At 70.2% G+C, this 55,900-nt stretch carries 50 protein-coding genes (2 of these 50 cut by a window edge); 27 read left to right on the top strand and 23 right to left on the bottom strand.

The features are described from left to right. The 8 genes from ACQYVW_RS11435 to ssb form a co-directional block, all read right to left on the bottom strand. Window positions 1–703: the 5' portion of a DUF819 family protein gene (locus tag ACQYVW_RS11435; RefSeq protein WP_434934993.1), read on the bottom strand. Its footprint begins 554 nt before the window's first position; only the first 703 of its 1,257 coding nucleotides appear in the window; the start codon lies at window positions 701–703; the stop codon falls past the left edge of the window. Window positions 704–779: 76 nt separating this feature from the next. Beyond that, complete coding sequence (locus tag ACQYVW_RS11430) at window positions 780–2,840, bottom strand: dipeptidyl-peptidase 5 (RefSeq protein ID WP_434934991.1); 2,061 nt, start codon at window positions 2,838–2,840, stop codon at window positions 780–782. A gap of 156 nt (window positions 2,841–2,996) precedes the next feature. Then, a complete protein-coding gene (locus tag ACQYVW_RS11425; RefSeq protein WP_434947072.1) occupies window positions 2,997–4,934 on the bottom strand; it encodes a S9 family peptidase in 1,938 nt (645 codons plus the stop codon). Between the two features lie 80 nt (window positions 4,935–5,014). Beyond that, window positions 5,015–5,899, bottom strand: coding sequence for a dTDP-4-dehydrorhamnose reductase (gene rfbD / locus ACQYVW_RS11420; RefSeq protein ID WP_434934988.1), 885 nt, complete (start codon window positions 5,897–5,899; stop codon window positions 5,015–5,017). Then, entirely contained in the window at window positions 5,896–6,453 is a 558-nt protein-coding gene (gene rfbC, locus ACQYVW_RS11415) for a dTDP-4-dehydrorhamnose 3,5-epimerase (RefSeq protein WP_434934986.1), read from the bottom strand. The genes rfbD and rfbC overlap by 4 nt, the downstream gene beginning before the upstream one ends. Then, window positions 6,450–7,337 (bottom strand): glucose-1-phosphate thymidylyltransferase RfbA, encoded by an 888-nt coding sequence (gene rfbA / locus ACQYVW_RS11410; protein ID WP_434934984.1) that lies wholly within the window; start codon window positions 7,335–7,337, stop codon window positions 6,450–6,452. The genes rfbC and rfbA overlap by 4 nt, the downstream gene beginning before the upstream one ends. Next, a complete protein-coding gene (gene rfbB, locus ACQYVW_RS11405; protein ID WP_434934982.1) occupies window positions 7,334–8,389 on the bottom strand; it encodes a dTDP-glucose 4,6-dehydratase in 1,056 nt (351 codons plus the stop codon). The genes rfbA and rfbB overlap by 4 nt, the downstream gene beginning before the upstream one ends. A 37-nt stretch (window positions 8,390–8,426) precedes the next feature. After that, window positions 8,427–8,930, bottom strand: a complete 504-nt coding sequence (ssb, locus tag ACQYVW_RS11400) for a single-stranded DNA-binding protein (RefSeq protein WP_434934980.1) — start codon at window positions 8,928–8,930, stop codon at window positions 8,427–8,429. A gap of 174 nt (window positions 8,931–9,104) precedes the next feature. Here ssb and ACQYVW_RS11395 point away from each other — a divergent pair, with 174 nt between their 5' ends. Beyond that, complete coding sequence (locus ACQYVW_RS11395) at window positions 9,105–10,103, top strand: polyprenyl synthetase family protein (protein WP_434947071.1); 999 nt, start codon at window positions 9,105–9,107, stop codon at window positions 10,101–10,103. 30 nt (window positions 10,104–10,133) lie between these two features. On the opposite strand, the gene ACQYVW_RS11390 is transcribed toward ACQYVW_RS11395, so the two are convergent. The 4 genes from ACQYVW_RS11390 to ACQYVW_RS11375 all read right to left on the bottom strand — a co-directional run bounded on the left by ACQYVW_RS11390 (window position 10,134) and on the right by ACQYVW_RS11375 (window position 16,732). Then, window positions 10,134–10,934, bottom strand: coding sequence for a dienelactone hydrolase family protein (locus ACQYVW_RS11390; protein WP_434947070.1), 801 nt, complete (start codon window positions 10,932–10,934; stop codon window positions 10,134–10,136). 437 nt (window positions 10,935–11,371) lie between these two features. After that, window positions 11,372–12,841, bottom strand: a complete 1,470-nt coding sequence (murD, locus tag ACQYVW_RS11385; protein ID WP_434947069.1) for a UDP-N-acetylmuramoyl-L-alanine--D-glutamate ligase — start codon at window positions 12,839–12,841, stop codon at window positions 11,372–11,374. Further along, window positions 12,780–14,141 carry a UDP-N-acetyl-alpha-D-muramoyl-L-alanyl-L-glutamate epimerase gene (murL, locus tag ACQYVW_RS11380; protein ID WP_434947068.1) on the bottom strand — a complete coding sequence of 454 codons (1,362 nt, stop codon included), beginning with the start codon at window positions 14,139–14,141 and terminating at the stop codon, window positions 12,780–12,782. The genes murD and murL overlap by 62 nt, the downstream gene beginning before the upstream one ends. Next, window positions 14,138–16,732 (bottom strand): bifunctional aspartate kinase/diaminopimelate decarboxylase, encoded by a 2,595-nt coding sequence (locus ACQYVW_RS11375; RefSeq protein WP_434947067.1) that lies wholly within the window; start codon window positions 16,730–16,732, stop codon window positions 14,138–14,140. The genes murL and ACQYVW_RS11375 overlap by 4 nt, the downstream gene beginning before the upstream one ends. Window positions 16,733–16,822: 90 nt before the next feature. On the opposite strand from ACQYVW_RS11375, the gene ACQYVW_RS11370 reads away from it, so the two are divergent. Next, window positions 16,823–17,713, top strand: a complete 891-nt coding sequence (locus ACQYVW_RS11370; protein ID WP_434947066.1) for a PhzF family phenazine biosynthesis protein — start codon at window positions 16,823–16,825, stop codon at window positions 17,711–17,713. Window positions 17,714–17,780: 67 nt separating this feature from the next. Here the strand turns inward: ACQYVW_RS11370 and ACQYVW_RS11365 are convergent, their stop codons facing one another. From ACQYVW_RS11365 to ACQYVW_RS11350, 4 genes are all read right to left on the bottom strand, one after another. Further along, window positions 17,781–19,457, bottom strand: a complete 1,677-nt coding sequence (locus ACQYVW_RS11365; protein ID WP_434947065.1) for an amidohydrolase — start codon at window positions 19,455–19,457, stop codon at window positions 17,781–17,783. A 65-nt stretch (window positions 19,458–19,522) separates the two neighbouring features. Further along, window positions 19,523–20,257: a glycine zipper 2TM domain-containing protein gene (locus ACQYVW_RS11360; protein ID WP_434947064.1), complete on the bottom strand. Its 735-nt coding sequence runs from the start codon at window positions 20,255–20,257 to the stop codon at window positions 19,523–19,525. Window positions 20,258–20,361: 104 nt separating this feature from the next. Further along, a complete protein-coding gene (locus ACQYVW_RS11355; protein ID WP_434947063.1) occupies window positions 20,362–21,048 on the bottom strand; it encodes an alpha/beta fold hydrolase in 687 nt (228 codons plus the stop codon). Then, window positions 21,041–21,475: an OsmC family protein gene (locus tag ACQYVW_RS11350; RefSeq protein ID WP_434935996.1), complete on the bottom strand. Its 435-nt coding sequence runs from the start codon at window positions 21,473–21,475 to the stop codon at window positions 21,041–21,043. The genes ACQYVW_RS11355 and ACQYVW_RS11350 overlap by 8 nt, the downstream gene beginning before the upstream one ends. Before the next feature lie 440 nt (window positions 21,476–21,915). Here ACQYVW_RS11350 and fusA point away from each other — a divergent pair, with 440 nt between their 5' ends. The 6 genes from fusA (at window position 21,916) to ACQYVW_RS11320 (ending at window position 26,992) form a co-directional block, all read left to right on the top strand. After that, window positions 21,916–23,979 carry an elongation factor G gene (gene fusA / locus ACQYVW_RS11345; RefSeq protein ID WP_434947062.1) on the top strand — a complete coding sequence of 688 codons (2,064 nt, stop codon included), beginning with the start codon at window positions 21,916–21,918 and terminating at the stop codon, window positions 23,977–23,979. Window positions 23,980–23,989: 10 nt separating this feature from the next. Further along, window positions 23,990–24,409 carry a DUF2784 domain-containing protein gene (locus ACQYVW_RS11340; RefSeq protein ID WP_434935999.1) on the top strand — a complete coding sequence of 140 codons (420 nt, stop codon included), beginning with the start codon at window positions 23,990–23,992 and terminating at the stop codon, window positions 24,407–24,409. Window positions 24,410–24,544: 135 nt separating this feature from the next. Beyond that, complete coding sequence (locus ACQYVW_RS11335) at window positions 24,545–24,928, top strand: HU family DNA-binding protein (protein WP_434947061.1); 384 nt, start codon at window positions 24,545–24,547, stop codon at window positions 24,926–24,928. A gap of 102 nt (window positions 24,929–25,030) precedes the next feature. Continuing rightward, window positions 25,031–25,684, top strand: coding sequence for a tellurite resistance TerB family protein (locus tag ACQYVW_RS11330; RefSeq protein WP_434936003.1), 654 nt, complete (start codon window positions 25,031–25,033; stop codon window positions 25,682–25,684). A 61-nt stretch (window positions 25,685–25,745) separates the two neighbouring features. Beyond that, window positions 25,746–26,177, top strand: coding sequence for a hypothetical protein (locus tag ACQYVW_RS11325; RefSeq protein WP_434947060.1), 432 nt, complete (start codon window positions 25,746–25,748; stop codon window positions 26,175–26,177). Window positions 26,178–26,233: 56 nt separating this feature from the next. Beyond that, complete coding sequence (locus ACQYVW_RS11320; protein ID WP_434947059.1) at window positions 26,234–26,992, top strand: hypothetical protein; 759 nt, start codon at window positions 26,234–26,236, stop codon at window positions 26,990–26,992. 266 nt (window positions 26,993–27,258) lie between these two features. Here ACQYVW_RS11320 and ACQYVW_RS11315 read toward each other — a convergent pair whose 3' ends face one another. Continuing rightward, entirely contained in the window at window positions 27,259–29,538 is a 2,280-nt protein-coding gene (locus ACQYVW_RS11315; protein ID WP_434947058.1) for a DUF5916 domain-containing protein, read from the bottom strand. A gap of 91 nt (window positions 29,539–29,629) precedes the next feature. Further along, complete coding sequence (locus tag ACQYVW_RS11310; RefSeq protein ID WP_434932475.1) at window positions 29,630–30,118, bottom strand: SET domain-containing protein; 489 nt, start codon at window positions 30,116–30,118, stop codon at window positions 29,630–29,632. Window positions 30,119–30,286: 168 nt separating this feature from the next. On the opposite strand from ACQYVW_RS11310, the gene ACQYVW_RS11305 reads away from it, so the two are divergent. Continuing rightward, window positions 30,287–30,805: a cytochrome C gene (locus ACQYVW_RS11305; RefSeq protein WP_434947057.1), complete on the top strand. Its 519-nt coding sequence runs from the start codon at window positions 30,287–30,289 to the stop codon at window positions 30,803–30,805. A 31-nt stretch (window positions 30,806–30,836) separates the two neighbouring features. Here the strand turns inward: ACQYVW_RS11305 and ACQYVW_RS11300 are convergent, their stop codons facing one another. Continuing rightward, entirely contained in the window at window positions 30,837–31,016 is a 180-nt protein-coding gene (locus ACQYVW_RS11300; protein ID WP_434932477.1) for a hypothetical protein, read from the bottom strand. A gap of 192 nt (window positions 31,017–31,208) precedes the next feature. Here ACQYVW_RS11300 and ACQYVW_RS11295 point away from each other — a divergent pair, with 192 nt between their 5' ends. The 14 genes from ACQYVW_RS11295 to ACQYVW_RS11230 all read left to right on the top strand — a co-directional run bounded on the left by ACQYVW_RS11295 (window position 31,209) and on the right by ACQYVW_RS11230 (window position 46,602). Continuing rightward, a complete protein-coding gene (locus ACQYVW_RS11295; protein WP_434932478.1) occupies window positions 31,209–31,670 on the top strand; it encodes an SUF system Fe-S cluster assembly regulator in 462 nt (153 codons plus the stop codon). Between the two features lie 15 nt (window positions 31,671–31,685). Continuing rightward, window positions 31,686–33,161 (top strand): Fe-S cluster assembly protein SufB, encoded by a 1,476-nt coding sequence (gene sufB / locus ACQYVW_RS11290; RefSeq protein ID WP_434947056.1) that lies wholly within the window; start codon window positions 31,686–31,688, stop codon window positions 33,159–33,161. Continuing rightward, window positions 33,158–34,318 carry a Kelch repeat-containing protein gene (locus tag ACQYVW_RS11285; RefSeq protein ID WP_434932480.1) on the top strand — a complete coding sequence of 387 codons (1,161 nt, stop codon included), beginning with the start codon at window positions 33,158–33,160 and terminating at the stop codon, window positions 34,316–34,318. The genes sufB and ACQYVW_RS11285 overlap by 4 nt, the downstream gene beginning before the upstream one ends. 9 nt (window positions 34,319–34,327) lie before the next feature. Continuing rightward, complete coding sequence (sufC, locus tag ACQYVW_RS11280) at window positions 34,328–35,092, top strand: Fe-S cluster assembly ATPase SufC (protein ID WP_434932481.1); 765 nt, start codon at window positions 34,328–34,330, stop codon at window positions 35,090–35,092. After that, window positions 35,089–36,351 (top strand): Fe-S cluster assembly protein SufD, encoded by a 1,263-nt coding sequence (gene sufD / locus ACQYVW_RS11275; RefSeq protein ID WP_434932482.1) that lies wholly within the window; start codon window positions 35,089–35,091, stop codon window positions 36,349–36,351. The genes sufC and sufD overlap by 4 nt, the downstream gene beginning before the upstream one ends. Before the next feature lie 4 nt (window positions 36,352–36,355). Then, the gene (locus ACQYVW_RS11270) at window positions 36,356–37,609 is read left to right on the top strand and encodes a cysteine desulfurase (protein ID WP_434947055.1); all 1,254 of its coding nucleotides are present in this window, start codon (window positions 36,356–36,358) and stop codon (window positions 37,607–37,609) included. A gap of 165 nt (window positions 37,610–37,774) precedes the next feature. After that, window positions 37,775–38,314 (top strand): GNAT family N-acetyltransferase, encoded by a 540-nt coding sequence (locus tag ACQYVW_RS11265; RefSeq protein ID WP_434947054.1) that lies wholly within the window; start codon window positions 37,775–37,777, stop codon window positions 38,312–38,314. Beyond that, window positions 38,311–38,643 (top strand): non-heme iron oxygenase ferredoxin subunit, encoded by a 333-nt coding sequence (locus tag ACQYVW_RS11260; RefSeq protein ID WP_434932486.1) that lies wholly within the window; start codon window positions 38,311–38,313, stop codon window positions 38,641–38,643. Before ACQYVW_RS11265 ends, ACQYVW_RS11260 begins: the two co-directional genes overlap by 4 nt. Window positions 38,644–38,962: 319 nt before the next feature. After that, the gene (locus ACQYVW_RS11255) at window positions 38,963–41,428 is read left to right on the top strand and encodes a TonB-dependent receptor domain-containing protein (RefSeq protein WP_434947053.1); all 2,466 of its coding nucleotides are present in this window, start codon (window positions 38,963–38,965) and stop codon (window positions 41,426–41,428) included. Between the two features lie 61 nt (window positions 41,429–41,489). Then, on the top strand, window positions 41,490–42,137 hold the full coding sequence (locus ACQYVW_RS11250; RefSeq protein ID WP_434947052.1) for a PepSY-associated TM helix domain-containing protein: 648 nt from the start codon (window positions 41,490–41,492) through the stop codon (window positions 42,135–42,137). A gap of 22 nt (window positions 42,138–42,159) precedes the next feature. Continuing rightward, on the top strand, window positions 42,160–42,675 hold the full coding sequence (locus ACQYVW_RS11245) for a DUF2271 domain-containing protein (RefSeq protein WP_434932489.1): 516 nt from the start codon (window positions 42,160–42,162) through the stop codon (window positions 42,673–42,675). 34 nt (window positions 42,676–42,709) lie between these two features. After that, complete coding sequence (locus tag ACQYVW_RS11240; protein ID WP_434932490.1) at window positions 42,710–43,591, top strand: DUF4198 domain-containing protein; 882 nt, start codon at window positions 42,710–42,712, stop codon at window positions 43,589–43,591. Window positions 43,592–43,999: 408 nt separating this feature from the next. Beyond that, window positions 44,000–44,971 carry an FAD:protein FMN transferase gene (locus ACQYVW_RS11235; protein WP_434947051.1) on the top strand — a complete coding sequence of 324 codons (972 nt, stop codon included), beginning with the start codon at window positions 44,000–44,002 and terminating at the stop codon, window positions 44,969–44,971. After that, window positions 44,968–46,602: a sulfite reductase subunit alpha gene (locus ACQYVW_RS11230; RefSeq protein WP_434947050.1), complete on the top strand. Its 1,635-nt coding sequence runs from the start codon at window positions 44,968–44,970 to the stop codon at window positions 46,600–46,602. Before ACQYVW_RS11235 ends, ACQYVW_RS11230 begins: the two co-directional genes overlap by 4 nt. Before the next feature lie 51 nt (window positions 46,603–46,653). Here ACQYVW_RS11230 and ACQYVW_RS11225 read toward each other — a convergent pair whose 3' ends face one another. Further along, on the bottom strand, window positions 46,654–47,241 hold the full coding sequence (locus ACQYVW_RS11225) for a HutD/Ves family protein (RefSeq protein WP_434947049.1): 588 nt from the start codon (window positions 47,239–47,241) through the stop codon (window positions 46,654–46,656). A gap of 216 nt (window positions 47,242–47,457) precedes the next feature. Beyond that, complete coding sequence (locus ACQYVW_RS11220; protein WP_434932494.1) at window positions 47,458–47,793, bottom strand: ComEA family DNA-binding protein; 336 nt, start codon at window positions 47,791–47,793, stop codon at window positions 47,458–47,460. Window positions 47,794–47,991: 198 nt separating this feature from the next. Between ACQYVW_RS11220 and ACQYVW_RS11215 the strand changes: the two genes are divergently transcribed. Both ACQYVW_RS11215 and ACQYVW_RS11210 read left to right on the top strand, forming a co-directional pair. Next, window positions 47,992–49,485, top strand: coding sequence for a M20 family metallopeptidase (locus ACQYVW_RS11215; RefSeq protein WP_434932495.1), 1,494 nt, complete (start codon window positions 47,992–47,994; stop codon window positions 49,483–49,485). Between the two features lie 76 nt (window positions 49,486–49,561). Further along, the gene (locus ACQYVW_RS11210) at window positions 49,562–49,828 is read left to right on the top strand and encodes a GlsB/YeaQ/YmgE family stress response membrane protein (RefSeq protein WP_434932496.1); all 267 of its coding nucleotides are present in this window, start codon (window positions 49,562–49,564) and stop codon (window positions 49,826–49,828) included. A 148-nt stretch (window positions 49,829–49,976) separates the two neighbouring features. Here the strand turns inward: ACQYVW_RS11210 and cysC are convergent, their stop codons facing one another. Beyond that, window positions 49,977–51,878: an adenylyl-sulfate kinase gene (gene cysC, locus ACQYVW_RS11205; protein WP_434932497.1), complete on the bottom strand. Its 1,902-nt coding sequence runs from the start codon at window positions 51,876–51,878 to the stop codon at window positions 49,977–49,979. A gap of 154 nt (window positions 51,879–52,032) precedes the next feature. Beyond that, on the bottom strand, window positions 52,033–52,983 hold the full coding sequence (cysD, locus tag ACQYVW_RS11200) for a sulfate adenylyltransferase subunit CysD (protein ID WP_434932498.1): 951 nt from the start codon (window positions 52,981–52,983) through the stop codon (window positions 52,033–52,035). Window positions 52,984–53,121: 138 nt separating this feature from the next. Here cysD and ACQYVW_RS11195 point away from each other — a divergent pair, with 138 nt between their 5' ends. After that, a complete protein-coding gene (locus tag ACQYVW_RS11195; protein WP_434947048.1) occupies window positions 53,122–54,957 on the top strand; it encodes an assimilatory sulfite reductase (NADPH) flavoprotein subunit in 1,836 nt (611 codons plus the stop codon). A 153-nt stretch (window positions 54,958–55,110) separates the two neighbouring features. Continuing rightward, window positions 55,111–55,900, top strand: the beginning of a protein-coding gene (cysI, locus tag ACQYVW_RS11190; RefSeq protein ID WP_434947047.1) for an assimilatory sulfite reductase (NADPH) hemoprotein subunit. The gene runs 929 nt beyond the window's last position; 790 of the gene's 1,719 nt are visible here — the first part of the coding sequence; it begins with the start codon at window positions 55,111–55,113; the stop codon falls past the right edge of the window.

Below are 55,900 nucleotides of genomic sequence, written 5' to 3'. Positions count from 1 at the left end.
TCAGGTCCGAGAGCGTTGGAATGCGCGCATTCGCCGCCTCGTACGCCGAGATACGCTGCTGCATTTCGTCCAGGGCGCGCGTGTCTGCGCCGCTGCGCGCATCGATCTGCTGCGAGCGGTTGGCCAGGAACAGCAGGGTGGCCATCAGCAGGCTGGCGATGGCGACGTCGACCACCGCGAACTGGCCGAACAGGGTCGCGTCCACTTCGTAGATCTCGCGGATCGCCACCATGTTGGCGCCGCCGCCGATCCAGCTGCCCGACAGCGCGGCCATGCCCTTCCAGGTATCGCCCGCCACCGCGGCCGGCCACAGCCACTCCATCAGCTGGAAGGTGACGATCGCCCCCAGCACGATGCCCAGCGTACCCATGCAGAACACGAACAGCAGCTTGGGCCCGAGCCGCAGGATGCCCTTGATGTCGATCGACAGGGTGAGCAGCACCAGCGCCGCGGGCAGCATCAGGCGGCTGGCCAGGTAGTACAGGTTGCTGCCCTCGCCGTCGATCAGCCCAACGGTGTTGTACAGCGCCGGGACGAAGTAGCACAGCAGCAGCGCCGGCACCCAGGCGAAGAACTTCTTCCACATCGGTGTGGGCCCGCTCGCCAGCCAGAAGATCAGGCCGAGCGTGGCCGTGATCAGGCCGAAAGCGACGATGTCGTTGGTGATGATTGCAGTCGATGGTGCGGCGTTCTCGATCGCCATGCGCGGCTCCGGTCGGATCGCGGGAAGGTGCCCGCAGGAAAGGGAAAGCCGGCTGCTGCCGGCTTTTCCGCGGGACTCACTGGCCGATGTGCTTCTCGAGCCAGGCGTTGACGGTGTCGTGCCAGAGGACGCTGTTGTGCGGCTTCAGCACCCAGTGGTTCTCGTCCGGGAAGTACAGCAGCTGCGATTCGATGCCGGCGCGCTGCAGCGCGGTGAAGCTCGACAGGCTCTGGTCGATCGGCACGCGGAAGTCGTTCTGCCCGGCCACCACCAGCATCGGCACCTTCCACTTGTCGATGTGGCGCGCCGGGTTGAACTTCTCGTAGGCCTCTGGATTGGCCGCGACGGTGCCGCCGAACTCCCATTCGGTGAACCACAGTTCCTCGGTCACCAGACCCATCGAGCGTGTGTCGAACACGCCGTTGTGGTTGACCAGGCACTTCCAGGCGTCGTTCCACTGGCTGGCGATCCAGTTGACCATGTAGCCGCCGTAGCTCGCGCCCAGCGCACAGGCCTTGTCGCCGTCGAGGAAGTCGTACTTCGCCAGCGCCGCCGCCCAGCCCTTCTGCAGGTCGACCAGCGGCTTCCCGCCCCAGTCGCCGGTGATGGCGTCGGTGAACGCCTGCCCGTAACCGGTGGATCCGTGGAAGTCGATCATCACCACCGCATAGCCCTGGCCCGCGTACGTCTGCGGGTTCCAGCGATAGCTCCAGCCGTTGCCGAAGCTGCCCTGCGGCCCGCCGTGGATCAGGAAGGCGACGGGGTACTTCCGGCCTTCCTCGTAGCCCGAGGGCTTGACCACGTAGCCGTGGACGGTGGCGTTGCCGGCGCCCTCGAACGAGAACTGCTCGTAGGCGCCGAAGTCGACGTCCACAAGCCGCTCGGCCGCGGTCGGCGTGATCTGGCGCAGCGGCGCGCCATCGCCCTGCGCGACGTACAGCGTATCGCCGCTGTCGATGGTGTTGCGGGTCAGCGCGATGGTCTCGCCGGCGACGTCGTAGGACGACACCGTGCCGTCGGCGACCAGTTCGGTCACCTCGCCGCTCGCGATATCGACGCGGAACAGCGGATACTCGCCCACGCTCTGCGCGGCCACGTACAGCGACTTGCCGTCCGCCGACGGCTTCAGGCTGCTGGGCGAACGGTCCCAGTCCGGCGCGATCTTGCGGCGCTCGCCACTGGCCACGTCCATCGCCATCAGCGCGTAGCGGTCGGCCTCGAAGCCCGGGCGCTTCATCGCGCGGTAGAACAGCGTCCGGCCGTCGGCGCTGTACACCGGGCCGGCGTCCCAGGCCTTGTTGGCTTCGGTCAGGTTGACCGGCGCGGTCCCGTCGAGCGACAGCCGGTAGAGATCGAAGTTGGTCGACCACGGCTCGCTTTTGCCGGCGATGCGCACGCTCGCCACGACATGGCTGCCATCCGGCGCCCAGGTGTAGTCGCCCGCATCGCCGAATGGTTTGGCCGGAATGTCGCCGTCAAGTGCGCCGCTGAGCAGGCGGGCGCCGGCGGCGGGCTTGCCGCCAGCCGCGGGCAGCTCTGCCAGGAACAGCCGGCTGCGGCGGCCGTCGCTCCAGGTGTCCCAGTGGCGCACGAAGAGCTGGTCGTAGACGCGGCCGCTGGCCTTGCCGGCCGCGCGTTCGTCGAGCTGCTTCTTCGTGCAGGCCAGGTCGGCGGCGCAGTCGGCGAAGGTGTCGGCGCTGAAGGCCACGCGCGTGCCGTCGGGGGACAGACGGTAGCTGCCGATGTCCAGCGCGAAATCGGTGAGCTGGCGGGGTTCGCCGCCGGCGGAGGACATCGAGTAGAGCTGCTGCGTACCGCCCTTGGCGCTCAGGAAATACAGGGTCTGCCCATCCTTCGAGAAGCTGGGCGAACTGACGCTCCAGCCCTCGGGCGTGAGCCGCTTCGGCGGCGCCGCGTCGCGCGTCAGCAGGTTCCGCGCGTACAGCGCCGTGGTCGCCTTCAGCCCCTCATCCACGCTGCGCTGGGCGAAGACCACCGCGCGGCCATCCGGCGAGAGCAGCGGCGAGGAGACCCGGTCGAGCCTGACCAGGTCGCGGACGTCGAGGCCGCGCGCATCGGCCAGCGCGGGCAGCGCTGCGAGCAGGCAGACGGGCAGCAGGGCATGTCGCAGCATCATTCAGGTCGTTCCGGATGAGGGCTGGCCCGGATGGTAGGCGCTCGTGCGCGCCGCGGCAAAGGACATCCGGCACATGCGCCCTGCCAGGACCCGGCGCCACCGTCCCCGCGCGCGACGCACGGGTGCCGGCCGGGACGGAGCGCTGCGATCGCCCGCTCAGTCCCCGTCGGGGCCGATATGCCGGCCCAGGAACTGCAGCATCCGGGTGTAGAACTCTCGGCGATGCGCGGTTTCGTAGAACCCGTGGCCTTCCTTGGGGTAGTAGAGCGTCTCCACCGTGACGCCCGCCCGCTTCAGCGCGATCTCCATGCGCCTGGTGTGTTCGATCGGGGCGATGAAGTCCTCGCCGCCCGCAGCCAGGAACACCGGAACCCGGATCTCGCCCGCGCGCAGGCTGGGCGATACGGCCCGGAGCGCGGCTTCGTCCGAGCCGACCCATTCCTCTGCCCAGGTGGCGCTCGACCGGTCGCGCGCCGCCAGATCGCGCTGCCGCAACGGCAGGTCGTACACGCCCACGTAGCCGATGGCGCAGCGATACAGGTCCGGCTCGCGCACGACGCCCATCAGCGCGGAGTAGGCGCCATAGCTGCCGCCGTAGATGCAGATGCGCTGCGGATCGGCATAGCCCTGCTCGATCGCCCAGCGGGTGGCGTCGGTCACGTCGTCCTGCATCGCACCGCCCCACTGGCGGGCGCCCGCCTGCCTGAACGCGCGGCCGTAGTTCCCTGATCCGCGGAAGTTGACCTGGAGCACGGCATATCCCGACGCGGCCAGCAGCTGCGCATCGGCATTGAAACCCCAGGTATCGAAGACCCCGAACGGGCCGCCATGCGGCATCACCACCAACGGCAGGTTCCTGCCGTCGACTCCGGCGGGCAGGGTGATGAATCCATGCAGGTCGAGGCCGTCACGCGCCTGGAGCGCAATAGGCTTCATCGGCGACATCCGCGTCGAGTCGATCTGCTCGTCCCGGGCCACGAGCAGGCTCGCGTCGCGCGCCTGGGTGTCGAAGAGGTAGAACGAACCGGGGTCGACATCGCTTTCCACCAGCACCACGCGAAGTCGGCCGTCGCGCGAGGATGAGCGCATGCTCGCGCGGGCGCCGGGGAACGAACGCTGCAGCATCTGCTGCAGGCGCGCCTCGTCGTGCCCTTCGTCGAAAAAGGCCAGACGCGGCGTGGCGCCGAGATACCAGGCACCGATCGGACGTATCCCATCCAGATACACGGCCTGCGGATCGACGACCTCGTCGGCTGCGACCTCTGTCCGCTCGCCGGTCCGGGTATGGAGCGCGACGATCCTGTCGGGGCCGGCCGGCTGCGAGACACGCAGGTAGGCGATGGCGTCATCGTCGGCGAATCCCAGCGGCCATTCGACCCGACCGCTGTGACGCTCGTGGTTGAGCTGTTCCCAGGGGGAAGCGTCGTCCTTGCGATGGAACAGCTGGCTGTAGTTGTCGGAGAGCGATCCCACGGTGAAGCGTACCCGCCCCTGGCGATCGGTGACGAAGTCGGCCTGCGCGACGGGCGACGACGCGACGCGCATGCGGCGTCCGTCGTACACGTTCATGCGCTCCACACGAGAATATGGATCGCGGCTGAGGGGGCGGATCGCGAGCAGGACGTGTTCGTCGTCCTCCGGCAACGGATCGACCAGGAACGCGGCGACCCGCCCCTCCTTGTCCACGCCGAGCCGGGAGCCCGTCTGCGGGCCGGTCGCCCGGTAGCCCACCAGCAGTTCCTTGCGGCTCCCGTCGGCGTTCATTCCATACAGCTCGCCGGTGGGAACGGGGTCGTCGCGGGTGCCGAAGGTCTCGGCCAGCGACATGATGATGCGCTCGTCGTTGGCCCACCAGAAGTCCTGCACGTGGGTATTGCGGCCGAACCTCATGGCCGCACGCGTCGTCATCTGGCCGCGCTCCATCACCACCAGGCCGGTCTGGCCGTCCACTCGCACCGACATCGCCAGATAGTCGCCCGTCGGCGAAATCTTCACGTCGCGGACCCCGCCCTCCTCGATGAACGGGTCGACCCGCTCGGGCGGGATCGTCCATCCCGCCATCGGCACCAGCGCGCACAGGCCAGCGACGAACATCGCCGCAATCCGCATCCCCATGTCGTCCCCCGATGTCCTGCCCGCTCCGGGCCGACGCGCCCCCCGCGTCTACCCGCAGCCTACGACAACACCGCGTCCAGTGCAGCCCTCCACTCGGGCAGGACGATGCCGAAGTCGCGCTCGAGCCGGCTGCAGTCCAGCCTCGAGTAGGCCGGCCGGCGGGCAGGCGTCGGGTAGTCGGCCGTCGCGATGGGCACGACGCGCGGTGCGTGTGCGATCAATCCACGCGCCTGCGCGCGCGCGAAGATGGCAGAGGCGAAGCCATGCCAGGTGGTCTCGCCCTGCGCGGTCAGGTGCCACAACCCCGAGCGTTCGAAAGGTCGCGCCAGGATCGAAGCCGTGACGTCGGCGATCAGCGCGGCGGGGGTGGGCGTGCCGGTCTGGTCGGCGACCACGCGCAACTCGTCGCGCTCGCGCGCCAGCCGCAGCATGGTGAGCATGAAGTTGCTGCCGCGATCGGCATAGACCCAGGCCGTTCGGAAGATGAAGTGTCGTGCGCCGCCAGATTGAACCGCCTGCTCGCCAGCAAGCTTGCTCGCGCCATACGCGCCCAGCGGGGAGACCGGATCGTCCTCGCGGTAGGGGCGCGTCCCACTACCATCGAAGACATAGTCGGTGGAGTAATGCACGAGCAACGCATCGCGTTCTGCGCAGGCATCGGCAAGCACGCCGACAGCCTCCGCGTTCGAACGAAATGCGGAATCGCGATCGGTCTCAGCACGATCGACGGCGGTATACGCTGCCGCGTTGACCACAACGTCGGGACCGATCCGGCGTACCAGGTCGCGCAGCGAATGGGGCTCATCGAGATTCGCGATCTCGCAGGAGCCGCCGTCCTGCAACCGGCCGTCGCGGGTGGCGCAGACAAGCCCCCCTATCGGACCCAGGGCCCTGCGCAACTCGTAGCCGACTTGCCCGTTCGCACCCAGCAGCAGAATCTTCATGGCGCGTATATAGGCAGCCGGTCCTGCGGCACATCCGCCAGCAACGGTGCTTTTGCATCCTTCGCCGAAAGCAGCGGGTCGGCGACTGGCCAATCGATGTTGAGTTCGGCGTCGTTCCAGCAGATGTTCGCGTCTGCCGCCGGGTCGTACGTGGCGGTGCACAGATAAGTGAACACCGCGCGCTCGCTGAGGGTGACGAACCCATGCGCGAAACCTTCCGGTATCCAGAAATGCCGGCGGTTCTCGGCGCTCAGCAGCACAGCCGTCCAACGGCCGAAATGCGGGGAGCCCCGGCGGATGTCGACCGCCACATCCCAGACTTCCCCCTCCAGCACCGACACATACTTGCCCTGCGGCTTGGGCCACTGGTAATGCAGACCGCGCAGGACGCCCCGTATCGAGGAAGAGACATTGCCCTGCACGAATCGCGGCGCAAGGCCATGCGCGGCGAGCTTTTCCTGATTGAAAGACTCGAAAAAGAACCCACGCTCGTCGCCGAACACCTGCGGCTCGACGACCACGCAACCCGGCAGATCGGTTTCGATCAGTTTCATGGCACGTAGCCGCGTTCGCCGAGACTCAGCAGATAGCGCCCGTACCCATTCTTGGACAACGGTGCGGCCAGCCGCTCAAGCTGCGCCACATCGATCCAGCCGTTGTTCCAGGCGATTTCCTCGGGGCAGCACACACGCAGCCCCTGGCGCGCCTCGATGGTCTCGATGTAATTCGACGCCTCCAGGAGGGACTGGTGCGTACCGGTATCGAGCCAGGCATAGCCTCGTCCCAAGCGCTCCAGGTGCAGTTCCCCCTGGTCGAGATAGCAACGGTTGAGATCGGTGATCTCGAGCTCGCCGCGTGGCGACGGCTTGAGCGAGGCGGCGAAATCGCTGGCGCGCCCGTCGTAGAAATAGAGTCCGGTCACCGCATAGTTCGAACGCGGCTGCGCGGGCTTCTCCTCCAGACCGATCACCCGGCCCAGATCGTCGAACTCGGCCACTCCGTAGCGTTCCGGATCGGAAACCCAGTAGCCGAACACGGTCGCCCCGCTCTCGCGCGCATCGGCCCGCTTGAGCATCGTGGTCAAGCCGGGACCGTGGAAGATGTTGTCGCCGAGCACCAGGCAGCTCGGGGCTCCGTCGAGAAATTCACGACCGATCAGATAGGCCTGCGCAAGCCCGTCAGGACTGGGCTGCACCGCGTACTCGATCTTCATGCCCCATTGCGAACCGTCGCCCAGCAACGCCTCGAACAGCGCCTGTTCGTGCGGGGTGTTGATGATCAACACCTCGCGAATCCCGCTCAGCATCAACACGCTGAGCGGGTAGTAGATCATCGGCTTGTCGTAGACGGGCAACAACTGCTTGCTGATGGCCTGCGTGATCGGGTACAGCCTGGTGCCCGAACCACCGGCCAGGATAATTCCCTTGCGCGCCGTCATGCCGCCGCTCCAATACGCTCGAGGCGGTAGCTGCCGTCCAGCACGCGCTCCACCCAGGCCTGATTGGCCAGATACCAGTCCACCGTCTCGGCCAGGCCGCGTTCGAAGGTGTAGCGCGGCTCCCACCCCAGCTCATCACGCAGCTTGCTCGCATCGATCGCATAGCGGCGGTCGTGACCAGGACGGTCGGCCACGAAGGTGATCTGGGATTCACGCGGCATGCCATCGTCCCGCGGACGCCGCTGATCGATCAGCATGCAGATCGCCTTCACGACCTCGATGTTCTGCCGCTCCGAGTTGCCACCCACGTTGTACGTCTCGCCAACCCGCCCCTTCTCCAGGACGGTGCGGATTGCATCGCAGTGATCCGTGACGAACAGCCAATCGCGTACCTGCTTGCCATCGCCGTACACCGGCAGCGCCTCCCCGGCCAGCGCCTTGGCGATGACGAGCGGGATCAACTTCTCGGGAAAATGGTAGGGGCCGTAGTTGTTCGAACAGTTGGTCGTGAGTACCGGGAGACCGTACGTATGGTGGAAGGCGCGGACCAGATGATCCGAGGCGGCCTTCGACGCCGAATACGGCGAATTGGGCGCATAGGGCGTGGTTTCGGTGAACAGGCCCGTTTCGCCAAGCGAACCATAGACCTCGTCGGTCGAGACATGCAGGAACCGGAAACCTTCCCGCTCCTCGCCCTCAAGCGACTTCCAGTAATCGCGCACGGCCTCGAGCAGGGCCAGGGTTCCGACCACATTGGTCTGGATGAATGCCGCGGGGCCGTCGATCGAACGGTCGACGTGGCTCTCGGCGGCGAAGTTCACCACAGCGTCGGGCCGATGCTCGGCGAGCAAGCGCGCGACCAGGTCGCGGTCGCCGATGTCGCCATGGACGAACACGTGGTCGGGGTTACCGTCCAAGTCCTTCAGGGTATCCAGGTTGCCCGCATAGGTGAGCGCATCGAGATTGACCACGCGTACACCGCGCGCCACGGCCTCGCGCACGAAATTGCCACCAATGAACCCGGCGCCGCCGGTCACTATCCAAGTTGGCACGGAGCCTCCTGCTGGCTGTCGAGAGTGAGGCCAGGCCTCAGAACGGGATATCGTCGTCGGAGAAGTCGTCCACCGGCGGCGGCTGGCGCGACGGCGCGGGCTGCTGGCGCGGTGCGGACTGGCCGCCGCCACCGCCGTATTCCTGGCGCGGCTGGCGCGGGCCGCGCTCGTAGGAGCCGCCTCCGCCGCCACCACCACCGCCCTCGCCGCGGCCGCCGAGCATCTGCATCTCGTCCGCCACGATGTCGGTGTAGTAACGCTTCTGGCCGTCGTCGCCGGTGTGCTCGCTGTAGGTGATGCGGCCCTCGACGTAGACCTGCGAACCCTTGCGCAGGTATTCGGCCGCGATCTCGCCGAGCTTGCCGAAGAAGGTCACCCGGTGCCACTCGGTCTTTTCCTGGTTGTTGCCGTCGCGGTCCTTGCGTACCGAGGTGGTGGCCAGGCTGATCTTGGTGACGGCCATGCCGCCCTGGGTGTAGCGGGTTTCGGGGTCGTTGCCGAGATTGCCGACAAGAATCGCCTTGTTGATGCCGCGGGCCATGGGGTTCCTCAGGGTGTCGCCGGCGTGCCCGGCGAAAGGCATTGGATTATAGCCCGGCGATCCATGGCGTCGGCCCGGGCCGCGCTGCCGGGTCAGAATTCGCCGCACCCGGCGCCCGTCGGCTCCCTGACGCGGGTTCGTATAATCCCCTGTTCATCATCCGACGGACCCCCCATGGCCTCCCCCGCCCCCGCCGCGCCCGGACTCGACCTGCCCGCCATCCAGGCGCTGGCCGCTGCGGACATGGCCGCCATCGACGCCCTGATCCGCGACCGGCTGTCCTCCGACGTGGTGCTGATCAACCAGATCGCCGAGCACATCGTCTCGGCGGGCGGCAAGCGCCTGCGGCCGATGCTGGTGGCGCTGGCCGGCCGTGCGACCGGAGCGGTCGGGCCTGCGCATCACCAGTTGGCCGCGATCGTCGAGTTCATCCACACCTCGACCCTGCTGCACGACGACGTGGTGGACGAATCGGACCTGCGCCGCGGCCGCAGCACCGCCAATGCCCTGTGGGGCAACGCGCCGAGCGTGCTGGTAGGCGATTTCCTGTACTCGCGCAGCTTCCAGCTGATGGTCGAGCTCGACGACATGGCGGTGATGCGGCTGCTGGCCGACACCACCAACCGCATCGCCGAGGGCGAGGTGCTGCAGCTGATGCACGTGCGCAACCCCGACACCGACGAGGCCGCCTACCTCGGCGTGATCGAGCGCAAGACCGCGGTGCTGTTCGCTGCCGGCACGCGCCTGGGCGCCATGGCCTCGGGCGCGGACGAAGCCACCCAGCAGGCGCTGTACGACTACGGCATGCAGCTCGGTTACGCCTTCCAGATCGCCGACGACGTACTCGACTACAGCGGCGATGCGCAGGCGCTGGGCAAGAACCTGGGCGACGACCTGGCCGAAGGCAAGGCCACGCTGCCGCTGATCCACGCCATGTCCCATGCCGATGCCGCGCTGCGGACGCGCCTGCGGGCGATCGTCGAACATGGCGAAGTCGATGCGATGCCGGAAGTGCTGGACGCCATCGCCCAGGCTGGCAGCCTCGACTACAGCCGCGCGCGCGCAAGGGACCACGCGCTCGCCGCAGAGGCCGCGCTATCGCCGCTGCCGGAAAACCCGGCAGTGGCGGCCCTGCGAGGCCTGGCGCGGTATGCCGTGGATCGCGGTTACTGAAAGCGCCGGCCTCCTGGCCGGCAGCGCCGCTCAGTCGCCGAAAACCTCCTCGAAGAAGCCGTCCATGATCCGGTACGCACGCCGCGCCGCACGCGCGTCGTAGCGGCAGTTGTTGGCCGGGTCGCTGCCGGCCGACGGCTCGGCGAAGCAGTGCGCCGCACCGCTGAAGTCGACGAACTGCCAGTCCGCGCCGGCCGTGTCCATCTCCTGCTCGAAAGCCAGGATGTCGGCATCGCTGACGGCCTTGTCGTCGGCGCCGTTCAGTACAAGCACGGGGGCGGCGATGCGCTGCGCGGTAGGCGACTGCGCGCCGGGCGCCAGGCCGCCATGCAGGCTCACCACGCCAGCCACGTCGGCACCGGCGCGCGCCAGCTCGAGCGCGGCGGAACCTCCGAAGCAGAAGCCGAACGCGCCGATCCTGGTGGCGTCCAGCGGGGCGCCGGACGCCTGCGCCCTGAGCGTGTCCACTGCGGCCTGCATGCGCGCGCGCAGCGGCCCGCGGTCGTCGCCGCGCAGCGAACCGGCAAGCTTGCCTGCCTCGCCGCTGTCCTTGGGCTGGCGGCCCTTGCCGTAGACATCGGCCACCAGCACCACGTAATCGTCCCCGGCGATGGCCTTGGCGCGCTCCAGCGCGTCCTCGGTCACGCCCATCCAGTTGGGCACCATCACCAGGCCAGGCCGGCGGTCGCCATCGTCATCGTCGTAGACCAGCCAGCCGCTGAAACGGTCCTGGCCGACGCTCCATTCCAGCGGATCGGCTTTCATTGCGGCGGCGGGGCTGGCGTACAGCGCGGCGGCCAGCAGGCCGGACAGGACGGCGGAACGGGACATGGGCGGGCTCCGTGCGGGAAGGACGCAGCCTAGCGCAGACGGGGCGCGGGCGGCGTCGAGCCGGCCGGTGCGGCGATCGGCCATGCGCCCCGCAGCGGAGCCGGCATGCCGGACAGGATGACCACGCCCGGATCCGCGCTCCGGCTTGCCTGCCGCGGCCACCGGCGAACGCGGCAAGCGTGCGCGCCACCGTGGCCGCGTTCGCGCTGCCGCGAACTGGGGGATGCCATGAGCGTCGTGGCGGTCAGGCGCCATGCGGTCGGGCGCCGAGTCCGAGCCGACGAGCCGCGCACCCGTTCGCGTTCTCCGGAACGCGATGGCGTCCCTGGGGACCGCATCGAAATCCTGCACCGCTCCGGACCGCGTCCTGTCCCGCTCTTTCCCTCCCGCGAGTCCGTGAACGGCGCGCGGAGACTACCGGGACGAGCCCCCGCCCCTCAGCCGATCCCGATTCCCGGAATGGCGGCGATCGCGCCCGGATCGAACTCCGCGAGCGCGGCGAAATGACGACCACGCTCGGCGTAGTCGCGATAGGCGCCGAAGCTGGGCGCGCCCGGCGACAGCAGGATCACGCCCTCGCCGCCCAGCGCGTCCTGCGCTTGGGCCATGGCCTCGGCCAGCCCGCGGGCTTCACGCAGCGCGAAGCCGGCCGCCGGCGCCACGGCGGACAGCAGCGCGTGGATGCGCGGACCGTTCTGGCCCATGGTCACCACCGCAGCCGGCGCACGTGTCCGCATCGCGTCGGCAAACCCGCTCCAGTCCAGCCCGCGGTCATGGCCCCCGACCAGCAGCGCCACGCGCCGGTCGCGATACACCTCCAGCGCGGCCAGGCTGGCGTGCGGCGTGGTGCTGATCGAGTCGTTGACGTAATCGATGCCGTTGCGCGTCCCCAGCGGCTGCAGCCGGTGCGGCAGGGGCTGGAAGCCGGCCGCCTGCGGCGCCAGCGCGACCGCGTCCAGGCCCAGCGCCTCGATCGCCGTCAGCACCCCGCACAGGTTGCCGCGATTGTGGCGGCCCGGCAGCGGCAGCGCGCGCGTGTCGAACACGGCCTCGTCGCCGCGCCACAGCATGTCGCCACGCAGGTGCCAGCCGTCGGGCTGCCCGAACCAGCGCACGTCGGTGTCCGGCAGCCGCAGTGCCGCCAGCCGCGGATCGCTGGCGTTGAGCACGGCGATGCGTGGATGGCCTTCCGTGAGCAGCGACAGCTTGTCCTCGACGTAGCGCGCCTCGCCGCCGTGCCAGTCCAGGTGCTCGGGGAAGATGTTGGTCACCAGGGCCAGGTCCGGCTGCGTGCCGCTGCGCGCGACATCGCGCGTCTGGTAGCTCGACAGTTCGACCACCCAGTAGTCCGCCCGCCCGTCGACCAGGTCGAGCAGCGGCTGGCCGATGTTGCCGGTCAGCGCGGTGCGGTGCCCGCCCGCGCGCAGCAGGTGCGCCAGCAGTGCCGAGGTGGTGCTCTTGCCCTTGGTGCCGGTGACGCAGAGCGTGCGAGCGTCGCCGCGCTCGGCGAACCACAGCGTGGTGCCGCCGATGAAGCGCGTGCCGCGCTGCGCGGCGGCCAGCGCCTCGGGGCGGTAGGGGCTGATGCCGGGCGACTTGATGACCACGTCGAAGGCGGACAGCCGCTCGGCGGTGGCGTCCGTCGCCACGGCCAGGGCGGCGTCGCCGAGCGCCTGCGCCTCGACCGCCTCGGCCTCGCTGCAGAACAGGGTCAATTGCGGCGGAAACGCGGCATCGTCCTGCCCCGTGAGGTCCGCGCCGCGCGCGCGCAGCGCCTGCCAGGCGGCCCGGCCTTCGCGACCCCAGCCCCACAGCGCGACCCTGCGGCCGCGCAGCGAGGCGATGTCAGTCGGCGAATCGCGCACGCAGGCGCTCCCACAGCGGCGCGGGAATGCCGTGCTCCTCATCGGCCACCAGCAGCCCGGCCGCGCTGGCGTCGTCCTCGCCCAGCTGCGGCGCGATCTCGCGAGCGAAGCGCGACACCACCGCATCCTCGCGCCACTCGGGCCGCGCCGCCAGCGCCGACATGGCCGCACGCGACTCCCGTCCCTCGCCCACGCATTCGAACGGCTTGTGGTCGCGGTACTCCAGCAGTGCATCGAAACCCGGCACCTGCGCAGGATCGTCCAGCAGGTTGCGACCGAAGATGCCGACCAGGCGCGGCTTGGGCATGAACGGCGCCAGCGCCAGGAACACGAAGTGGCACTTCGGGCAGACCCCGCACCAGCGGTTCACCGGGCGCTCGCCGAGCAGGTGGAAGTTGCGGTTGCAGCTGGAGAAATGCGCGTCGTACTGGTCGATCCTGGCGAACTGCCGCGCCACCGCCAGCTCGCTGAGCGGCCGCAGCAGCGAGTAATAGTGCAGGTCCATCGCCACGTGGCTGCGCAGGTGCGCGGCGAAGGCGCGCTCGAAGGCCCAGCCCTTGGACCACTGGTGGTTCACCTCGCCGGTGCCCTCGATCAGGCTGCCGTAGCTGGCCGAGCGCTCGTTGGAGAACACCACCTGGTCCACGCCCATGACCACGGCGGCGAAAGCCATGATCGCCGAGTTCACTGCGGTCACCGGGATGTGTCCGTTCCAGGCGCCGGCGCGGTTGTAGTCGAACAGCTCCGGCGCCAGCTGGCGGCCGATGTTGAGCGTCGGCAGGCCGGTGCGCTCGGCGCAGGCGCGGATCAGCTGCGATCCGCCGATCCAGGTGACGGTCTGGGCGACGTCCAGCGCGCGCAGTGCCTCGATGCTGACCAGCGAATCCTTGCCGCCGCCAATGGCGACCAGCGCATGCGGGCGCAGCCCGAGCGCGGGCGCGGCGCTGGCAGGTGGCGCGTCCGCCGGGAAGCGGATCCTTCCGTGCAGGTCGAGGCCGTTGCGGTAGGCGAATTCGCCCAGGCCGTGCAGGTAGAGGTCTTCGAGCAGGGCCGCGGTCGCGGCATCGATGGCCTGGCCCTCGATCCGGATCTCGCCCGGCACCGCGGCCTTGTAGTAGCTCACGCCGGCGACCAGGTGCAGCAACTGCAGCATCCGTCGTGCGGCCGCCTCGCGCGCCGCATCGAGCGCGAACGGCGCGCCGGGCAGGGTCACCGTCTCCACCAGCTCGGGGCCGTCGTCGAAGGCATAGACCAGCTGCGCGACGCCGCTGCCGGCATCGAATCCGCAGCGCACGAAATGGAAGGCGCGGATCGCGTCGCGGTCGAACACCCACTGGCTCATTCGATGATGTCCTCCGCCGGCAGGGCGCGCAGGTTGTAGGTATTGGCCATGGTGTAACCGTAGGCGCCGGCGTCGGAGACCAGCATCAGGTCGCCCGGCGTGGTGTCGGCCGGCAGCTTCACGCGATGGCCGAAGATGTCGCTGGATTCGCAGATCGGCCCGACCACGTCGAAGTCGGCGATCTCCCCTTCGTCCAGCCGCGACAGGTTCACGATGTCGTGCCAGGCGTCGTACAGCGCGGGGCGGATCAGCGCATTCATGCCCGCATCCATGCCGACGCGGTGCACGCCATCCTTCTCCACCACCTGGCTGCAGCGCGCCAGCAGCGCGCCGGCCTCGGCCACCAGGAAGCGGCCCGGCTCGATCGCCAGCTGGAAGCCCGGATGCACGGCCTTGACCTCGGCCAGCCCCGCGCCCCAGCCGTCCAGGTCGAAGGGTTCGTCGTCGGCCGCATAGGGGATCGGCAGCCCGCCGCCGATGTCCAGCACCTCCACGGTGCCGATGCGGCGGGCGAAGCCGGCCATCTCGTCCACCATCTGCCGCCAGTGCTCGCGCGTTTCCACGCCGCTGCCCAGGTGCGCGTGCAGGCCGGTGATGCGCACGTCCAGGCGCCGCGCGAGCTCGATGAACTCCTCGACCCGGCCGGCCGCCAGGCCGAACTTGGACGCCTTGCCGCCGGTGGTGACCTTCTCGTGGTGGCCGTCGCCGTGCCCAAGGTCGATGCGCAGCCACAGCGCGCGGCCGCGGAACACCTCCGGCCAGCGCTGCAGCAGCTCGCAGTTGTCGACGGTGACATTGACGCCGCGCGCGAAGGCCTGGGCGTACTCCTCGACCGGCGCGAAGCTGGGCGTGAACAGCACGCGGCCCGGATCGAACCCCGGCACGTTCGCAAGCACGTGCGCGACCTCGCCCATCGACACGCACTCCAGGCCGAAGCCCTCGCCGGCGAGCGCACGCAGGATCGCGGGATGGGAATTGGCCTTGATCGCGTAGTAGCGACGGTCCACCGCGTCCACCGCCAGCAGCTGGCGCGCACGCTCGCGCACCGTCGGCAGGTGATAGACATAGCGCGGCGTGCCCGCCTCGGCCAGCGTCGCCAGCTGCGCGCGCGCGCCGCGCCACCACGGCACCGGCCGCGGCCGCGTGGTGCCGAGGATGTCCTTCCAGCGCGGCCCGAACACCGCGGTCTCGTAGACCGGCATCGCGCCCGAATCGATCAGCTCGGCGTGCAGCACCGGCAGCAGTCCGTCGGCGTCGGCCTCGTCGATCACGAAGGTCAGGTTGAGGTCGTTGGACGACTGCGAAATCATGTGCACGCGCTCGCGACCGAACGTGGCCCACACGTCCGAGAGTTTGTGCAGCAGCGAGCGCATGCCCAGCCCCACCAGGGTGATCGCCGCGCAGGGCGCGATCACCTTGACCCGGCAGATCTGCGCCAGGTCCTCGGACAGGCGCGCCAGCACGTCGGTGCTGACCAGGTTCTCGCTCGGATCCAGCGAGACGGTGACGTTGGTTTCGGCCGAGCCGATCAGGTCCACCGACAGGCCGTGGCGACGGAAGCGCTCGAAGATGTCGGCCAGGAAGCCCACCGACTGCCACATCCCCACCGTCTCCATCGATACCAGCACGATGCCGTTGCGGCGGCTGATCGCCTTGACCCCGGGCACCGGCGCGGCGGTGCCGTCGATGCGCGTGCCCGGAAGGTGCGGCCGTTCGGTGTCGAGGATCGACATCGGCACGCCGCTCACCCGGCAGGGGCCGAGCGAACGCGGATGCAGCACCTTGGCGCCGGTGGTGGCGATTTCCTGCGCTTCGGCGTAGTCCAGGCGGGTCAGCAGCCGCGCATCGGGCACCTCGCGCGGATTCGCGGTGAACATGCCCGGCACGTCGGTCCAGATCTCGACCCCGCGCGCGCGCAGCAGGCCGCCGAACAGCGCCGCGGAGGTGTCCGAACCGCCGCGCCCGAGCACGGCGGTGCCGCCGTCGCCGTGGCGCGCGATGAAGCCCTGGGTGATCAGCAGCCGCGCAGGCTGCGCGCCGAAACGCGCGCGCCAGGCCTCGTCGGCCTCGCGCCGGCAGGACACGGACAGGCGCTTGCCCCAGTCGCTCTGGTTGGGCAGCTCGACGGCATCCAGCCAGTCGCGCGCATCGGTCCAGCCGAAGTCCAGGCCCTGCGCGCAAAGGTAGGCAGCCCCCAGCGTGGACGACAGCAGTTCGCCCTGCGCCAACACCTCGGCCTGCCAGTCGAGCGGACGCCCGGCCGCGCGCGGATCGACCATCAGTGCGCGCAGGGCCTGCAGGCGCTCGGCCAGCACGACATCGGGATCGAGCTCGAGTTCGCGCACGAAGGCGCGGTGGCGATCGACCAGCGCCTCGACCCGCGTCGCCGCATCCTCGGCGCCGCCGGCGATCGCGGTCAGCTCGTTGGTTACACCCGAAAGCGCAGACACCACGACGAGCACGCGGCCACCGCATTCGCCGGCGCGTTTGTGCGCCATCTGGCCGATCGTGTCCCAGCGGTGGCGTTGCGACACCGAAGTGCCGCCGAACTTGAGCACGACCCAGGGCGTGCCGGTCGAAGAAGATGGCATGGGAGCGAATGGATTCCGGTATAACGGGCGGCCCGTCCGCGCGCGCGGATGGAAGCGCGGATTCTACCCGTACCACAGGCCAGCCCCACCATGCCCCAACGCCGTTACCTGCAGCTCGATGTCTTCGCCGACCGGCCCGGAGCCGGCAATCCGCTCGGCGTGGTGCTCGATGCCGGCGGGCTCGACGATGCGACGATGCAGGCGATCGCACGCTGGACGCGCCTGCCGGAGACCACCTTCGTGTTCCCCGCGCCCCACCCGGGCGCGAGCTACGGCATCCGCATCTTCAGTCCACGCCGCGAGGTGCCCTTCGCCGGTCACCCCAGCGTCGGCACCGCGCATGCGGTGCTGCAGGCAGGACTGGCCACGCCACGCGACGGCTTGCTGGTACAGGCCGGAATCGCGGGCGAGCTTCCGCTGCGCGTGGACGACAGCGGCGCGGCGCGCACGATCGCGGTGCGCACGCCGCGCGCGCGCATCATCGAGGTCGCCGACGCCACGCACCCGCAGCTGGGCGAGGCGCTAGCCGGACTGGCGACCGGCGCCCTGCCCCAGGCGCTGGTCGACGGCGGCCGGCGCTGGTGGCTGGCCGAGATCGCGAGCGAGGCGCAGTTGCGCGCCGCGACGCCCGACTGGCCGGCGATCGAGCGCCTGGCGCACGCCACCGACAGCATGGGGCTGTGTGCGTTCGCGCGCGCCGAAGATCCCGGCCAGGGCTACGCGCTCGCCGTCCGCGCCTGGGTCGGGCAGACCGCCTGCTTCGAGGACGCGGCCTCGGGCGCGGCCAATGCCACCCTCGCCGCCTGGCTGGCTGCGCGCGACGCCTTGCCTGGTCGCGACGGCCGCTACCGGATCAGCCAGGGCCGCGAGGTCGGGTTCGACGCCATCATCGAACTGCAGGTGGACCCGGCCGGCGACGTGTGGTCGGGCGGCCAGGTACAGACGGTGATCGACGGACGCATCGACTGGCCGTCCTCCTGAGGCGCCGGAAGGTGATGGTGTCGCGGCACGCGGAGTCGACCGCTCGCCCGGCCTTCCCGGCCGCGCCTCATTCCACCTCGTAGACCGGGGCCCCGTCGACCCAGGTCGAACGCACGTCGAGGGCGTGCAGCGCCGTCGTCGGCGCCGCGACAGGATCCTGCGCCAGCACGACGAAGTCCGCCTGCAGCCCGGGCTTGAGCTGGCCGACCAGTGCCTCGTCGCGATTGGCCCAGGCCGCATCCGCGGTGAAGCCACGCAAGGCCTCGGCCACCGTCAGCCGCTGGTCCGGCAGCCAACCGCCCGGCGGCTGGCCATGGCGGTCCTGGCGGGTCGCGGCGGCGTACAGGCCAAGGCGTGGGTCGGGCGACTCCACCGGGAAGTCGGACCCCAGCGCTAGCCGTACGCCCGCATCGGCGAACCGCCGCCAGGCATAGGCACCGGCGATCCGCCCAGCGCCGACGCGCGCCTCGGCCCACGGCATGTCCGAGGTCGCATGGGTCGGCTGCATCGAGGCGACCACGCCAAGGCTTGCGAAGCGCGGAATGTCCTCCAGCGCCATGATCTGCGCATGCTCGATGCGCCAGCGGTGGTCGTCGGCCGTGCGCGGCCCCAGCACGCGCGCATAGGCGTCGAGCACCATGCGGTTACCGCGATCCCCGATCGCGTGCGTGGCCACCTGCAGTCCGCAGCCCTGCGCGCGCTCCAGCAACCGCGCGAATCGCGCGGGTTCGATCAGCACCAGACCGCGGTTGCCGGGGTCGTCGCTGTAGTCCTCGGCCAGCGCCGCGCCGCGGCTGCCCAGGGCACCGTCGATCAGGAACTTCACCCCGCGCAGCTGCAGCCGCTTGCCGGGGTGCGCATAGGCGCCGTTCGCGCACAGCCACTCCAGCGCGCGGCCGTCGCCGTCGGCGTAGGCGCTCACGCGCAACGGCAGGCGCCCCTGGTCGGCGAAGCGCCGCAGCTGTTCGAAGTCGGCCAGCGACGTGCCCATGTCGTGCACGCCGGTGAGGCCGTGGCGCACCGCTTCGGCAAGGGCGAGACCGAGCGCGCGGTCGGCATCGCCCTGGTCCATCGGCGGCGATACCGCGGCGACCATGCGCTCGGCATCGTCGATGAACACGCCGGTCGGCGCGCCATCCGCGCCGCGCACGATCAGGCCACCCTCGGGCTGGCCCTGGGCCAGCAGCGTGGCGGCGGCCGGATCGGCTGCGATCGCGCGCAGCACGGCGGAGTTCACCCAGCCCGCGTGGCCATCGACCCGGCCCAGCCACATCGGTCGCTCCGGGAAGGCGGCATCGAGGTCGGCGGCGGTGGGGAAAGCCTGCTCAGGCCAGTCGTTCTGGTCCCAGCCGCGGCCGATCAGCCATTCGCCCGGCGGCAGGTCGCGCTCGAACGCCTGCAGGCGCTCCACGACCTCCTGCTTGCTGCGGGTGCCGACCAGGTCGGCACGGGCCAGCGCCAGGCCCAGCCCGACGATATGCCCGTGAGCGTCGATGAGTCCCGGAATGACCGTGGCCGACCCCAGATCGAGCTGACGCGCGCCCGGGAACCCGGCTTCCAGCGCGGCCGCGTCGCCGAGCGCGAGGATGCGCCCGGCCTCGTCCCACACCATCGCCTCGGCGACGGGCCGCTCGGGATCCGAAGTGTGGATCCTGGCCGCGCGCAGCAGGGTTTCCGCGTGGACCGCGGCCGGCAGGACGGCGGCGGCGGCGCAAAGCAGCGAGAGCAGGATCTTGCGGTGCATGGGCAGCGTTCCACGTCGGGCAGTGCGGCGATCCTACCCGCACCGCGCGGCCGGCGCGCCCAGGCCTACTCGGCGCGCACGTCCACCCGCACGCGGATGCGGTCGCCAGGGTGGTAGCCCGTGCGCGTCGTGTAGTGCCGGCCCGCGTACTCGTAGGTGACGTCGTAACGGTCGACCGCGCGCCCGTAGGCATCGCCACCGCTGTCGTAGGCCTCGCCGCGGTACGGGTCCGGCTCGCAGACCGTGACGTAGGCATCGCGCTCGCGACGATTGGCCTCGTAGATGCCGCGGCCGGCCACGCCGCCCACCATCGACCCGACCGCCGTGCCGATATAGCGGCCGCTGCCGCCGCCGACCTGGCTGCCGAGCACCGCGCCGGCGATGCCGCCCACCACGGTCGCCAGCGTGCGCCCGTTCTCGTCGCGCCGCGACTGGCGGTAGGGGTCGGCGTAGCCGTCGTAACCCCGGTCGTTGCCGTAGCCGTCGCGATAGGGGTCGCTGGAGACATAGCCGTCGCGGCGGGTCTGGCAGCGACGCGGGTCCTGCACCGGCCGGGCGCGTCCGTCGAACACCGGATCCACCCGCACCACGCGCGCCCAGTCGTACTCGCCCTGCGAGTAATGCTCCGGCAGGGCCGGATCGCCAGCGCGGTCGCGCCCGTAGGGATAGCGGTCGGGCGCCGTACGATGGCTGTAGTCGCCATAAGGCGCCGGGCCGTAGCGGTCGTCGTGAGTCTGCGCCGAGGCGGCGCCGGCCGACAGCAGCAGCGCGGAAGCGAGCGCGATCCCGATGGGCTTCATATGCAGTTCCCCGCGCCGGAACGGGTGGCGCCGGTACACGCTAGGCGCGAGGCGCTAACGCGGGCCTGAATCCTTGAGCGCCGGCGAAGGCCGCGCGGTCGCATTCACCCGGCCGACAGCCAGTGCAGCGCCTGGGTCGCGCAGTCGGCTGCGCCACGCCCGAGCAGCGGACCCACATGGCTGACCGCCTGCGCGCGCAGCAGCGACGCGTCCCAGTCACGCGCCAGCGCGGCGGTCAGCGCGGGCGGCACGTCGTCGTCGACCATCGAGGCAATGCACAGGACCCGGCAAGCCGGACGCGGAAGCTGGATCCCGGCATGCGCCTCGCGCATCGCCTGCCCGCTCTCGTCGCGCCAGTGCCGGAACGCGAACAGCGCCGTGGCCTCATCGGCATCGGGCAGCGCGCGGCGGGTGCCGGTCAGTCGAGCGTCGCGCTGCCAGGGAACCACATCGGGCCATTCGCGCCCCGGCAACTGCGCATGCCAAGGCGCCGGCGGCAGCGGGTTGACCAGCACCACGGCATCGGCCGCATCGGCACAGGCCGCCGCCAGCAGGCCGCCGAGGCTGGCACCGATCGCCGCGCGCGGGCGCGGCAGCGCATCCAGCGCCGCGCGGACCTGGGCCAGGTAGTCGTCGAATCCGGTCTGTGCGAGGCCGCGCGGTGACGGCTGCAGGTCGGGCGCGTGCACCTGCAGCCGCGCGGCCTCGAACACGCGCCGCCACACGACCCATTCCCAGCCCCCTCCGCCGCCGCCGTGGACCATCAACACCGAACGGATGGCATCACCCAAGCAATTCCGCCTCCAGCGTGATCGGGACCGCGCTCAGGGCGCGCGATACCGGACAGTTCTGCTTGGCGTCCTCCGCGATCTCGCGGAATTTCGCCGCGTCCAGCCCGGGCACCTTCGCCTTCATCTTCAACCGGATCGCGCTCAGCGACGGGCCGCCTTCCATCGACAGGTCGACCTCGGCGCTGCCGTCCAGCGACTGCGGCGGATGCCCGGCCTCGCTGAGCTTGGCCGACAGCGCCATGGTGAAGCAGCCCGCGTGCGCGGCGGCGATCAGCTCTTCGGGGTTGGTGCCTTTCTCGTCGCCGAAGCGGCTGTTGAATCCGTAGCGGGTGCCGTCGAGCAGGCCGCTGACGGGCGTGCTCAGGCTGCCACGCCCGCTCTTGAGATCGCCTTCCCAGTGCGCGCTGGCCTTGCGGGAGATACCCATCGTGCTGCTCCTCCGTCGGAAAAACGGGCAGCGTACGCAGCGCCGCGTTACCGCCGCGTAAGGTCGCCGGCGCGTGGATGCCTGCGCCCGGCACGCGCGTCGCCGTCGGCCTCCTTGCACCGGAGCACCCATCGGCCATTCGACCCGGGCGGACGATCGTCCCCACCCGACCGGAGCACCCGTCGCGCGGCAAGGCCACCGCGGACGACGTGCTGCGTCGCAACGCGCCCCGTGCGCCGCGACGCGCTAAGGTGTCCGCCCGCCATGACCGCCCCTCGAGCGAACGCTCGAACGGCAGCGTTCCTCCCGCGGACAGCCATGACGGCGCCATGCGGACCACCGCAGGGCCCGGCCATGCGCGCCGGCCTCCCGCGGACAGGTTTCCGCGCATCCGGCGCCGGCCACCGGCGCGCGAGTCACGACAAGGAGGACACGGCACCATGCCCCACTCGACACAGCAGATCCGCAACGTGGCCCTGGCGGGCCACCCCGGCGCCGGCAAGACCACCCTGTTCGAAGCCCTGCTGCATGCCGGCGGCGCGATCCAGACGGCAGGCACGGTCGAACGCGGCAGCACCGTCTCCGATTTCGACCCCATCGAAAAGCAGCGCGGCCACTCGATCGATGCCGCCATCGCCAGCGTCGACGCCACCGTGCGCGACGGGCAGTCCATCCGCCTCAACCTGATCGACCTGCCGGGCTATCCCGATTTCCGCGGGCCGGCGCTGGCCGCGCTCGCGGTGGTGGAGACCGCGCTGGTGGTGGTCGACGCCACCGGCGGCGTGGAATACGGCACCCGGCGGCTGATGGCCCGGGCGAAAGAGCGCGGCCTGTGCCGGGCCATCGTCGTCAACCGCCTCGATGCGGAGGGAGCCGATCCCGGCCGCGTGCTCGAGCTGCTGCGCCAGGCGTTCGGCCCCGAGGTATTGCCGCTCAACCTGCCGGCCGACGGCGGCACGCGGGTGGTGGACTGCTTCGGCGGCGACCAGGGCGAGAGCGACCTCGGCCCGGTGGCCGACTGGCATCGCCGCATCCTCGACCAAGTGGTGGAGATCAACGAGACGGTGATGGACCACTACCTGGAACTGGGCGAGGCGGGACTGTCGGGGAGCGAGCTGCACGATGCCTTCGAACAGTGCATGCGCGAGGGGCACCTGGTGCCGGTGTGCTTCGCCTCGGCGCGCAGCGGCCTCGGCGTGCAGGCGCTGCTGGACGTGGCCGCGGGCCTGTTCCCGCATCCGGGCGAAGCGAATCCGCCGCCCTTCCTCAAGGGCAGCGGCGCCGATGCGCGCCCGATCGCCACCGCACCCGACCACGACGCGCACGTGATCGCCGACGTGTTCCGCATCGTCCACGACCCCTTCGTCGGCAAGCTCGGCGTGTTCCGGGTGTACCAGGGCACGGTGCGCCGGGACAGCCAGCTGTTCGTCGACGACGGGCGCAAACCGCTCAAGGTCGGCCACCTGTATCGCCTGCGCGGGCGCGAGCATGTCGAGATCGACCAGGCCGTGCCGGGCGACATCGCCGCGATCGCCAAGGTCGAGGACCTGCATCTGGATGCGGTCCTGCACGACAGCCATGACGAGGACCACATCCACCTGGCGCCGGTGGCGTTCCCCAAGCCGATGTTCGGGCTCGCGATCCGCGCCGGCAGCCGCGGGCAGGAGCAGAAGCTGGCCACGGCGCTGGGCCGGCTCGCCGAGGAGGATCCTTGCTTCCAGGTCGAGCACGAAGAGGAAACCAACGAGACGGTGATCCGCGGCCTCTCGGACCTACACCTGAGGGTCAACCTGGAACGCCTGCGCGATCGCTTCGGCGTGGACGTGGAGACCCATCCGCCCCGCATCGCCTATCGGGAGACCATCTCGATCGGCGCCGAGGGCCACCATCGGCACAAGAAGCAGACCGGCGGCGCGGGCCAGTTCGGCGAGGTGTCACTGCGGGTGGAGCCGCTGCCGCGCGGGGCGGGCTTCGAGTTCGTCGACGAGGTCAAGGGCGGGGTGATCCCCGGACAGTTCCTGCCGGCGGTGGAGAAGGGCGTGCGCCTGGTCCTGCGCTCGGGTGCGATTTCGGGCCATCCCATGCAGGACCTGCGCGTGATCGTGCACGACGGCAAGCATCATCCGGTCGACAGCAAGGAAGTGGCGTTCGTCGCAGCCGGCAAGAAGGCCTTCCTGGATGCGGTGAGCAAGGCCCGCGCGCAGGTGCTCGAGCCGATCGTCGACCTGGCGGTGCACGCGCCGGAAAGCGCGATGGGCGACATCAGCGGCAGCCTTGCCGGCAAGCGCGCGCGCATCAACGGCACCGACGCGACCGGCAATGGCGAGATCGCGGTCACCGCACAGGTGCCGCTCTCGGAACTGGAGGGCTACGCCGCCGAGCTGAAGTCGATCACCGCCGGGCGCGGGCGCTACACCCTGGACTTCAGCCACTACGAGGCGGTGCCGCCGCAGGTGCAGCAGGCGCTGGTCGCGGCGTATTCGCCGCGCCACGAGGAGGACTGAGCGCGTGGCCATGACGCCGTCCACCGCAGGCCTGCTCGCCGACGCGGTGCTCGCCCTGCACCTGGGCGTGGTGGCGTTCGTGGTGCTGGGCACGCTGGCGATCCTGGTCGGCGGCCCGCGCGGCTGGCGCGTGGTGCGCCGCTTCGGCCTGCGCGCCACCCACCTGGGACTGATGCTGGTGATCGCGCTGCAGGCCTGGCTGGGCCGGCTGTGCCCGCTCACAGACTGGGAGCACGCGCTGCGAATCCGTGCCGGGCAGGACACTTACGGAGGATCCTTCGTCCAGCATTGGCTTTCGCGGCTGATCTACTTCGAGGCGCCCTGGTGGGTGTTCGTGCTGGGTTACACCGCGTTCGCCGGGATCGTCCTGGCGTGCTGGTGGCGCTGGCCGCCGCTGCGGCGGTCGCCGCAGCCCCGCCGCCGCGGCTGACGAGGAAGCGCAGGGAAGGCGTTTTTTCGTGTTTTCCTATTGGCGGCGCGTTGCGGATGCCCTACATTGCGCCTGCCGGCACGTTCGGCCAGTTCAGAACGCAGACCACAGACACAGACGAGGGAACACACACCCATGGCAAAGAAGAAGGCCCCGACCAAGAAGGCGGCTGCTCCGAAGAAGGCTGCCAAGCCTGCTGCCCCGAAGGCGATCAAGGAAGCCCTGAGCAAGTCGGGCCTGGTCGCGCACATCGCCGACGCCACCAGCGTCGCGGCGAAGGACATCCGCGCCGTGCTGGGCGCGCTCGAAGGCGCGATCCACGGTTCGCTCAACAAGAAGGGCGCCGGCAGCTTCACCCTGCCGGGCGTGGCCAAGTTCACCGCGGTCAACGTGCCGGCCAAGCCGAAGCGCAAGGGCATCAACCCGTTCACCAAGGAAGAGCAGTGGTTCGCCGCCAAGCCCGCCTCGGTGAAGGTCAAGGTGCGCCCGCTGAAGAAGCTCAAGGACGCCGCGGCCTGATCGCCGGCGACCTCGAAGCGGTACACGGAACGGGACGGCGATTGCCGTCCCGTTTCCTTTTGTGGGGTTAGGATGCGCGCATCCCCCCACTGGACGACGCGCATGAGCCTCAACGGATTCCTCGACCATCTGCTCAAATCCGCGGCGCCGACCACGCTGTCGGGCAAGGACGGCCGCGGCGGCCTCGGCGGCATGCTGGGATCGGATTTCGGCAAGGGCGCGATGACCGGCGGCGCCCTGGGCCTGCTGCTGGGCCGCAACAAGACCAGCCGCAAGCTCGCCACCTACGGTGGCCTGGCCGCGCTCGGCATGATGGCCTACCGCGCCTACGGCGATTACCGCGCGCAGCAGGGCGCGCCGGTGCAGCCGCAGACGGTCGATCGGCTGCCGCCGCCCCAGGCCAACCTGCACGCCGAGGCGATCCTGCGCGCCCTGGTCGCCGCGGCCAAGGCCGACGGCCACATCGACGCGCGCGAGCGCGAGGTGATCGAGGGCGAATTCGCCCGCATGGCGCCGGGTGCCGAAGTGCAGCAGTGGATGAAGGTCGAACTGGACAAGCCGCTCGATCCGGCCGAGGTGGCGCGCGCGGGGTCCACGCCGGAGATCGCCTCGGAGATGTATCTGGCCAGCCTGGTGGCGGCCGACGAGCAGAACTTCATGGAGCGCGCCTATCTGGACGAACTCGCACGCCAGCTCGGGCTGGACGAGGCGCTGAAGCAGCGGCTCGAACAGGAGTACCGCAGCGCCGCGGCATGAAGCGCCGCGCCGCGGCGCGCTGCGGCGGGTAGGATTCGGCATCGCCCATGGGACATCGATGATGGACAAGCGGTTCTGGATCTGCGGCACGGTCGTCTCGTTCGCGGCGCTGCTGCTGTCGTTCCTGGTCCACGGCGTGCTGCTGGCGCCCGACTACGCGGCGCTGGCGCAGGAGTACCGGGATGCGCACGATGGCGCGCGGCAGTTGCCCTGGGTGCTGCTGGCGCACTTCCTGCTCGGCTTCGCGATGACCTGGATCTTCAGCGTCGGCTTCGCGCATGAGCGGGCCGCACTGCGGCAGGGGCTGCGTTTCGGCCTGGCGATGGCGCTGGTCGCGGCGGTGCCGGCCTGCCTGCTGGCCTATGCCGCGCAGCCCATCCCGGCGGGCTTCGCGATGCGCCAGGCCGCGTTCGGCACCGCCAGCATGCTGCTGCTCGGCGTGCTGCTGGCCTGGCTGCAGCCGCGCCGCCGCAGCCTGTCGGACCCGCGCTGACGCGGCGCATGCAGGCGGCGCAGCACACTTCCCGCCCCCGTCTTCCCGAACCCGCGATGCCGCCCAGCCCGCACCCCGTCCGCTCGATCGTGCCTGCGCTGGCCTGCCTGATGGCGTTGGCCGGCTGTGGCGAACCCGACACCGCCACGCGGGACGGAGCGACCGCCGCGGAGGCGCCACTGCCCGGCCCCCAGCCGGCCGGCGGCGCCGTCACCGACATGCCCGCCGCGCCCGGCCCGGGCGAAGTGCCGCTGGCTGGCACCTCGCCGACACCCGCGCACGATCCGACCGCCCTGCAGGGAACCCCGCTGCCGCCGCTGGAGGAGAACCCCGAGGCCGGGCTGGTCCCGCTGGTGGCGGTGGATCCGTCTGCGCCGCCGCCCACCTCGACCGCGATCGTGCCTGGGCCGCTGTCTGCAGCCGCGCCCGCACCCGATCCCGCGGCTGCGACCACGGCGACACCGGAAGACCCGCGCGACCTGCTGCGCGACTACTACGCGGCGATCAACACGCGCGACTTCGCCGCCGCGCATGCCGCGTGGGCCGATGGGGCGTCTGCGCCTGGGCGCACGCCCGAGCAGTTCGCCGCGGCATTCGCGGACGCGGCTTCGATCGAACTGACGCTCGGCGCACCGCGTCCGGCGGACGGCGGAACCGGCACGGCTCACGTGGAGGTGCCGGTCACGGTGACGACCACCCGCACCGACGGCAGCGTGCAGCACCAGGCCGGGCGCTACACGCTGCGCAGGTCGCAGATGGACGGAGCGCGCGCCTGGCGCATCGACGCGGTCGACCTGCGCGACGCCGCACGCTGAGTCCGCCGACTGGCGGACCGGCCTGAAGGACCGCGCTTGTGGGGGGAACCTGGATTACGCCACGGCAGTCATATCGCCCACGTTCGCGCGGCTGCGCGTCGCGCCGTCAGCCCACTCAGCATCCAGCGTCGACGGATCCTGCGCGGAGACCAGGCGTCGCGCGGCCCACGCCACCGCCGATGTCGCTGCGTCGCCCCCGCCGCGGCCTGCCCGTCACCGCCGGGCGGACGTGTCGGAACGAAATCGCTTTCCCGCCTCGCCGCGGCCTACAGCTCGAAGCGATAGCTCAGCTTCACCATCAGCTGTTCGTCGTCGCGCAGGTCGAAGCTGTCGACCAGGGCTTCGTCCACGCCATCGGCGATGCTGCTCCGGTCGAAGCCGCCGCGGCCATAGACCACGTACAGATGCGACAGCGGGGCCAGCTCGTAGCGATAGCGGATCTGGAAGGCCAGGTTGCGGACGCTGAAATCCTCGACCACATCGTCCGCGGCCAGCGCGCGTCCGGAGGGATCGAAGCGCCAGGCCTGGCGCAGGCGCGCATCGATGCCGATCGCCTGCAGCTTGACACGCAGCTCCTGGCGCGGACTCATCGTCCAGTCCAGGCCCGCCAGCAGCTTGGCCTCCTTGCCGTCGAACGCACCCACCAGGTCGCCGCTGGCGGCGCCCTGCCAGATCAGCCAGTCGGGCCGCTGGATCAGGGCCGCCCCGGCATTGAGGCTGAAGGCATCGGTGACGAAGTAGGTAGCGCCGTACCACACCGCGCTACCGAGCTTGCGGTTGCCGGCCAGTCCGCCACCGAATACCTCCAGCTCCAGGTCGTGCGCCCAGCGGCCTTTGCGCGGGCGCTCGAACTCGTAATAGGCGTTGAAGTTCGCCGGCAGGCGCACGATGCCGTTGCCGCGCAGCAAGTTATCGCTGATGCCCGCGCTGTTGACGTTGACCTGCGCGAATGCGTTGCTGCCGTCGCGCAGCTGCGCCTCGCGGCTGATGCGCAACTGGTCGTTGAGCCGGTCGCCGTGGTTGTTGTAGTTGCCGCTGATGCGTGCGCGCCAGTCCACCGAGGCCGCCCGCGAGTCCTCCGGCAGGTCGGTGAAGCGGCGCGAAACCTGCCAGTGCAGGTAGTTGACGCTGTTGCGCGCGAGGTAGCCGGCGTCGTTGATCTCCAGCTCGTCGCCGAAATGCATCGCGATCCACTGCTGGCGCCAGCCGTGGTCCATCTCGTAGTCGGCCCATAGCGTGGCGCCCAGGTCGCTGCTGCGCACGCCGTCCTGGTCGATGCGGCTGCCGAACAGGCGGCTGCGCAGGTTCCAGCGCGCGGTGGGGCGCCAGTTGTGGTCGACGCCCAGCACCGTGGCCTCGCGGCCCAGGAACGGCCGGTCCACGCGCGTGAGCATCAGGCCGAGGTTCTGGTCCTCGAAATCCTGCACCAGGCGCAGCGCATGGAAACTGCGTCCGGCCTCGCCCGCCTCCTCGGCGGAGAACAGCCCGTACTTCATCCCGCCCAGGCCACCGTTGAGCTTGAGCGCGGCGGCGATGTCGCTGGCGCCGCTGCCATCGTCGGCCGGCCCGCCGATGCGACGCGTGTAAAGCAGCTGGCTGAAGTCGGAGGGCGTGGTGTATTCGAAGATGCCCTGGTTCTCGGTGAAGAACGGGCGCTTGTCGCTGACGAAGGTTTCGGTGGCGCTGAAGTTCACCACCAGGTCGTCGCTTTCCACCTGGCCGAAGTCGGGATTGACCGTGGCCGAGAGCTGGAAGCGCCCGCTGGGCTTCCAGAACAGGTCGGCGCCGGCGTTGCCCTCGCCGCCGCCGCGCACGTTGTCGTACAGCCCCGAGACGTAGGGAGTGATGGCCAGCAGCGACTGGTCGTAGCCCGGCACGGTCAGCGGAGAGAACTCGGACAGGAAGCGCGGCCGTTCGAAACTCGCCACCGGCCAGGCCATGCGCTCGCCGGTCGAACCCACCACGCGGGCCAGGTAGACGCCGAGCGTACGCTCACCGCCCTCGATGTCCTGCATCGGCGCGGTGTGCCAGGGCACCAGGAGCTCGACGCTCCAGCCGTCCTCGTCCTCGCTGACCGCCTGGCGCCAGAGCCCGTCCCAGTCCGAACTGAACTGTTGTTCGTTGGTGATGATCTCGTCGGCGATGCCGCCGGTGGAGCTGACCGTGAACGCGTAGCCGGTGCGGCCACCGCCATCGAAATCGATGAAGACGTTGACCCGGTCCACCTGCTCCTGGAAATCACGCCGCACCTTCTGGCGCGTGCGCGGCACGCTGGGCGGCTGCACGTTGCGGAAGGCGACGGCCAGGCCCTCGGGGGTGGCCAGCACCCAGGCCTCGGTCGCCAGCGAGCCCGGTTCGCCGGTCAGCGGCTGGACCTTGCGGAAGTCGGTGATATGGCGGGCCCCCGCCCATTCGGCGGGGTCGATGCGGCCGTCGATCTCGACCGCCGTCGCGGGCGCGGATGCCGCAGCGAGCGCCAGCAGCAGGCAGGACCGGAGGCGGTTGCCGTTGCGCGCCATGCTGACCTGTCCCTGGGCATTGTCCATGCCGCGCAGCCTGGGCCGAAACGCGCTGCGCGGCGCGTCCCATCGGTCATGGCAACCATTTCGCCGCCGGCCGCATCGCCGGCCGACCGGCTCAGCGCTTGCGCTTGGGCTGCAGCATGGTCCCGGTGCAGTTCTTGGACCCGCACCGGCAGGCCCAGAGCTTCTTGGCCTTGGCGGTATGCGGTTCGTCGAGCACGATGCCGTAGTTGTAGGTCAGCTCCTCGCCGGGCTTGATGTCGCGCAGCGCGTGGATGTAGACCTTGTCCTTCTCGCGGCGGTCCTTGGCGTCTTCCTCGACTTCGGACTCGCAGTTGGGGTCGCAGCTGTGGTTGATCCAGCGCGCCACGTTGCCCTTCACATTGGCGTCGATGACGTACTCGTCATTGAGGGTGAACAGGAAGGTGTGCCCGTTCTCGTCCTCGTCGCCGTAATCCTCGTCCACTTCCTGGTGGGTTCGCAGCGCGCCCTTGTAGCGGATCACCCGCTCGCCCTTCTTGATCAACTCGGTGGCGAAGATGCCGTTGCCGTGGATCGGCGACAGGCGGGCTTCGATCTTCTTCTTGGTCTTCTGCTTGGGCATCGCGGGGTTTGATCGGCTGCGGGAGCCGGCATTGTGGCATGACCGGCATGCCGGTCCCGCACCGCCGCCACGACCGCGCTCGCAGGACGTCGGCGGGGCCGGGAATCGCGTCCGCACAGGCGTGGTTCGCGCGTTCTCTGCGGCATCCGACATCGGAAGAGCCCTCGCATGTCCCGACACCTGCTGCTGCCGCTGCTCGCCTCCGTCCTGCTGCTCGCCTCCGGTTGCGAGCGTGCCGTCGCCGACCCCCGCCCGGACGCCGCCGGCCCGGCTGTCGTCCCCGCCGCCGACGAAGTCGCGCACGGCGAGTACATGGTGCTGATGGGCGGCTGCAACGACTGCCACACCGCCCGGTTCGGCGAACGCGGAGGCGATGTGCCCAAGGACGAGTGGCTGACCGGCAACCAGCTCGGCTTCCATGGCCCCTGGGGCACCAGCTACCCGACCAACCTGCGCCTGACCATCGACGCCCTGGACGAGGCGCAGTGGCTGGTCTACACGGCCAACCTGCACACCCGCCCGCCGATGCCCGACTACCAACTGCGCGCGATGCGCGAAGAGGATCGTCGCGCGATCTATCGCTTCATCCGATCGCTGGGCCCCGCGGGGGCGCCGGCTCCCGCGGCCCTGCCGCCGGGACAGACCCCGCCGCCGCCCTACTTCCAGCTGGTGCTGCCCACGGGCTGACCCGCTCCGGACCGGTCCGGCACCGCGTGCGTCACCAGGGCCAGAGCCCGGTCCAGTACGCGGCGCAGGCCAGGCCAAAGGCGCTCCAGGCCGCGCCCTTCAGGCCGCGCGCCGCCTTCCACAGCAGAAACACCGCGCCTGCCACCAGCGCGGCCTTGAACAGGCCATCGTGGCGTCCGGCCGCGGCACCCAGGCCCTGGATCGTCTGCATCTTCCCTCTCCGGCTCGTCCCCATCGGACCGGCCCAGCTTCGCGCGCCCCGCGCCGGCGCGGCAGTCGCGGCTGTCAGCCGGCGGCGCTGACAGGCGTCACCCCGCTTCCATGAATGCAACGGACGGCCGGGTTTGAGCGCGGACGCGGCAAAGAGTACAATTTTGGTCCCCATTTTTGGACCGCCTTGCCGATGCTCCGCGTTACCCGGCTCACCGATTACGCCAGCGTCGTGTTGACCGTGCTCGCCGCGCGGCCGGCCGATGTGCTGAGCGCGACCGAGCTGGCCGAGCGCTCCGGGCTCGAGGTGCCGACCGTGAGCAAGCTGCTCAAGCCGCTGGCCCAGGCCGGACTGGTCGAAGGCTTCCGCGGCGCCCGCGGCGGCTACCGGCTGGCCCGGCCCGCGTCGGCGATCAGCCTGGTGGAGATCGTCGAGGCGATGGAAGGGCCGCTGGCGATGACCGAATGCAGCCTCGATCACGGCGAATGCGGCATTTCCGGCCACTGCGGCGTGCGCGGCAACTGGCGCCGCATCAACGACGTGGTCCATGCCGCGCTGCGCAACGTCAGCCTGGCCCAGATGCTGGAGGACGCTCCCGTCCCCGCCCCCCACCCCCCCGGCCGGCGCATCGACGCGCGCCTGGCCAGCGCATAACCCACAGGCAGCCATATGGCCACCCAATTCGAAGACGCCCCCGTCGAAGCGCCCGTCGCCAACCGGGAAATCCATGAGCAGCTGGGCCGTCGCTACGACGCCGGCTTCGTTACCGACATCGAGTCAGACTCGCTGCCGCCGGGCCTGGACGAAGACGTGATCCGCGCCCTGTCGGCCAAGAAGGGCGAACCGGCCTGGATGACCGCCTGGCGCCTGGCCGCCTACCGCCACTGGCTGACCATGCCGGTGCCGCACTGGGCCAAGCTGCGCATCGCACCGATCGACTTCCAGGCGATCAGCTACTACTCGGCGCCCAAGGGCCCGAAGTACAAGTCCTTCGACGAGGTGCCGAAGGAGCTGCTGGACACCTACGACAAGCTCGGCGTCCCGCTGCACGAGCGCGCCAAGCTCGCCGGCGTGGCGGTGGACGCGGTGTTCGACTCGGTCTCGGTCGGCACCACCTTCCGCAAGGAGCTCGCGGAGAAGGACATCATCTTCTGCTCGATGTCCGAGGCCATCCAGGACCATCCGGACCTGGTGCAGCGCTACCTCGGCACCGTGGTGCCGGTGGGCGACAACTACTTCGCCGCGCTCAACTCGGCGGTGTTCTCCGACGGCTCGTTCGTGTTCATCCCACGCGGCGTGCGCTGCCCGATGGAGCTGTCCACCTATTTCCGCATCAACGCCGGCCATACCGGCCAGTTCGAGCGCACCCTGATCATCGCCGAGGAGCGCTCCCAGGTGTCCTACCTGGAAGGCTGCACCGCGCCGATGCGCGACGAGAACCAGCTGCACGCGGCGGTGGTCGAACTGGTGGCGCTGGACGATGCCGAGATCAAGTACTCGACCGTGCAGAACTGGTACCCGGGCGACGAGAACGGCGTCGGCGGCATCTACAACTTCGTGACCAAGCGCGCCGAATGCCGTGGCGCGCGCAGCAAGGTCGTGTGGGCGCAGGTCGAGACCGGCTCGGCGATCACCTGGAAGTATCCCTCCTGCGTGCTGCTGGGCGACGATTCCTCGGGCGAGTTCCACTCGGTGGCGCTCACCCACCACTGCCAGCAGGCCGACACCGGCACCAAGATGATCCACGTCGGCAAGCGCACCAAGAGCAAGATCGTCAGCAAGGGCATCAGCGCCGGCCGCGGCCAGAACACCTACCGCGGCCTGGTCAAGATCGCCGCGGGCGCCGAGGGCGCGCGCAACTACACCCAGTGCGACAGCCTGCTGATCGGCAAGAAGTGCGGCGCGCATACATTCCCCTACATCGAGGTGAAGAACCCGAGCGCGACCGTGGAGCACGAAGCCACGACCTCGAAGATCAGCGACGACCAGATGTTCTACTGCCGCGCCCGCGGCATTTCCGAGGAAGACGCGGTGAGCCTGATCGTGGACGGCTTCTGCAAGCAGGTCTTCCGCGAGCTGCCGATGGAATTCGCGGTCGAGGCCAAGAAGCTGCTGGACCTGTCGCTGGAAGGCTCGGTCGGATGAACCCGGCGCGGACCCTCGCCGTCGTCGTACTGCTGTCGCTGCTGCCCGCGTGCCGGGCGGCGGAGACGGCAGCACCTGCGCGAATCGACGGGGACGCGGTGCCGGACCTGGTGGCACTTCCGCCCATGCCGACCCCCCGGGCCGCGCATTCGGCCACGCGGCTCGCCGACGGCCGTGTGCTGCTCGCTGGGGGCTGCCACGCCGATGGCTGCGAGGAAGGCATTGCCGGTGATGCGCTGCTGTTCGACCCGGGCAGGGCGACCTTTGTCGCCACGGGCGGCCTGGTGCAGCCCCGCGTCGGACATCGTGCGATCGCGCTTGCGGACGGTTCGGTGCTGCTGCTGGGCGGTTACACCCAGGACGGTCCGACCGCCCTCGTGGAGCGCTTCGATCCCACCACCGGTCGCTTCACGTCGAACGGCAGCCTGCGCGAGGCGCGCGACGGGTTCAGCGCGACCCTGCTCGGCGATGGCAGCATTCTGGTCGCGGGCGGCTACGCCAGAGGCATGCGTCGCCTCGCCAGCGCGGAACGCTACGACCCGGCCACGGGCAACTCGCATCCGGTCGGCAACATGGGCACGCCGCGCATGTCGCATACCGCCACCCTGTTGGTCGACGGGCGCGTCCTGGTGGCGGGCGGATCGCGTGCGCGCAATGAAGTTGACGCCAGCTTGGAGCTGTTCGACCCGCGCAGCGGCAGCTTCTCGCCTGCCGGTACGCTACAGCAGGCACGCCATAAGCACGCGGCGATCGCCATCGGCGAGCGTGTCCTGTTGCTTGGCGGCGCCGGCATCCCGGAGGCCGACGGCCACTTCCGCGACAGCGAGTGGTGGAGTGCCGCAGGCATCCTGCCGGGCCCCACCCTGCAACAGGGGCGCTACAAGTTCCTTGATGCCGTCGTGCGCCTCGCCGACGGCAGCGTCCTCGTCGCCGGTGGCGGCCGCCACCCGGAAGTGCTCGATGCCACGGGCCAGCGTTTTACCCCTGTCGATGGCGACATCGGCAGCGCCCTTGCCTTCACCACCGCCACCCCGCTCGACGATGGTCGCGTGCTCATCGCCGGGGGCTACGACGCCGGCATCCGCGTCAGTCGCCAGGCGTGGCTGTTTCCATCCCCGCCAGGCGCGCCTGCGCCGGCGCCCTCTTTCGCAGACTGATATCCCACCATGCTCAAGATCGACAACCTCCACGCCACCGTCGGCGACCGCGCCATCCTCAAGGGCCTCTCGCTGGAGGTGAAGCCGGGCGAAGTGCACGCCATCATGGGGCCCAACGGCGCCGGCAAGTCCACCCTGGGCAACATCCTCGCCGGCCGGGACGGCTACGACGTCACCGACGGCAGCGTCGAGTTCGACGGCAAGCCGCTGCTGGAGCTGGAGCCGGAGGAGCGCGCCGCCGCCGGCGTGTTCCTCGCCTTCCAGTATCCGGTCGAGATCCCGGGCGTGAACAACACCTACTTCCTGCGCAGCGCGCTCAACGCGCAGCGCAAGGCGCGCGGCGATGAGGAACTCGACTCGATGCAGTTCCTCAAGCTGGTGCGCGAGAAGCTCTCGGTGCTGCACCTGGACGACAAGCTGCTGCACCGCGGCGTCAACGAGGGCTTCTCCGGCGGCGAGAAGAAGCGCAACGAGATCTTCCAGCTCGCGGTGCTCGAACCGCGCCTGGCGATCCTGGACGAGACCGATTCGGGTCTGGACATCGATGCGCTGCGCCACGTCGCCGAGGGCGTCAACGCGCTGCGTTCGCCCGACCGCGCCTTCGTGGTGATCACTCACTACCAGCGCCTGCTCGACTACATCAGGCCCGACGTGGTGCACGTGCTGGCCGATGGCCGCATCGTCGAGACCGGCGGCCCGGAGCTGGCGCAGCAACTCGAGGAGCACGGCTACGAATGGATCGCCGGCCGGCAGGCGCCGGAGGCCGTCGCGTGACCAGCCCGCTGCTCGAATCACTGGCGTCCGGATTCTCCGGCGACGCCTCGCGCCGCGCCCTGCTCGATGCAGCGCTGCAGGACGGCCTGCCTGGCGCGCGCAGCGAGCGCTGGAAGTACACGTCCCTGCGTGCGCTGGAACGGCGCAGCTTCAATTCCGTCGCGGACGCGTCGACCATCGACCCGGCCCTGGTGGCCGCGATCCCGGCGCCGCGCCTGGTGTTCGTCAATGGCCGCTTCGACGCGGCGTTGTCGCGGCTGGACGCGCTGCCGGACGGCATGCGCCTGGCCGCTGGCGAACCGGGCGAGCCCGTCGCGCCTGCCGACGCCGTCGGCGACGCGCCCGTCGCGCCGGGCGATGCGGTATTCACCCGGCTCAATGCGGCACTGGCACAGACCGGGGTGCGGCTGCGCCTGGACGCGGGTGTGGACGTCCACGAGCCAGTGCACCTCGTGTTCGTCGGCGTCGCTGGCGCCGCCGACACGCTGGCCTGGCATCTGCACCATCGCATCGAGGTCGGGGCCGGCGCATCGCTGCGTGTGATCGAGCACCACCTTGCCGAAGGCGAACATCGCCATCTCGACACCAGCACCCTGGCGGTGGCGGTCGCACAAGGAGCGCTGCTCGAACATGCACGTGTGCAGCGCGCGACCGACGGCGCCACCTCGTTCGCCCGCACCGATGCCGTGCTGCAGGCCGACGCGCGCTACCACCGCGTCGACCTCGAGCTGGGCGGCGCGCTATCTCGCCATGAACTCAACGTACGGCTCGAGGGCGAGCGCGCTTCGCTGTCCGCACACGGCGTGCTGCTGGCCAGCGGCCGCCGCCACCTCGACACGCGGCTGGGAATCGAACATGTCGCGCGCGACACGCGCTGCGAACTGCTGTGGCGCGGCATCGGCGCGGGCCGCGGGCGCGCGGTGTTCCACGGTGGCATCACCATCCACGAGGGCGCCGACGGCACCGATGCGCGCCTGTCGAACAAGAACCTGCTGTTGTCGGCCAACGCCGAGATCGACACCCAGCCCGTGCTGGTGATTCACGCCGACGAGGTGCAGGCCGCGCACGGCGCCACCGTGGGCCAGATCGACGCGAACGCGCTGTTCTACCTGCGTTCTCGCGGGTTGCCGCTGGACCAGGCGCGGCAGTTGCTCACCGTCGCCTTCTGCCGCGAGCCGCTGGCCGCGATCGAGGACGATGCGGTGCGCGAAGCCCTGGTGGCCGACATCGACCGCGCGCTGGACACGCTGGAAGCCTGAGCCGATGAATCCCAGCGCACAGGCTTCCGACCCGGCCGCGACGGCGCCCGACTGGACACGCGTCCGCGGCGAGTTCCCGCTGCTGCAGCGCAAGGTGCACGGCAAGCCGCTGCTGTACCTGGACAGCGCCAATACCGGGCAGAAGCCGACGGCGGTGATCGAGGCCGTAGACGGGTTCTACCGCCATCACAACGCCAACGTCAGCCGCGCCGTGCACGCCCTTGGCACCGAGGCCACCGAGGCCTACGAGGCCTCGCGCGCCGCGCTGGCGCGCTTCATCGGCGCGCGCGGCGACGAGATCGTGCTGTGCAGCGGCACCACGTTCGCCATCAACCTGGTGGCCTATTCCTGGGCGCTGCCGCGGCTGAAGGCCGGCGACGTGATCCTGGTTTCGCGCATGGAGCACCACGCCAACATCGTGCCCTGGCAGCTGGTGGCCCAACGCACCGGCGCCACCGTGCGCGTGGCCGAGATCCTGCCCGACGGCAGCCTCGACCTGGACGCGCTGCGCAAGGCGATGACGCCGGACGTGAAGCTGCTGGCGCTGGCCCATGTCTCCAACGTGCTGGGCACGGTGAACCCGGTGCGCGAGATCTGCCGCGAGGCGCGCAAGCACGGCATCGTCACCGTGATCGATGGTTCGCAGGCGGTGCCGCATCGCCGCGTGGACGTGGCCGCCATCGGCTGCGATTTCTATGCCTTCACCGGCCACAAGATGTGCGGCCCCACCGGCACCGGCGTGCTCTGGGGCCGACGCGAGCACCTGCAGGCGATGCCGCCTTTCCTCGGCGGCGGCGAGATGATCCGCGAGGTCAGCTTCGAGGGCACGGTGTTCAACGATCCGCCGCACCGGTTCGAAGCGGGCACGCCCAACATCGCCGGCTTCGTCGGCCTGCGCGCGGCGGTGGACTACCTGCAGGGCATCGGCCTGGACGCGATCGAGGCGCGCGAGGCGGCGCTGCTGTCGCACCTGACCGAGGCGCTGGACGCGGCCGGCGGCGTGCGCATCCTGGGACGTGCGCCGGACAAGGCGGCGGTGGTCTCGTTCCTGGTCGAGGGCGCCCATGCCCACGACCTGGCCACCCTGCTCGACCTGGAAGGCGTGGCGGTGCGCTCGGGCCAGCACTGCGCGCATCCGCTGCTGCAGTTCTACGGGGTGGCCGCCACCTGTCGCGCCTCGCTGGCGTTCTACAACACGCACGAGGAAATCGACGCCTTCATCGCCGCACTGCAGAAGACGCGTCGCCTGCTGGGATAGGCCAGGCCGACCATGCCGGGCGTGGCCCTGCGTGACCCGGAACGGGTGTCGATCGAATTCCGACGCTGGACGCAGGCGCGAAGGCCGGCGTCGATATCCGGGGCGGGCGGCGGCATGCCCACAACCGTGGCTGCGGTCGGCGATGCGCGCTTCTACAATGCGCCCATGCACGCCTCCGCCTTCCGCGCCGCGACCGCGCACGACATTCCCGCCCTGGTGGCCCTGGTCACCTCGGCCTACCGGGGCGACGCCAGCCGCGCCGGCTGGACCACCGAGGCCGACCTGCTCGAGGGCGAGCGCATCGACCCGGCGGTGCTCGCCGCAGACCTGGCCCGGCCGCGCAGCCGGGTACTGGTCGCCGACGGCACCGATGGCCTGGTCGCCTGCGCCCACGTGGCGGACGAGGACGGGGCCGGTTACTTCGGCATGTTCGCGGTCCACCCCGCCCTGCAGGGCGGCGGCCTAGGCGCGCGCCTGCTGGCCGAGTGCGAACGCGTGGCCCGCCAGGAGTGGGGACTGCCGGCCATGCGCATGACGGTGATCGACGTGCGCCATGAGCTGATCGCCTGGTACCGGCGCCGCGGCTACTTGCCGACGGGCGTGTTCAAGCCCTTCCCCTACGGCGACGAGCGCTTCGGCATCCCGCTGCGCGACGACCTGCGGTTCGAGGTGCTGGAGAAGCGCCTGGACGGCGCCTCCGCATGAGCGCGACCTGGACCTGGATCTGCACGACCGCCGAGCTGTTGCCGGGCGAGCTGAAGACCGGTTTCGACGAGATCACCGGCGCCGGCATCGTGGTGTTCAACCTGGACGGCACGCTGTACGCGCTCGAGGACAAGTGCACGCACGAGGATTTCGAGCTGTCCGCCGGCCACTTCGAGGTCGGCGACGCCAGCGTGGAATGCGTCCTCCACGGCGCCCGCTTCGACATCCGCGACGGCCGCGCCCTGTGCGCGCCCGCCTACGAGCCGGTGGCCAAGTTCCCGGTGAAGACCGAGGACGGCGGCGTATGGGTGCGCGACGACCGGGACTGAGGCCCGGCTCCACCCTCCAGGCAGCACGGCACCGCGGACCCGGACAAAACGTCCCGGCACCGCTCCTTGAACGCTGTTGAGATTGCGTTTGATAAGGATTCTCGTTTAACATTTTCACATCGGGGCGCTACCACCCCGGGACGAGCATCCATGCGCAGGCCGTTTTCCGCCGCTTCCAAGCGCGACCTTCCCGGTCAGCCTCCCGCGCACGCGCCTCCGCGCCGCTGACGCGCCAACCCTTTCCGCGTCCGGCCCGGCCGCCAGCTTGCGCCCGCCTCGCCGCCCAGGTCGCCCCACGCCACCTTCGAACGACGACCACATGCCTACCTCCGCCCTGCGCCACCTGCTGCGCCGTTCCCCCCTGACCTGTGCCCTCGCCCTTGGACTCGCCGCGCCGGCTGTGGCGGCGCCCGCGCCCGACCCGGTCGATTTCGACGCCGTGGTGGTCACGGCCGCCGGCTTCGAACAGAAGATCACCGACGCGCCGGCCAGCATCAGCGTGATCACCCGCGAGGATCTGGCCCAGCGCCCCTACATGACCCTGCTCGACAGCGTGCGCGACCTGGAAGGCGTGGACATCGGCGAAACCCGCGACAAGACCGGCCAGGGCAGCATCTCGATGCGCGGCATGGGGGCCGACTACACCCTGATCCTGATCAACGGCCGCCGCCAGAACAATCACGGCGACATCTACCCGAACAACTTCGGCGGCAACCAGTTCAACCACATCCCGCCACTGGACGCGATCGAGCGCATCGAGGTGATCCGCGGCCCGATGTCGACCCTCTACGGGGCCGACGCCATGGGTGGCGTGATCAACATCATCACCCGGCGCGTGCTGGACACCTGGACCGGGTCGGCGACCCTCGGCCGCACCTTCGAGTCGCGCAGCGAGTACGGCGACGACACCACCGCCGACCTCTTCCTGACCGGCCCGCTGGTCCCGGGCAAGCTCGGCCTGGCCGTGCGCGGCAGCTGGTACGAACGCGACGCCTCCAACCCCACCTACGAGGACGCGATCGACCCGGCCGGCGAGGTCCACTCGCGCGCGCTCGGTTTCGGCGGCGGCGGCAAGACCGTGGACAACACCAACAAGGCGGCCGGCCTCACCCTGACCTGGACGCCGGACGACCGCCAGACGATCACCTTCGACTACGACGCCTCGCGCCAGGAATACGACAACTCGATCAAGATCAACGACCAGGGCGTCGAGGAATATCCGGTCGGCACCGTCGACAACTACGGCGCGGTGCTGCGCGTGGGCAACAACGGCCGGGTCGAGCCGCGCGCCGGCTACGCGCCCAGCCAGCAGTTCACCCGCGACACCTGGTCGATCACCCATGAAGGCGGCTGGGAGCGCGTCGGCAGCTTCGTGTCCCTGGCGCGCGTGGACACCCGCAACGAAGGACGCACCCTGCCCTTCACCGTCGGCGAGCGGCAGCAGCTGCAGCAGATCTGGAATAGCGCCTGCACCAGCCTGGGCGGCTCGGTTGGCGGCAGCGGATACTGCGCGCCCCGTCCTGCGATGGGGTTCGCCAATTCCAACGCCTGGAACAACCAGTCCGAAGCGGCCAAGCTCGCGCTGCTGCGCGAGCACCTGGACGATGCGCAGTACCAGCAGCTGCTGGGCTATCTGCCGCGGCCGGCACGCACGCTGGAAAGCGCGCAGTACACCCTGGACGCGAAGCTCGACATTCCGTTCGAGGCCGCCGGGCAGCACATGATGGTGGTGGGCGCGCAGCTGATCCGCGGCGAACTCACCGACGGCGTGTTCGGCATGGAGGCCGGCAACCCCGGCGGCGTGCAGGACCACGACATGTACTCGGTCTTCGCTGAGGACACCTGGACCGTGGTCGAGCCGCTGTCGATCACCGCCGGCCTGCGCTACGACGACCACAAGGTGTTCGGCAACCACGTCAGCCCGCGCCTGTACGGCGTCTACGACCTCAGCGAGCGCTGGACCGTCAAGGGCGGCGTGAGCACCGGCTTCAAGACGCCCAAGACAACCCAGCTCTACGACGGCGTGGTCGGCTTCGGCGCCCAGGGCACCTCGCCGATGTTCGGCAATCCCGACCTGCAGCCCGAGACCAGCACCAGCATGGAGCTGGCGGTCTACTGGCAGCACCCGGACGGCCACGACTTCAACGCCACGGTGTTCCACAACACCTTCGACGACAAGATCACCTCGCAGCCCTGCGGGACGGGCACGGCGCAGGCCTGCAGCGGCAGCGGCGAGTACGCCGAACTCGGATATGCCAACAGCACCCGCACGGTCAACATCGACGAAGCGGTGATCCGGGGCGCGGAGATCGCCACGCGCTGGCAGCTGGCCGACAGCGTCGGCCTGCGCGCCAACTACACCTTCACCGACAGCGAGCAGAAGAGCGGCGCCGAAGCCGGGCTTCCGCTCACCGACACCGCCCGCCACATGGCCAATGCCACGCTCGACTGGCGCGCCGGCGAGCGCCTCAACCTGTTCCTGACCGCGCAGGCGCACTCCAAGCGCTATGCCGACCAGCACCCGGTGACCGACCAGTCGCGCTACTACCGCGACTTCACCGTGCTGCACCTGGGTGCTTCCTACGTGGTCAACGATTCGGTGACGCTCAACGCGCGCATCAACAACCTGCTCGACCGCGACTTCACCACCTACGACACGCAGTTCGAAGACCTCAACGCCGACGGCACCTACGAGGACAACACCAACGAGGTGCTGTACTTCGACCACTACAACAACAAGGACAAGGCCCGCAGCCTCTGGCTGAGCGTCAACCTCAGCTTCTGATCCGCGGCAACCGGCCACGCCGCGCGCCCGCGATATCCGTCACGACACCGAAGCCCGCAGCATGGCGCCACGACCCGCTTCGACACCCGATCTCGGCCGCCAGCAGCGGCGCGGCTTCTGGCTGCGCACGCTGCACCAGTGGCACTGGATCAGCTCGGCCGTGTGCCTGGTGGGCATGCTGCTGTTCGCGGTCACCGGCATCACCCTCAATCACGCGGCGAAGATCGAGGGCGAGCCGCGGGTGGACAACCGCACCGCGGTGCTGCCCGCGCCGCTGCTGCAGGCCCTTGCGGCCGGTCGCGACGAGGGCAATGCGTCGCTGCCGCGCGAGGTGGCCGACTGGCTGTCGGACAGGCTCGATGCCCCGATCGGGCGACGTGACGCCGAATGGTCGGAGGGCGAGCTCTACCTGTCGATGCCCGGTCCGGGCCACGATGCCTGGCTGAGCATCGACCGCGAGACCGGCGACATCGAGTACGAACGCACCGATCGCGGCGCGATCTCCTACCTCAACGACCTGCACAAGGGACGCAATGCGGGTCCGGCCTGGGGCTGGTTCATCGACATCTTCGCCCTGGCCTGCGTGGTGTTCACCGTGAGCGGCCTGATCCTGCTGCAGATGCACGCGCGCCAGCGCCGCATGACCTGGCCCTACGTTGGCCTGGGCCTGCTGGTTCCGGCGCTGCTGGCATTGCTCTTCATCCATTGATCCAACCAACACGAGGTTCGCCATGCGCATCCAGCTGACCGTCGCCCTGGGCAGCCTGCTCGCCCTTCCGGCGCAGGCCGCCGACGTCCAGGTGTCCGTGCAGATTCCGCAGCTGAAGGTGGCCGAATACCACCGCCCCTACGTCGCGGTGTTCGTGGAAGGCGCCGGTGGCAAGCACGCGGCCAATCTCGCCGTCTGGTACCTGAGCAAGGACACCAGCGAAGGCCACGGCACCAAGTGGCTGCCCGACCTGCGCCAGTGGTGGCGCCGGTCCGGACGCACGCTGGACGTGCCCGTGGACGGCGTCACCGGCCCCACGCGTCCAGCCGGCACGCACCAGCTCGGCTTCGACGATACGCATCCGGAGCTGTCGGCGCTGGCGCCGGGCGAGTACACGCTGGTGGTCGAGGCCGTGCGCGAGGTCGGCGGCCGCGAGCTGCTCAAGATCCCCTTCAGCTGGCCGGTCAGGGCCGCGCAGTCCGGCCGCGCGCAGGGCAGCAGCGAACTCGGCACCGTGTCGCTCAGGCTCACGCCCTGAGCACCGCGTCTTCCCATTCGATCAAGGAGTCTCCATGAAGCGTCCCTCCCTGCTGGTCCTCGCCATCGCCGCGCTGCTGCCGCTGGGCGTCTCGGCCCACAAGCAATGGATCATCCCCTCCCAGGCCGTGGTCAACGGCAACGATGTGTGGGTGACCTTCGACGGCGCGGTGTCCAACCAGCTGTTCTTTCCCGACCACGTGCCGATGCGCCTGGACAACGTGACCGCCACTGCGCCCGACGGCAGCACGGTGCAGTTGCAGAACGCGAGCACCGGCAAGTACCGCAGCACCTTCGATGTGCAGCTGCTGCAGCAGGGCACCTATCGCATCGCGAATGCCCATGCCGGAATGTCCGCGCGCTGGGACACCCCCGCCAGCCTGGCCGCCAAGGCGGCGGCGCAAGCCCAGGGCAAGCCGGTGAGCGGGCCCGGCGCGCCGCCGGAAACGCGCGGCGGCTTCCTGCGCAACGCGAGCGCGGACGACCTCGCAACCAAGGTGCCGAAGGACGCACAGAACCTGCAGGTCACGCAAACCATCGGTCGCGTGGAAACCTTCGTCACCAACGGCGCGCCCAGCGAGACCGCGCTCGCGGCCACCGGCAAGGGCATCGAACTGGCGCCTGTCACGCACCCCAACGACCTGGTCGCCGGCGAGGAAGCCACCTTCCGCGTGCTGGTCGACGGCCAGCCCGCCGCGGGCCTGGCGTTCGAGATCGTGCGCGGCGGCACCCGCTACCGCAACGCGCAGGAAGACATCGCCGCCACCAGCGACGCCGAGGGTCTGCTGCGGATCACCTGGCCGGAGCCGGGCATGTACTGGCTGGAAACCAGCGTCCAGGACGACAAGCCATCGATCCCGCAGGCCAGCCAGCGCCGTCTGTCCTACGTCGCGACGCTGGAAGTGCTGCCGCAGTAATGCCGGTCCGGCTCAGCGACCCGCCGCGCAACCGCAACGTCGCCGTCGTTCCGGCATCGATGCCCGTCATCCCGCCATCGCCGCACGGCTCACGACAGCATGACAGGCCGGGCATCCATTTCGCCCCGGTGTCGCCCCTGCTGCTGGCTGGGACATCCAGGCTGCCCGAACGTGGCGTCGCACGGCCCGCCCATCGACATCTCCGGATGGACGCCACGCCCTGTCGCCCCGTAACCCCTCCTCCCCCGGTCAGGGCGTCTGTCCTGACTCTGGCGCGGGCCCGGGACGCCGGTACGCTGACGATGCGTTGCTGACGCGACGCGAATCGATGCCGGAGCGTCTGGGTAAGACGGTGCGCGACCCGTCGCCGCTCAGCATTCCCACATCCGGAACACGCCACCAGTCCCCATGACCCTCGCCTCCTCCCACGCAAGCCCACTCGTCCTGCACACGCTGTACGGCGAAACCATGGGTACGCGCTGGCGCGTGGACCTGTTCGCAGCGCGCAGCCAGCCGCTGGAACCACTGCATGGCGCGGTGCAGGCGCGGCTCGACGCGATCGTTGCGCAGATGAGCAGCTGGGAACCCGGGTCCGATCTCGCGCGCTTCAACCGGGCGCCGGCGGGAAGCTGGCATCCATTGCCGGACGACTTCTTCGCGGTGATGGACTGTGCGCTGCAGGTGGCGCGCGACAGCGGGGGCGCCTTCGATCCCACGCTGGGCGCCCTCGTCGGCGCCTGGGGCTTCGGTGCGCTGGCACAGGCACGCGGCACCCGGCCCGACGACGCCGCACTCGCCAGCGCGCGCGCCGAGTCCGGATGGCAGCGCCTGCAGCTCGACCGCGACGGGCGACGGCTGCTGCAGCCCGGGGACCTGGTGCTGGACCTGTCGGCGATCGCGAAAGGCTATGGCGTGGATGCGGTCGTGGCGCTGCTGCGAGAACATGGGATCGATGCTGCGCTGGTGGACGTCGGTGGCGAACTGCGTGGCCTCGGCCGCAAGCCCGATGGCAGCGCCTGGCGTGTGCTGGTCGAGAGCGGCGGCGACGAGGACGAAGCTGCCTGCATCGTCACCCTCGACGATGCCGCCATCGCCACCTCGGGCCCCTGTTGGCAGCGCTTCGAGCTGGACGGCCGCGAGCTGTCGCACACCATCGACCCACGTACCGGCCGCCCCGTTGCCGATCCACCCGCCGCGGTCAGCGTCATTGCAGGCAGTGCGATGCTGGCCGATGCCTGGTCCACCGCACTGAGCGTGATGGGCGTGGACGCGGGCGCCGGATTCGCGGGCGCACGCGGCCTGGCAGCCCGGCTGCTGCCGCCGCAGCCTGGCGCGCAGGCGCTGACGACGCCTGCGTTCGAAGCCCACCTGCCCTCATGAAGGCGACCGCGCCCACGATGCAGCCGCGCTGGCGCGCGCTGCTCGGCAATGCCGGAATGCTGTTGGCCTTGCTCGTCGCCGCAATGGCGTTCCTGCCGCTGCACGATGATCCCTGGTGGCAGGCCGCCCCGCGACCGCGCGACTGGCAGCTGGCCACGGCCAGCCTGGTGGCGTATCTAGGCGCGGTCGCCTGGCTGCTGCTGCGCGGCCGCGAGCGACAGGAGCCGATTCCCGACACGCAGGCAACGCTGCCCTGGCTGGTGGCGCACGCCAGCCAGACCGGGTTCGCGCTCGAGCTGGCCAACCAGACCGCAGCCGCGTTGCGCGCGGCGGGCGCAGAGGTCGTGCTGCTTCCGCTGTCGTCCATCGATGTGGAGACGCTGGCGCGCACCCGGCGCGCGCTGTTCATCCTCAGCACCACCGGCGAAGGCGATCCACCGGATCCCGCCCTGGGCTTCGTCCGCGCGTCGATGCCGCGACAGGCGCGCCTCGACGATCTCCAGTACGCCGTCCTGGCGCTGGGCGATCGCGGCTACGCGCGGTTCTGCGCGTTCGGCCAGCAGGTCGACCAGTGGCTGCGGCAGTGCGGCGCGCGCGCGATGTTCGACCTGACCGAAGTCGACAACGGCGATCCCGGCGCACTGCGGCACTGGCAGCACCACCTCGCCCTGGCGTCCGGCGCGGCGACGATGCCGGACTGGACTCCGCCGCGTTACCGCCCATGGCGGCTGGCGTCGCGTCGCCTGCTGAATCCGGGCAGCCTGGGCGGGCCGGTGTTCCACCTCGTGCTGCATCCACCGGAGCAGGGCGCATTGGCCTGGCAGGCCGGCGACATCGCCGAGGTCGGTCCGCGCAACCCGCCGGCGGATGTGGCGGCGCTGCTTGCCGCGCAGGGGTTCGATGCCGGGACGAGCGTGCATGCCCAGGGGCAGTCCATGGCGTTGCACGAGGCGCTGGCGCGCCTGCAGCTGCCGCCCGCGGACGCGCGATTCGGCGATCCGCAGGCGTTGCTCGAGGCGCTGCAGCCGCTGCCGCATCGCGAGTACTCCATCGCATCGCTGCCGGGCGACGGCGGCCTGGACCTGGTCGTCCGGCAGATGCAGCGCGACGACGGCCGACCTGGCCTGGGCAGCGGCTGGCTCTGCCGGCATGCCGGCATCGACGAGGCCATCGACCTGCGCATTCGCGCAAACCCCAACTTCCACCCCCCGCTCGACGACCGCCCGCTGCTGCTGGTCGGCAACGGCACCGGCATCGCCGGCCTGCGCGCGCTGCTCAAGGCACGCGAGCGCGCCGGCGCGCGACGCAACTGGCTGCTGTTCGGCGAGCGCCAGCAGGCCCACGACGCGTTCTTCGCCGACGACATCCGGCGCTGGCGCGCCGACGGCCTGCTGGAGCGCATCGATCTGGTGTATTCGCGCGACGAGCCCGGGCCGCGCTACGTGCAGGACGCCCTGCGCGCCGCCGCGCCGACGCTGCGATCGTGGATCGAGGACGGCGCCAGCATCTACGTCTGCGGCAGCCTGCAAGGCATGGCGCCCGGGGTGGACGCGGCGCTGCGCGACCTCCTGGGCCAGGACGCGCTGGACCAGCTGCGCACGCAGGGGCGCTACCGGCGCGACGTGTACTGAACTCTCGCGGTCCGGGCATTGCGATGCAGCTGCCGGGTTCCGCAGGTGACCTCAGCCTGCCCGGTGGTCGATCCGCACCAGCAAGGCCTCGCCCCTGCCCTCGATCGCATGGCGCGCGCGCGTGCCTCCGCAGGACAGCATGGCGGTATCGCCCGCCTCTAGCGCCTGCCGTGCGCCACCGTCCGCCATGCGCGCATGGCCCGTGAGCAGGTGCACGATCCAGACCGTGCCGGGATCGACGAAGCTGACCAACGCGCCTGCCAGCGGCCGGTGCCAGAGCTGCACCGACACCGCATCGGGGCGCCACATCAGGTTGAACGCTTCGCAATGCCCCTGCGGATGGCCCGCAAGGCCACGCGCGCCGTCGAAGCGGAGGCGACCGCAAGGCGGGCGCAGCACGACGTCCTCGCCGTCGTCGAAGCGCAGCTGCAGGCGCTCGCCGCGCAACAGCACCAGTTCGCGTGCGATGCCGGGGAATGCAGAGAACGGCGCGGGGCCGTCGAGTTCGGCGATCGAAATCCGCCAGCGCCAGCAATCGGTGTCGGGCTCCGCGTGGATCTCCCGGGTCCAGCCGAGCTGGTTCTTCCAGCGCAGGCGCCGGTACTCGTTGGCGGGTATCATGCGCTGCACGGGGCCCATGCCGGCAGTGTAGCCACGCGGTGTGCGATGGCTGCATACGTCAGCTGTGCGGCGGCCCGTTGCCGGCGGATGGTTGCAGGGAAGAAGCCGCCCGCCCGTGCCTTCCTGGCGCGGAACGGACGGCGGTACGTCCCTGTGGCGGCCTCCGGCCGGTCCCCGGAGCGTCCCTGCTCCCCGTCGCGACCGCGCCTCCATGCGCGGTTGCGGACGTCAGGATCAGCGGGTCTGCGCGGCCGCACGGCCTGCGGCGGTCCCTGCGGCAGCGGGCTTGGCCGCTCGCGGAGCGGAGACGACGATGCGATCGCGGTTCTGTTCGACCGTGCGCAGGCCGATGCCCTTCACCTGGGCCAGCTGCTCGGGACTCTGGAACGGCCCGTTGGCCTTGCGGTGGGCGACGATGGCCTCGGCCTTCGCCGCGCCGACGTTGTGCAGCACGCGGTCGAGGGTGGCGGCGTCGGCGGTATTGATGTTGACCTTCTCGGCCGCCAGCGCGCCGCCGGCCAGCAGCAGGGACAGGGTCAGCGTCGAAAGCAGGGCCTTGATCTTGTTCATGTCGGATCTCCTGAAGTGAAGTCGGTTTCCTTGCCGCCGGCCCGCTGTCGGGCCGGTCATCGCAGTCTCCTCCTGCCGCCCGCGACCCGGCATCGCCGCGCATATCGCCGCGACGCAGGGCAAGACCGCGGTCTGGCGTGGGAAAACCCCTACACCCTCCGCGCGATAGAATTGGCGTTTTCGCACCGGACACGCCTGATGGACGCCAGCAAGATCGACCGCTACGTCGGCGCCAAGTGGGACGACGAGATCGTCCCGCAGCTCGTCGAGTACATCCGCATCCCCAACAAGTCGCCGATGTTCGACGCCGACTGGGTGAAGAACGGCTACATGGCCGACGCGGTGAAGCTGATGGAGTCCTGGGCGCGCGCCCAGCCGATCCCCGGCATGCAGGTGGAGGTGGTGCAGCTGGAAGGCCGCACGCCGCTGATCTACATCGACATCCCGGCCGCGCACGGCGGCAGCAACGACGATTGCGTGCTGCTCTACGGCCACCTGGACAAGCAGCCGGAGATGACCGGCTGGGACGACGATCTCGGCCCGTGGAAGCCCGTGCTGCGCGGGGACAAGCTTTACGGCCGCGGCGGCGCGGACGACGGCTATGCGATCTACGGCTCGCTGGCCGCGATCCTCGCCCTGCACGACCAGCAGGTGCCGCACGCGCGCTGCGTGGTGTTGATCGAGGCCTGCGAGGAATCGGGCAGCTACGACCTGCCGGCCTATGTCGACCATCTGGCCGACCGCATCGGCAAGCCCTCACTGGTGGTGTGCCTGGATTCGGGCTGCGGCAACTACGACCAGCTGTGGTGCACCACCTCGTTGCGCGGTCTGGCCGGCGGCAACCTCACCGTCAAGGTGCTGGACGAAGGCGTGCACTCGGGCGATGCCTCGGGCGTGGTGCCGTCCAGCTTCCGCCTGCTGCGCCAGCTGCTGTCGCGGATCGAGGACGAGACCACCGGGCGCATCCTGATCGAGGGCCTGCACGCGCAGGTGCCGGACGAGCGCCTGCAGCAGGCCCGCCGCGCGGCCGAAGTGCTGGATACGGCGATCTTCGACAAGTTCCCGCTGGTGGCCGGGCTGCGGCCGATGGCCGACGACCTGGCCGAGCTGGTGCTCAACCGCACCTGGCGCCCGGCGCTGTCGATCACCGGCGTCGGCGGCATTCCCGCCCTGGATTCGGCCGGCAACGTGCTGCGCCCGGAGACGGCGGTCAAGCTGTCGCTGCGCCTGCCGCCAACCGTCGACGGCAAGCGCGCGGGCGAACTGCTGCAGGCTGAACTGCTGCGCGATCCGCCCAACGGTGCACAGGTCACGCTGGCGCTGGAGAAGGCCGCGACCGGCTGGAACGCGCCGGCGCTGTCCCCGTGGTTGGAGCGTGCGATCGATGCGGCCAGCCAGGAATTCTTCGGCCAGCCCGCGATGTACATGGGCGAAGGCGGTTCGATCCCGTTCATGGGCATGCTGGGCGAGAAGTTCCCGGGCGCCCAGTTCATGATCACCGGCGTGCTCGGCCCGCACTCCAACGCGCATGGTCCGAACGAATTCCTGCACATCCCGATGGGCAAGAAGGTCACCGCTTCGGTGGCGCGGGTGATCGCCGAGCACCACCTGGCCAGCCTGCGCGGCGAGACCACCGGCGCGGCGGTCGCGCCCGACAGCGGCGCACGCCACGGCGACCACGGCTGCTGCTGAGACGGCGGCGGCAGGACTGGCGCGAACGCGGCGGTCCTGCCAGTCTTGCATTCATCGACACCGGCAGGGGAGCGGAATGGACGGCGTATTCGGCGGAAGCAGCTGGCTCTGGATCATCATCGTCGGCCTGGTGGTAGGCGTGATCGCGCGCCTGCTCAAGCCCGGCCGCGACCGCATGGGCCTGATCCTGACCACCCTGCTCGGCATCGGCGGCGCCCTGCTCGCCGGCTGGTTCGGGCGCACCATGGGCTGGTATGCGGCGGGCGAGAAGGTGGGTTTCCTTGCCTCGCTGGTGGGCGCGATCGTGATCCTGGTGGTCGTGGGGATGCTGCGCAGGCGCTGACCGCCGCGGCAGCGCGCGTGCGGAGGCTGTCGACCATCGTCGGCCGACGCATGGGAATCTCCGCGTTGCACCACGGGTCCGCCCGCGGCGTCGGCAAGGGCGGGGTCCGCCCCGCGGCGGCGGCCAAGCCTGACGGGCGGCCGGCCCGTCAGGCCAGCAGCCGTGCGATCACCTGTTCGGCCAGCGCGCTCGCTTGCGCCGAGCCGGTGTCGAGCACCAGCTCCGGATCCTCCGGCGGCTCGTACGGCGAATCGATGCCGGTGAAATTGGGCAGTTCGCCGCGACGCGCCTTGGCGTAGAGCCCCTTCACGTCGCGCCGCTCGGCCTCGGCCAGCGGCGTGTCGACGTAGACCTCGATGAAATCGCCCGCGTCGAACAGGGCGCGTGCAGCGGCGCGCTCGGCCCGGAACGGCGAGATGAAGCTCACCAGCACGATCAGGCCGGCATCGGTCATCAGTTTCGCCACCTCGGCGACGCGGCGCTGGTTCTCCACCCGGTCCTCGTCGGTGAAGCCCAGATCGCGATTGAGGCCGTGGCGCACGTTGTCGCCATCGAGCAGGTAAGTGTGCAGCCCGCGCGCCAGCAGGCCGCGTTCGACCAGGTTGGCGATGGTCGACTTGCCCGCGCCCGACAGCCCGGTGAACCAGACGCAGCGCGGCTGCTGCCCCTTGATCGCGGCGCGCGCCTTGCGGTCGACGTCGAGCGCCTGCCAGTGGATGTTGTCGGCGCGGCGAAGCGCGTGTCGGATCATGCCAGCGCCGACGGTGGCACGCGTGATCGGGTCGACCAGGATGAAACCGCCCAACGCCGCATTCTCGGCATAGGGCGCGAACGCCACCACGGCGTCCAGCGACAACACCAGCTCGCCGATCTCGTTGAACTCCAGGCGCTTGGCGGCTAGCGGCTGCAGGCTTTCCGGGTCGTGCCGGAACTTCAGTTCGCTCACCCGCGCGCCGACCGTGCGCGGCCCGAGCTTGAGCTGGTAGCGGCGGCCGGGCAGCAGCGGCGCTTCGTCGAACCAGAGCACGTCGGCGGCGAACTGGTCGCTGTGGGCCAGCGGCGCGTCGTCGCCCGCCAGCACGTGTCCGCGGCCGGCATCGACCTCGTCGGCCAGCTGCACCGCCACGGCCCGACCGGGGCCGGCTGATGCGGCAGGAACCCCGCCGATGCCGAGCGCGGCCACGTGGCTCACGGTTCCCGCCGGCTCGACCCGCACCGGATCGCCTACGCGCAGGGTACCTGCCGCGATGGTACCGGCCAGCCAGCGTCCGCCGCCGGCGTCGCGCAATACCGACTGCAGCGGCAGGCGCAGTGGCAGCGCGGGATCGGGCGTCGCGATCTCCACGCTTTCAAGATGCTCGAGCACGCTCGGCCCGGCGTACCAGCCGATCGAGGGCGAACGCGTGGTGATGTTGTCGCCGATCGCAGCCGCCACCGGGATCGCGACCACATCTCGCACGCCCAGCTTCGTCGCATGCGCGCGGAAGCGAGCCGCGATCGCGTCGAACACCGCCTGGTTGTAGCCGGTGCGATCCATCTTGTTGACCGCCAGCAGCACGTGGCGCACGCCGAACAGCGACAGGATCGCGGCATGGCGGAAGGTCTGCGGCAGCAGGCCCTTGGTGGCATCGACCAGCACGATCGCCAGATCCGCCACCGAGGCCCCGGTCGCCATATTGCGCGTGTACTGCACGTGTCCCGGGCAGTCGGCGATCAGGAAGCGGCGCTTCGCGGTCTGCAGGTGGCGCCAGGCCACGTCGATGGTGATGCCCTGCTCGCGCTCGGCGTCCAGGCCATCGAGCAGCAGTGCGTAATCGATGTCCGCCCCGCGCGTGCCGTGCGACGCGCTGGCGCGCGCCAGCGCCGCGCGCTCGTCGTCGGGCACGCGCCCGGCCTCGTGCAGCAGGCGCCCGATCAGGGTGCTCTTGCCGTCGTCGACACTGCCGCAGGCGATCAGGCGCAAGAAGCGGGCGTCGGCCGCCGGCTGCGGAGGAACCGGTGCGACCACGGCCCCGGACGCCGGCTCCCTGTCGATGGCTATGCTGTTCATCGCTGTCCGGCTCCGTTCCGCGATCTCGGATCATCACTGGCCACGCACCGTGGCGCCACACACGCACTGCCGCTTCCAGCGGATGCGCACGACTCGGGCCGAGCCATGCTGGCGGCAGGTCGACGGACTCTCCGGGTCGCTGGACGACGCATCTTCAGAAGTACCCTTCCCGCTTCTTCTTCTCCATCGAGTCGCCTTCGGCCTGGTCGATCAGGCGTCCGGCGCGCTCGGACTGGGCGCTGGTTTCCATCTCGGCAATCACCGCATCCAGGTCGTCGGCCGCGGATTCCACCGCGCCGGTGAGCGGATAGCAGCCCAGGGTGCGAAAGCGCACGCGGCGCTGTTCCACCACTTCGCCTTCGCGCAGCACGAAACGGTCGTCGTCGACCATGATCCAGGTGCCGTCGCGCCGCACCACGGGCCGTTCGGCGGCGAAGTACAGCGGTACCACGTCGATGTTCTCGCGCCGGATGTAATGCCAGACGTCCAGCTCGGTCCAGTTCGACAGCGGGAACACGCGTACGCTCTCGCCATCGCCGACGCGCGCGTTGTAAAGATTCCACAGTTCCGGCCGCTGGCGGCGCGGGTCCCAGCGGTGCCTGTCGTCGCGGAACGAGAACACCCGCTCCTTCGCGCGCGACTTCTCCTCGTCGCGCCGCGCACCGCCGATCGCGGCGTCGTAGCCGCCCGCCTCCAGCGCCTGCTTGAGCGCCAGGGTCTTCATCACCTCGGTATGCACGCTGGCGCCATGGCTGAAGGGACCGACGCCATCACGCACGCCGTCGGGATTGATGTGCACGCGCAATTCGATGCCGGTCTCGGCGGCGCGCCGGTCGCGGAAGGCGATCATCTCCCGGAACTTCCAGGTGGTGTCCACGTGCAGCAGCGGGATCGGCGGCAGCGCCGGGGCGAAGGCCTTCAGCAGCAGGTGCAACAGCACCGAACTGTCCTTGCCGATCGAGTACAGCAGCACCGGATTGCGGCACTCTGCCGCCACCTCGCGCAGCACGTGCAGGCTTTCGGCCTCGAGGCGATCGAGGTCGTCCGTGGCTGCGCCGGGCAGAACGCCTTTGGCCTGGGCGGAAGCGGGATAGGGAAGGCTCATGTCGACGGCGATTGTAGCCAGTGAACCCAAGCGCACCGTAAATCACCGCAGGGCATGACTGCATAACCGTCCATCCTTTCCGGGGCGCTATGCCCCGCCCTAGCCTGTGGCGCACAGTCAACAAGGACCGTCGCCAGGATGTCCGTCTCTGCCGCATTGCCCGCGCTGCCGTTCCCCCAAGATGCGGCCGACGCGCTGTTCCGCCTCACCCAAGGGCTGGAGCCGGCCGGACTGTGGTGGCTGTCCGGCTATGCCGCCGGGCTGGCCAGCCGAGGCGGGGCGACGACGCCGGTGGCGACGCCGGCGCGTGTCGAGGCCGCGGACAGTACGCGCCTGACCATCGTCTACGGCAGCCAGACCGGCAATGCCCGGCGCGCGGCCGAGGCCCTGCTGCAGCAGGTGCAGGACGCCGGCCTGCCCGCACGGCTGGTGCGTGCCGACGCCTATGCCACCCGCGAGCTCGCCAGCGAACGTCTGCTGTACGTGGTGATCAGCACCCAGGGCGAGGGCGACCCGCCGGACGACGCCATCGGCTTCGTCGAGTTCCTCCAGGGGCGGCGCGCGCCGAAGCTGCCGGAACTCCGGTTCGCGGTGCTCGGCCTGGGCGACACCAGCTATGCCGATTTCTGCGGCATCGCCCGCCGCATCGACACGCGGCTGGCCGAACTGGGTGCCCAGCGCATCGCGGACCCGGCGCTGGCCGACCTGGATATCGAAACCGTCGCCGCTCCCTGGCGCGAAACCGCGCTGGCGCAGGCACGCGAACACCTCAAGCCGGCAGCGCCCGCGGCTGCGCACATCGCCAAGGTCACGCCGCTGCGTCCGGCCGCGAGCTGGTCGCACGATCGTCCGTTCCCGGCCGAGGTGCTGGCCAACCAGTCGCTCAGCGGTCGCGAGTTCCGCGGCACCGGTTTCCGGCGCTATGGCGCGGTCGACAAGGACGTGCGCCACCTCGAGCTTTCGCTGGAGGGATCGGGCCTGGCCTATGAACCGGGCGATGTGCTCGGCATCCGCCATCGCAATCCCGAGGCGCTGGTGGGTCCGGTGCTGGACGCCACCCGGCTCGACGGCGACACCGTGGTGAGCCTGGATGGCGATACCCTGCCGCTGTCCGAATGGCTCGCGACCCGGCGTGAGCTGAGTCGGCTCTCGCGACCGACGCTGGCCGCCCTGGCCGAGCGCAGCGGGGCCGCGGACCTGCACGCGCTGCTGGAGCCCGGCCACGCTGGCTTCGCAGGCCTGCTCGCCGACCACCAGTTGCCCGATGCCCTGCGCCGCTGGCCTGCGGAATGGGACGCCCACGCCCTGCTCGCCGCGCTGCGACCGCAAGCGCAGCGCCTGTATTCCATCGCCTCCAGCCGCAAGCGCGTCGGCGAAGAAGCCCATCTCACCCTGGACGTGGTGGCCTACCGCGCCCACGGGCACGACCACCTCGGTGCTGCCAGCGGCTTTCTCGCGGCGCTGGAGGAAGGCGGCCAGGTGCCCGTCTACGTCGAGCCGAACGAACGTTTCCGGGTGCCGCAGGATGCCGCGCGCGACATCATCATGATCGGGCCGGGCACGGGCGTGGCCCCGTTCCGCGGCTTCGTGCAGGAGCGCGCGGAAACCGGCGCCAGTGGCCGCAACTGGCTGTTCTTCGGTGCGCGGCATTTCAACACCGGCTTCCTGTACCAGGTCGAGTGGCAGGACGCGCTGCAGCGCGGGGAGCTACAGCGGCTGGACCTCGCGTTCTCGCGCGACCAGGCCAGCAAGGTCTACGTGCAGGACCGCCTGCGCGAGCGCGGACGCGAGGTCTACGACTGGCTGCAGGGCGGCGCGCATCTGTACGTCTGTGGCGCCATCGCGATGGGCAAGGACGTGCATGCCGCGCTGCTGGAAATCATCGCCACGCACCACGCTGGCGACAGGGACGCCGCTTCGGACTACCTCGTCCGGCTGCAGTCGGAAGGGCGTTACAGCCGCGATGTGTATTGAGGCCAGGGATTCGGGAGTCGGGATTGGGGATTCGGAGAGCGGGTGTTGCGCTCCGCTGATCCATCGACGCCCAGGCATCCGAACTCCGCTCCCTGATCTCTCCCACCGATCCCGAATCACTGTTCCAAGTTCCCAATTCCGAATTCCAGCCCCATGAGCCATCCTTCCGTCGAAGACATCAAGACCAGCAGCCGCGCCCTGCGCGGGACGCTGCTGGAAGGCCTGGCCGATCCGGTGACCGGCTCGCTGTCGTTCGAGGACCAGCGTCTGGTCAAGTTCCACGGCAGCTACCAGCAGGACGACCGCGACATCCGCGACGAGCGCCGGCGACAGAAGCTCGAACCCGCGCATCAGTTCATGATCCGCATCCGCGCGCCGGGCGGCGTGTTCACCCCGGAGCAGTGGCTCAAGCTCGATGCCATCGCCACCACCTGGGCCAACGACTCGCTGCGCGTCACCACCCGCCAGACCTTCCAGTTCCACGGCGTGATCAAGCGCGAACTGAAGGCGACGATGCAGGCCATCAACCAAGCCGCGCTGGACACCGTTTCGGCCTGCGGCGACGTCAATCGCAACGTGCTCGGCGCCAGCAACCCGCTGCAGTCGCGCCTGCACGCGCAGGTGCACGAGTGGGCGCAGCAGCTGTCGGAGGCCTTCCTGCCCCGCACCCGCGCCTATTACGAGATCTGGCTGGACCAGGCCAAGCTTGCCGACAGCGGCAGCGAGGAAGATCCGCTGTACGGCACCGCCTATCTGCCCCGCAAGTTCAAGATGGCCGTGGCGGTGCCACCGCTCAACGACGTGGACGTATTCGCCAACGATTTCGGCCTGATCGCGATCGTCGACGATGCCGGCGGACTTGCCGGCTTCAACGTGGCCATCGGCGGCGGCATGGGCGCCAGCCACGGCGATCCCAAGACCTATCCGCGCCTGGCCAGCGTGA

It is taken from the genome of Luteimonas campi, assembly GCF_051162505.1.
In the GTDB taxonomy this organism is placed as follows: domain Bacteria; phylum Pseudomonadota; class Gammaproteobacteria; order Xanthomonadales; family Xanthomonadaceae; genus Luteimonas.
This window is presented reverse-complemented; position numbering and strand designations above follow the sequence as displayed.

What these genes read in the sequence shown, in the direction of transcription:
- ACQYVW_RS11430 (WP_434934991.1), bottom strand. Translation starts at nt 2,840, where the DNA reads ATGATGCTGCGACATGCCCTGCTGCCCGTCTGCCTGCTCGCAGCGCTG.
- ACQYVW_RS11425 (WP_434947072.1), bottom strand. Translation starts at nt 4,934, where the DNA reads ATGTTCGTCGCTGGCCTGTGCGCGCTGGTGCCGATGGCGGGATGGACG.
- rfbD (WP_434934988.1), bottom strand. Translation starts at nt 5,899, where the DNA reads ATGAAGATTCTGCTGCTGGGTGCGAACGGGCAAGTCGGCTACGAGTTG.
- rfbC (WP_434934986.1), bottom strand. Translation starts at nt 6,453, where the DNA reads ATGAAACTGATCGAAACCGATCTGCCGGGTTGCGTGGTCGTCGAGCCG.
- rfbA (WP_434934984.1), bottom strand. Translation starts at nt 7,337, where the DNA reads ATGACGGCGCGCAAGGGAATTATCCTGGCCGGTGGTTCGGGCACCAGG.
- ssb (WP_434934980.1), bottom strand. Translation starts at nt 8,930, where the DNA reads ATGGCCCGCGGCATCAACAAGGCGATTCTTGTCGGCAATCTCGGCAAC.
- ACQYVW_RS11395 (WP_434947071.1), top strand. Translation starts at nt 9,105, where the DNA reads ATGGCCTCCCCCGCCCCCGCCGCGCCCGGACTCGACCTGCCCGCCATC.
- ACQYVW_RS11390 (WP_434947070.1), bottom strand. Translation starts at nt 10,934, where the DNA reads ATGTCCCGTTCCGCCGTCCTGTCCGGCCTGCTGGCCGCCGCGCTGTAC.
- murD (WP_434947069.1), bottom strand. Translation starts at nt 12,841, where the DNA reads ATGAGGAGCACGGCATTCCCGCGCCGCTGTGGGAGCGCCTGCGTGCGC.
- murL (WP_434947068.1), bottom strand. Translation starts at nt 14,141, where the DNA reads ATGAGCCAGTGGGTGTTCGACCGCGACGCGATCCGCGCCTTCCATTTC.
- ACQYVW_RS11375 (WP_434947067.1), bottom strand. Translation starts at nt 16,732, where the DNA reads ATGCCATCTTCTTCGACCGGCACGCCCTGGGTCGTGCTCAAGTTCGGC.
- ACQYVW_RS11370 (WP_434947066.1), top strand. Translation starts at nt 16,823, where the DNA reads ATGCCCCAACGCCGTTACCTGCAGCTCGATGTCTTCGCCGACCGGCCC.
- ACQYVW_RS11365 (WP_434947065.1), bottom strand. Translation starts at nt 19,457, where the DNA reads ATGCACCGCAAGATCCTGCTCTCGCTGCTTTGCGCCGCCGCCGCCGTC.
- ACQYVW_RS11360 (WP_434947064.1), bottom strand. Translation starts at nt 20,257, where the DNA reads ATGAAGCCCATCGGGATCGCGCTCGCTTCCGCGCTGCTGCTGTCGGCC.
- ACQYVW_RS11350 (WP_434935996.1), bottom strand. Translation starts at nt 21,475, where the DNA reads ATGGGTATCTCCCGCAAGGCCAGCGCGCACTGGGAAGGCGATCTCAAG.
- fusA (WP_434947062.1), top strand. Translation starts at nt 21,916, where the DNA reads ATGCCCCACTCGACACAGCAGATCCGCAACGTGGCCCTGGCGGGCCAC.
- ACQYVW_RS11340 (WP_434935999.1), top strand. Translation starts at nt 23,990, where the DNA reads ATGACGCCGTCCACCGCAGGCCTGCTCGCCGACGCGGTGCTCGCCCTG.
- ACQYVW_RS11335 (WP_434947061.1), top strand. Translation starts at nt 24,545, where the DNA reads ATGGCAAAGAAGAAGGCCCCGACCAAGAAGGCGGCTGCTCCGAAGAAG.
- ACQYVW_RS11330 (WP_434936003.1), top strand. Translation starts at nt 25,031, where the DNA reads ATGAGCCTCAACGGATTCCTCGACCATCTGCTCAAATCCGCGGCGCCG.
- ACQYVW_RS11325 (WP_434947060.1), top strand. Translation starts at nt 25,746, where the DNA reads ATGGACAAGCGGTTCTGGATCTGCGGCACGGTCGTCTCGTTCGCGGCG.
- ACQYVW_RS11320 (WP_434947059.1), top strand. Translation starts at nt 26,234, where the DNA reads ATGCCGCCCAGCCCGCACCCCGTCCGCTCGATCGTGCCTGCGCTGGCC.
- ACQYVW_RS11315 (WP_434947058.1), bottom strand. Translation starts at nt 29,538, where the DNA reads ATGGACAATGCCCAGGGACAGGTCAGCATGGCGCGCAACGGCAACCGC.
- ACQYVW_RS11310 (WP_434932475.1), bottom strand. Translation starts at nt 30,118, where the DNA reads ATGCCCAAGCAGAAGACCAAGAAGAAGATCGAAGCCCGCCTGTCGCCG.
- ACQYVW_RS11305 (WP_434947057.1), top strand. Translation starts at nt 30,287, where the DNA reads ATGTCCCGACACCTGCTGCTGCCGCTGCTCGCCTCCGTCCTGCTGCTC.
- ACQYVW_RS11300 (WP_434932477.1), bottom strand. Translation starts at nt 31,016, where the DNA reads ATGCAGACGATCCAGGGCCTGGGTGCCGCGGCCGGACGCCACGATGGC.
- ACQYVW_RS11295 (WP_434932478.1), top strand. Translation starts at nt 31,209, where the DNA reads ATGCTCCGCGTTACCCGGCTCACCGATTACGCCAGCGTCGTGTTGACC.
- sufB (WP_434947056.1), top strand. Translation starts at nt 31,686, where the DNA reads ATGGCCACCCAATTCGAAGACGCCCCCGTCGAAGCGCCCGTCGCCAAC.
- ACQYVW_RS11285 (WP_434932480.1), top strand. Translation starts at nt 33,158, where the DNA reads ATGAACCCGGCGCGGACCCTCGCCGTCGTCGTACTGCTGTCGCTGCTG.
- sufC (WP_434932481.1), top strand. Translation starts at nt 34,328, where the DNA reads ATGCTCAAGATCGACAACCTCCACGCCACCGTCGGCGACCGCGCCATC.
- ACQYVW_RS11270 (WP_434947055.1), top strand. Translation starts at nt 36,356, where the DNA reads ATGAATCCCAGCGCACAGGCTTCCGACCCGGCCGCGACGGCGCCCGAC.
- ACQYVW_RS11265 (WP_434947054.1), top strand. Translation starts at nt 37,775, where the DNA reads ATGCACGCCTCCGCCTTCCGCGCCGCGACCGCGCACGACATTCCCGCC.
- ACQYVW_RS11260 (WP_434932486.1), top strand. Translation starts at nt 38,311, where the DNA reads ATGAGCGCGACCTGGACCTGGATCTGCACGACCGCCGAGCTGTTGCCG.
- ACQYVW_RS11255 (WP_434947053.1), top strand. Translation starts at nt 38,963, where the DNA reads ATGCCTACCTCCGCCCTGCGCCACCTGCTGCGCCGTTCCCCCCTGACC.
- ACQYVW_RS11250 (WP_434947052.1), top strand. Translation starts at nt 41,490, where the DNA reads ATGGCGCCACGACCCGCTTCGACACCCGATCTCGGCCGCCAGCAGCGG.
- ACQYVW_RS11245 (WP_434932489.1), top strand. Translation starts at nt 42,160, where the DNA reads ATGCGCATCCAGCTGACCGTCGCCCTGGGCAGCCTGCTCGCCCTTCCG.
- ACQYVW_RS11240 (WP_434932490.1), top strand. Translation starts at nt 42,710, where the DNA reads ATGAAGCGTCCCTCCCTGCTGGTCCTCGCCATCGCCGCGCTGCTGCCG.
- ACQYVW_RS11235 (WP_434947051.1), top strand. Translation starts at nt 44,000, where the DNA reads ATGACCCTCGCCTCCTCCCACGCAAGCCCACTCGTCCTGCACACGCTG.
- ACQYVW_RS11230 (WP_434947050.1), top strand. Translation starts at nt 44,968, where the DNA reads ATGAAGGCGACCGCGCCCACGATGCAGCCGCGCTGGCGCGCGCTGCTC.
- ACQYVW_RS11225 (WP_434947049.1), bottom strand. Translation starts at nt 47,241, where the DNA reads ATGGGCCCCGTGCAGCGCATGATACCCGCCAACGAGTACCGGCGCCTG.
- ACQYVW_RS11220 (WP_434932494.1), bottom strand. Translation starts at nt 47,793, where the DNA reads ATGAACAAGATCAAGGCCCTGCTTTCGACGCTGACCCTGTCCCTGCTG.
- ACQYVW_RS11215 (WP_434932495.1), top strand. Translation starts at nt 47,992, where the DNA reads ATGGACGCCAGCAAGATCGACCGCTACGTCGGCGCCAAGTGGGACGAC.
- ACQYVW_RS11210 (WP_434932496.1), top strand. Translation starts at nt 49,562, where the DNA reads ATGGACGGCGTATTCGGCGGAAGCAGCTGGCTCTGGATCATCATCGTC.
- cysC (WP_434932497.1), bottom strand. Translation starts at nt 51,878, where the DNA reads ATGAACAGCATAGCCATCGACAGGGAGCCGGCGTCCGGGGCCGTGGTC.
- cysD (WP_434932498.1), bottom strand. Translation starts at nt 52,983, where the DNA reads ATGAGCCTTCCCTATCCCGCTTCCGCCCAGGCCAAAGGCGTTCTGCCC.
- ACQYVW_RS11195 (WP_434947048.1), top strand. Translation starts at nt 53,122, where the DNA reads ATGTCCGTCTCTGCCGCATTGCCCGCGCTGCCGTTCCCCCAAGATGCG.